Origin of the sequence: Paraburkholderia franconis, from assembly GCF_009362735.1 — a bacterium.
GTDB classification, from domain to species: Bacteria; Pseudomonadota; Gammaproteobacteria; order Burkholderiales; family Burkholderiaceae; genus Paraburkholderia; species Paraburkholderia franconis.
Window position 1 is genome coordinate 1 of the sequence record NZ_WHNP01000006.1, and the last position, 50,346, is coordinate 50,346.

Sequence of the window (50,346 nt, forward strand, 5' to 3'; positions counted from 1 at the left end):
TATGTTTATACAGTTTTGCACGGCGATTGCACGACGTTCGCGCGGCAAACGGCATAGGCCAAACGACGGGCTTCTGACGCACTCAGGTGCGGCGCGGCTTAGGGCCGCGCAAAGCCGGATCGACGCGTTTGTGTAGCCCGCACCGCGTCGAAAAAGAAAAAACCCGGCGAAGCACCGGGTTCGAATGGCCACCCCCACAGCCCTCGGGCGAAGGCTGATCGGCCGCTTTACCACACGCCATCTGGCACCCTTGCGGCGGTCGAATGCGCATCGACGATGGTCTTCGTCTGGTTCGCCCCCCGGCGGACCAAGAAGCGTCCGACGACTCCTCGCAACACCTACAGCATCGTCTAAACGCCCAAATACTCTATGAGCGCAGCCTTAACGGAAACTTAAAGCCGCGGGATGCGCTTGCTAATGCGGGATGTCACACAGAGCTCGATCGAAATCGCAGCTTCGCCGATGGAAGTTGCACAGACGCTGCCTATCATTTCTTTGAGCGAGCTTTAGGGCGCCACGGTGGCTGCACGGAATGCTGGATAACGTAGGACGAATCCGCGTCCGATACAGGCTCTCACGCGCCGCGCGCTGCGGCGTCTGTCACGGTGGTGACGGCTTGCCACTGGCCGGCACTGTCGCGAGTCGAGTGGAGGTCTCCAATGAAGTTCATTGTTCAGTGGAACGGGCAACCGACGGCGCAGCAATCGGCCATCGAACGTTTTATGAAAACGGGCGGCGCCTTGCCACCCGATGGCATCAAGATGCTCGGACGATGGCATTCGATCGGTGAGTTGAGCGGATGCGCGATCATCGAGGCCGACAGCACCGCGCCCATGGCGGCGTGGATGCTGCAGTGGGGCGATATCTTCGAGTTCACCATCTCGCCGGCTGTCACCGATGAGGAACTCGGGGCAGCGCTGGGGGCGTATCAGGCTCAGGCGGGTAAGTGAGGTGGCGAGACCTTGTCGCCTGACCGCTTTGAGGGCATGCGCAGGCTGGTAGCGGTGGCCGGCTGGTTAATCAGGATACCGATGCACTTGCGTCTTCTCGCTCTATAGATGCCGACCGATGGCGCATAGACGATACAAAGAAAAAAGGACTTACGGCTTGCACCGTAAGTCCTTTTGCCCATCTGGTCGGGGCGAGAGGATTTGAACCTCCGACCACCTGCACCCCATGCGGGGTGGCAGTCGGCGGAGAGGCGCGACACGATTAGCAATCCCAGGAAACTGTCTAATGCCTGCCTAAAAATTGCGCTGCGAAAACCCGCTTGCGGTGGACTTCCGGGTTTCGGTATTAGACGGGATTTCCGCAGTCAGTGTAGCATCGATACTGTATGCATATACAGGTGTCGAAATGAGCCTACGCGATCCATACGGGACGAAGCACGCGTGCCGCGAATGCGAGCATTGGGGTGGTGACATGGCGGGCACCGCTCACGCGGTCTGCCTGCGCGGCGATCGCGTCCAGGTGCAGGCGAACGGCGAGTATGGATGCGTGTTCTGGGTGCGCGCGACTGGCTCGGATGACGAGCCCGCCGATGGCGGTCGATTGAATACAAGCCGCAGCCTGTAAAAACGGAATACAGGCCTCAGACTGTTTTATGCCGCAATACTGTATGGAAACACAGTAGAATAAAGAGGCGGGACACAGGGCGTTGGAGCGCTCAAGTGCCCCTGACCTTTCACCTGATCATGTGAGGATCACGGCAATTGGCTAAGGCCAAGCATATCCTATCGCTGGACATACAAGGCGACTTGTTCGCTAGGCGATGCGCGAAATGCGGCGCGTCGAAATATTTTTCCGAGTTTTCTTGGAATGGGAAGCGGAACGAGCCAGTTAGCTGGTGCAAGAAATGCCGTGTGGCAGACCAGTCTGCACGACACAGGGCAAATCCGGAGCGCGGTCGTACTCGATCCCGCGAGTGGTATCAGGCGAATCGTGAGCGCGCCCTCGAATACGCTCGCCAGAATTACGTCTTGGAACGCGACGAACAGATAGCCTATTCTGCCGCCTACCGCGAAGCCAACAGGGACGAGGTCAATCGACGGTCACTTGAGCGGTATTACAAGGACATACATAAGACTCGCGAAACCAAGAATGCCTGGTATTCTCGGACGGCTCCGGAGCGGCGCGCTGTATCCAAAACATGGCGACAAGCAAATAAGGCAAAGAGGAACGCCGAGGTGGCGTACCGCGATGCCGCGAAAATCCAAGCTACGCCGGCATGGGCAAGCAAAAAGAAGATTGGGGAATTCTACAAGGCCGCCGATTTTCTAGGCATGGTTACGGGCGAGTACTATCACGTCGATCACATCGTCCCCTTGCTTGGCCCCGTTGCGAAATCGGGACCATTCAAGGGGGAGAGGATAGTCTGCGGGCTGCATTGCGAAGCAAACTTGGCGGTCATTCCGGGAAGCGAGAACGCCGCCAAGGGAAACAGATATTGGCCCGACATGCCAGATGAAATCTACGCAACACCTGGGGCCGAGGACATCGCCGAGATACTCGCGAGCCGCGCCTGATAGCTATCGATGTCATGATCAGAGAAGCGCCAGCCACCCGGCCACTTGTTGCCGTCGTCAAGCATCTGGAACGCGCCTTGATCGTTTTTGAGCCAAACGGTTTGGACCGGCGCGCGATATTGCCAGCGACGGTCGAACCACGGCCAGCTTGCCCACCCGTCCGCTGAGTTGACGCAAGCCGTCAGCCGTTGAAACACTGCGGCATGCGACGTGAAGAAATCCGCCGCGATAAACTTGGGCGCGGCCACGCTGAAAATCTTCCCGATGCGCCCCGCAGGAACGTATGCGGGCGCCACGGATACGCTCACGGCCCCGAGCGAATGACCAGTCAGGTTCAGCGCGGCTCCGGATGGAGCGGTCGACAACGCCCAGTCGAAGACGTTTTGCATACCCGATGCCGCGCCTTGCGTGACATGACCTCCATTGATCTCGACAGGTGCGAGTTGAACATCGCGCCAGACGTCAGCCAATTGACCGTCGCTGGACCGCGTGCCGCTGATCGATAGCCACGTTGCGCCGGACGAATCGACGGATAGAACGGCCTGGTGGCTATCGTCCTGTAGCTGCGACACCCAAACGTCGCCAAGCGCCTCAAAAGCCCTCTTTGAGGCGTCGTCGTTCTCGATGTACGAAGCGTTCGCGCGCCGGCAGGCTAAAACGAGGGCCTGCCAGTCCATTACTGGCTCGCGGCGACAGGTGCAGAAGCCGCAACAGCACCCAACGACGCCGTCGCGGCGCTAGCCTTTGATGCTGCGATCGCATCCGCAACAACCTGATTCAACAGCGGCTGCGCGAGCTGGAGCGCTAGCAGAATGGCAGGTTGATTCGGAATCGCGGGAACCGCGGCGACGATGGCCGTCACAGCCGGGAACAACGTGTTGTTGAATGACTGAAGGTCCGTCAACTGGATCGTGGCCGATGCCGAGCACACCGCGTCATTGATCGGCGAGACGGAAAGCAGCTTGTCCTTCTGGGCTTGCGAGAGCAGCGGCGACGTCGACAGGATGTCGAGATCAGCCTTCACGATCGGGCAGAACTGCTCGGCGAGTTGCGCCGGCGGGATGATCGGCAGCGAGACGGGTTTGACTTGAACGCCAGCGCAACCGGAAAAGAGAGCGGACAGCATGAGGCCTGCCGCAAGCAGCATGAGCTTTTTCATTTCGGGATTTCCTTCGAGGATGCCGCGAGCGCGGCGGGGATTTACTGCTGAGCGTTGGCGGGCACCGTCACCGCGGGCGCTGCGACGTTTGCCGGATTGATCATCACGCCCGGCGTGAGCAGCGAGGCTTTCGCGGCGCTACGGTTGCGCAAGGCGTTGATGCCTGCATGCACGGCCGCCGCGACCACGCCAGTAACGAGCGCCGAGACGCTATCCGGAACTGGCGCGTGGAAGATTGCCGCGAGTGCCCAGCTCACTGCGGGTTCGAGCGTTGCAGCGCTGATCGTGATGCCGCCGGTGATGACGCTGGAGGTTTGTTGCTTCATGAATGCTCCTACGTTGCGTGGTGGATGAGTTCGACGTCGGAGAACTGATAGCCCTCCTTTGCGTACTTCTGCGCGATGTATAGCGGGAAAGGCATCGTGTGGATGCCCTCGTCCTTTCCGATGTGATGCGCCTTGCAGAGCAACAGCCCGTTGACGGTCATGTCATCAACGAACTGCGTCCAGTCGGTGAAGCTGTCCCAGTCGAACGCCTGAATATGCGGACCCCAGTAACCGGACAGCGCATCCTGCTTGAAACGGTCCCAGTCGATCAGCTCGGCAAGCGAGCGCTCGATCGGATGGTGATGTGCTTCGAGTGGATGGCCGGATTGCTCAGCCGTCGAATTGCAGATGAAGCAGCGCGCGCCTTCGCGCTCGAGCAGGATCTTCCGCGTGCGTTCGAATAGAGCCGTCGTCTTGCGGTCCGCGTGCTCAGGGATGTTCACTGCGACCGACAGCGTTTCGCGCTCGGTGTGTGCTTGTGTCATAGCCGTAAACGAAAAAAGCCCCGAGCGGGGCTATTTGAAGTTAAGGATTACGCGGGCAACTGAATCGCGCCGGCTGCGATGGCATAACCAGCCGGGCTTTCATGAACGCCGTCGTTCGATACCCAACTAGAACTCCCATATGTGCATGAGTTGCGCGCCGTCGAAAGCGCCGTCGCAACGTCGAATGCCCCGTCGAGGAAGCCGCCGACGGAAGCCATGATGAAGTTGTTGAACGCCGCGCCGATCGTGGTGTACGGCGGATTCGGGCCTTCGGCCATCTGGGTCGTCCAGTAGAACTGCTGCTGTGGGAACATCGCGCGCAGCGCTTGCGCCGACACCGACATCTGCTGCGCCGACTGGTTGTTCACCACGTCGTTGATGCCGTAGTTGCAGATGACTCGCGTGCAGAAGCGCCGGATGATGTCGCCACGCTGCGTGTACAGCGTATTGAACACGCCGTTGAGCGTGGTACTGCCCACCGACGACATTGCCTCACCAACGATGGCGAGGTTCGTATAGCCCGCGCTGCTGCCGATCGCGCGCGCCTGCTCGCCGACGTGCAGATTGTTCGCGCCGTCATCCTGCAAGCCGACAACACGACTGTCGCCCGAGCAGCTGTAGGAGTGAACGTTCGTCGGACCGAAGAGCGCCACTGGGCGCAAATACGGCGTGTCAGTGCTGGCGAAGGTGCCTGTATCGCCGCTGCGATCGGGAAGGCCTGTGCCATATTCGAAGCAGTCGCCAGCAGCGGTATTGCGTGCCGGATTCCCGGTATTGGCGACAGGGATCGTGCCGCCCACACCGACCACGCCATGCTCGCGCACGAAGAAAGTTGCGCCCTTCGGAATGGTGAAGGGGAGCGTCGTCAGGTCCGAATACAGCGTCGAGAAGTTGTAGCACGTGCCCGTCGTCTGTTGCGGGCCGCCGAATGTCAGATGCGCGATCTGCCCGTTGTACTCGATGCTGACCTTGCGCTGCGAATCCGCGCCGATCGCTTTCTCGCCGAATGGCGTGCTATCGCCATAGCCGATGTACCAGCCAGCAACTGCGGCTCCAATCGACGAAATATCAACGACCGCGACATGGGCGGAACGGCTGTTGAATTCCAGCGCCGTCGTGATCTTGTCACTCGCGCAACTGGTGCGACCGGCAACCAGGCCGATGTATGTTGAGTGGCCGTCCCAGCGCGCGTACGCACCGGGGATGCCTTGTGGACCTTGCGGACCAGTCGCACCGTTGGCGCCATTGGTGCCATTCGCTCCGGCTGGACCCGCAGGCCCTTGCGGACCCGGCGTGCTCACTTCAATAACGCTCATATGTGGGTTTCCTTCAGAACGGACGCGTGTAGTCCGGAATGAGATAGACGTTGCCGGTGAGATACTTGATGAGCCGCCCCGAGCCGTCCTTAACGAGCAGGTCGTACCCGCCGAGCAGATACCCGGAACCCTTCGGACCAAGTGGAACGGGAAGGACGGCCGGTATGGAGATCGCGGCCGTCTGTGCACCTGGAAGATTCCAGCTCAACTTCCCGTTCGGCCCATCGAGCGTCATTGATCCGTCGGAAGTAGAAAGCGCGACGACGGTCTGCGTGTTGCCCGGTGCCGCGCGAACCTGAAGCTGTGCCGATGCACCGACCAGTTTGATGACGGTGCCGTCGTCGTTCTTGATGACGACCTGCCGCGGCCAGTCCGATCCCTGTTCGATGACGAAGTGGAAGACGTCGGCGCTCATGCATCACCATCCACATCGGGCAGGTCGACCGTCTGGTTTGCGAGGGCGTGCGTGCAGTCGCCGAGGAATGTGATCTGCCCAGGCTGCGCGCCGCTGCATCCGATGAACGAATGGCAGCGATGCAGGGGGATACCCCATTCCTCACCGTTCTCGCGTTTGTAGGTCTCACCTCCCCACCACGTGTTCAGACTCGGCCCGAACACCGGCTTATCGAAATCGCCGTTGAAGCTCCAGCGGTCCTTCCACGAAATGTGCGGAGAGTGCTGTGTCTCACCGGGCGGCAACCAGTGCGTCGGCAGAACATGATCCATCGGCGCGCCGTTCGAATACAGACAACCGGGACATAAGATCTTGATCCCGTAGAACAGCCCGTCGCTATCGCGGACGATCTTTGCTTTGCTCATGTCGGCATCACTCCCGTTTCCATTGCCTTGCAGAGGCGCACGCCACGCAGGCCGACCTGTGCGTACCACTTCGAGGCCTTCATGCCCGCAGCGGCAATGCCAAACGAGCCGCGCTGCATAGCCGCGAGCGTGTTCTTGAAACCGAGCAGACCTGTGCCGAGCGCCGCGTTGCCGATGCCGAGGTTGAAGCACATATTCGCGATCACGCGCTGACGTACTTCGTCCATGTGTCGCCACCACGGCAGATACTTGTCGAGCTTCGCGAGAGTCGTCGACACGTCGCGATCGAGCAGCTGGTTCACCTGCGCATCAGCCAGCGGGAATGCCCAACCGGCCGGCAGCGGCGAGACATCCATGTTGTGGCCGACGCCGACGGTCCGCTTCGGCGGGTCTGCAGTGTCTAGATATGGGACGTATCGAACGCCCTCGTCCCGACGCAGCTCCGCATCGAGTAGAGACAGGATCATTTGCTGCCCCTCTTATGCTTACCCTTCGTGAACAGGCGATCCTTCAACAGGAAGATGATCTGCAGGATCGTGTAGAGAATCGTCGTGACCATGACCCAGTCGGAAAGCTGAAACCCCATCCAATGCATGCCCGCTACCGAAACGGGGAGAGCCGATTTCGCGGCGCTCGCCGCAACGTCACTGCGCGCGATTTCCGCGACCTGGTCGCCAATAGGCATCGAGTTACCCCGTAAAAGAAAAAAGCCGCTCGATGGCGGCTGTTGGTCGATCGTTATCTGATGCTTGACAATCACCCTAGGGGTGATATGCTTCGACGCACAGGGCTAAGCATTTCGCGGTGCCCGATACTCCGAAAGGAACCCATCATGCGACACACTTTTCGCGCGCTCGCGCATCCCATTGGAACGGCCGCCCATGCACTATCAGGCACCCCCACAGCAAGGGCTTCGGCTCCTCAAAGAGCAACTGTCCTTTACGAATACTCAGATGGCCCGGATGTTCGGCGTGGCCACAGGCCGGCAATTCCACAAGTACCTTTCGGACGAGGACAAGCGCGAGATGGGCTTTCATGTCCTGATGTACGGCATGGCCAACTGGCAGCTCATGCATGGCCCCATCACCAGCGTCGAGCAACTTCATGCGCGAGGCCGCGAGATCGGCGCCGTCATCGAATTGGAGGATGGAGAGCAGCAGCTGTAATCGGCATCACTGCTTGCCTGGCAGCTTGCGGCGGCAACGATCAGTCGACCGCGCAGCCAGTAGCCAAGCCCGTCATTCCTTCGATCGTTATTCCCGCAGCGCCGGCATCGGCACCCGTCGAAGCATCAGCACCCGTCGCGGCGTCGGATCCGGCAACGTCAGCACCCGTTGCAGCCTCGACTCCGATGCCCGCAAGCGATCCGGGTCCTGCGTCAACTCCTATCGTCAATATCGATGTCTATGGTGATGATGCTTCGATGGGAATCGCGTCCTATGGCTTCGGCATGCCGACCATGATCAAGCCTGCTTCAGCGAGCCTACAAGACGCGCTGCGGAAGCAGTTCAACGATACGGGCATCACTGTCGCCAACCACGCGACAGGCGGCCGTGCTGCAAGCCTGCCGAATCTGCTTGACGGAATGGATGGCGGCGGTGCGGCGTTCGCGCAACGCCTAACGGCGACGCAATCGACAATTGTCATCATTAGCTATGGCCTGAACGAGCAATACGGCGGCGAATCAGTGTCCGACTTCAGCGGGTACCTTGCGCAGGCGATCCAGATTGTTCGCGACGCTGGTAGAAGACCCGTTATCGAAACCCCGTCTCCGACGTGCGACAGCGATCACCCGTTCACGGCGAACTACGCCGCTGCGATAAAAGCAGCCGGCGCGACTTACAACGTGCCGGTGATTGATAACTATGCCGCGATTTCTGCGCTGACTGATTGGCGTGCACACATGGATTCGACGTGCACACTGCCCGATGAATCTCTGCAGCAATTCAAGGCAACTCAAGAACTCGCTGTCATTGCGCCGCTCGTCAAAGCTGCGCTCGGAGAATGATCATGCACACGCAAAATCGGGTGGTTCAATCTTCGCGCCTTCGCCGCAGTCGGCATCAACCGGTTGCAGAATCGAGAACGAATCGTGGTGCCGGTTCACGCTGGCGCGCGGCGGCTGTCACTATGTCACTCGGCTGTGCAGCGGCTTCGGCTCATGCCGATTACATCAACGACTATGTGCAGGCCGAACTCGGCATTGGCGCTGCACATTACACAACAGAGGACGGTCGCTGGTACCAGCAAGGCATGCCTGGCGCCAACAACCAGTTGACAAGTAAGCCGCCCGCCTTTTCGGCAGGCTTCACCGGACCTATCATCAGTCGCGGTAAATGGGGCATGGACTGGCATGCCGAGTATGTCAACCTCGGTCGCGCCTCCGCCTCATGTGCGTGCACGCCTCGGGACGAGAACTATAATGCGAGCACCCACCAGTACACGGATAAATTCTCCGCGCCGCAGGCCTACTTCACCGGATATGGTCGATCGCAAGGTGTCGCGCTGACCATCGAGCCGTATTACTGGATCGACGGCGTCCGTCTCGGTATCGAAGCCGGCGCATACGTCCACCGCGATAGTTGGTCCGAGGACATCGTCGGCTGGCAAGTGAGTCCGGCTGTCGCGCCTCAGAACCTGCATGTCGAGGACGCGTACTGGTCCGTCGCGCCGCTCGTCGGAGCATCGGTCGGCAATGGACGATTCACGCTGTCATATCGCCACTACTTCATGAGGGTGAACAGCAATCAGCGCGCGATTCCTCCGCTATGGAACGATGCGGATGCTATCGAGCTGAAGGTCAAGTTCTGAAGAGGTGCCGGTAAGGTCTGGTAATATTCGCGCGCGAGGCATTAATAACCTTCCGGCCCAAAATGAACCCTTCCCATGGCGACGTTGCCGACCTTAAGCCATTGACGAGCCTGCGGTTCGTCGCGGCGATGATGATCGTCGTGCTGCACTCCAAGCTCTACTTTTCATGGCCATGGTTGCAACATGCGCCCGGCTCGCTCGTGCAGGGCGTCAGCTTCTTTTTTGTCCTGTCTGGCTTCATCCTGAGCCACGTCTACACATCGAAGCCATTCCCAGGATACGGCCGCTTCATGTTCGCGCGCTTCGCGCGGTTGTGGCCGGTACACATATTTGCTCTGCTGATGCTAGTGACATTCGTGCGTCCAGACTCGATCACGTTCGACGGCCCGGGTATGTTCAGCAAGTGGTATCTGCTCGCGTCCAACCTGACGCTGACGCAGTCACTATTTCCATTCACGGCTTACACGTTCAGCTATAACAGCGCGTCATGGAGCATATCAGCCGAAGCGTTCTTCTATCTTGCCTTCCCCTTGCTGCTCATCAACATCAAGCGGACATGGCATTGGAAAATGGCCGGATCCGCACTCGTCGCTGTCGTCATAGCAGCGATCTACCATCGCTTTCCATCGAATGGCGATATGGACCAGATCACGATCGCCTCGGCACTTTACGCAAATCCGCTAGTGCGTGGCTTTGAGTTCTGCCTTGGAATGTCGACCTGGGTATTGTGGGATCGTTACATCAAGAGATCACAGCTTTCACTGGCGGCATGGACAGCCGCTGAAGGCGCAATACTGCTGATAATAACCGCGTGGCTGTCGATCAGCATATGGCCGGTTCGAAATGGAATCCCGCCATCTGCACTGCAAGTTATCTTCCATGAGAACGGATCTTCATGGGCGTTCGCGATCCTGATAGCAGTTGCCGCATCAGGCCGAGGATTGTTTGGGAAGGCGCTGTCAGCGAAACCGCTTGCATTTCTCGGACACGTGAGCTTCTCGATCTATATGTTGCATCAGATCTTGATGAAGATGTTCGTCACGTGGAACCAGGCTCAAACCGTGTCGACAGTTGCATTCCTCGCTGCTCTAATTTTTATCGCTTCCGCCAGCTACCTCATGATCGAGAAGCCGGTGCAGCGCCTCCTGATGAAGAGACACCGACCGGCAACCTCCCAAAGCATCATCCCTCAGGCGGGAGGAGCGAAAGTCCACACTCCCTCAGAGCTGGTCGCCGACCAGCCTTGATCCGGGGCGGGCGAGATGCTTGTCACGTCGACTAAGCTTTCCACGAACTCGGGAGTGAACCGATTTTCTATCGGTATCTCATTCCCGTTTTCGTCGCTCATCGGTTTGATGAGCTCAAATACCTTGCCGCCTTCAATGCGTGCATAAGTCTTCATTTACGCATACTCCGTCATCACGACAACGCCTGAAAAGCCTGCTCCGCCTGCAGCGTTCCCGCCGGATTGATTAACGACAACCCCGCTTCCGGCGGTCCCATAGTTCACTGCTGCGATGCCGGTAGTGTTAATTCCTGGTCCTGTGGCCCCAAGACCGAAAGGAGTTCCACCTCCAGTCCCGGCAATCGCGGCGCTCGTCGACAGACCCAAAGAGGCTTGAACGGAAGTACCGCGAATAGAGATCAGATTCGCTCCGGTCGGAGCAGTCGAGAACGATCCGTTTCCGTTCGCAGCGGGGGGGGTTTGATTGTTCTGCGGTCCACCTCCAACGCCTCCAGGAGCTGTAAGCAGCGACCCGATCGATGAAGATCCGCCATTCCCGCCAGTGCCATTCGACACGCCTGCTCCGCCTGCGCCTACCGTGATGGTTTGCGAGGCACCGATTGTTGCGACTGGCCATATTGATTTTCCATATGAACCAGAGCCGCCGGGAGCACCCATGGAAACCGTCGATGCTCCAGCACCGCCTGCGCCACCTCCAGCCGCACCGCCGCCCTGCGCTTCACCAATAACGGTCGATGTATTCGACAACGGAACGAAAGTCGTTGCGCCCGTGGTCGCGAATGCGCTGCCATTCACGGAAACCTGCTGCTGACCGCTGACGATCGCATAAACGCTTGTGCGCAGCAGTCGTCCGGGACCGTACAGGTTCTTGATCGCATCACGCAATTGCGTGTACGTCGTCTTGCTGGGAGTCAGGCCCGCCGCAACGACAACATTGCGAATTTCTTCTTGGACCATGTTGAACCAGCTCGCGCGCTCGAGCGTAGCTGGTACACCTGTCGCAGGGTTTCCTTCGGTCCAATAGCCTTCGGTGCCGGCTGCCTCCGGAACGGGAAGCGATGTTGCCGCAGTTGCGTCGTCGATACGAAACATATGCCCTCTTATGCGTATGCAAAGATTGGAATCGTGTGCGCAGGCATGATTGCCTTGATTTCACACTCAAGAACCGAGTTTCCCCATGACGCCAAGGGATCACCTGCGGCTGAGATACCGACACGCGAGCGCACGACGGTGTTTAGCGGGGCCGTGATCTGCCACGCAAAGGCCCACGCGAGACCGCAGAGTGGTTGGCCTACCCTGCTTTGACCAACTCGTGCCGGGGCAAATTGGGCGACTGTGACCGTGTAGCCGAGGTTTGCAGCGAATGCCGTCAGGCTCGCGATCGTCGGACCGCCCACACCGACGAAGCGCGCAAGCACCTGCGCCTGCCTCTGTGCGATCGATGGGGCAGATCCGGCGCATGGGTCTGGAAGCCCGAGCGTCGACTCCCACTCGGGCAGCAGCTCGTACGTCGTTGCAGGGAATGCGTCCTTCAGCAGATAGTTCGCGCGCGCCGTCGCGCGCTCGTAGCTCGGTGCCAAACCGGATAGAACCTGCGTTTGCACCGCATCAGGATCGCGCGGCCAGACTCGCCCGCGCGGCATCAGCCCTTGCAGCGCCTTCAGGAAGTCGGCCGCCGTGTAGTTCGGTGCGAGCATGGAGCCTCAGACGTAAAGCACGCTCGCGAGGACGGGAAGCTGCCCGAACCCGCTGGTGATGTTCCCTGAATAGGTGGTGGTCGTCGTGCCGACGACGCCCTGAATCAACGTGATCAGGAAGCCGCTCGTCCCCGAGACAGATCGGATCGCCGCTGCTATGTCGTCCCGGTTGATCGTGCCCGCACGCGGATCGCCGTTGCGGAACAGCACATCGGCAATGGCTGCGGAAATCGCGTTGCGTGTCGCTGTCGTTGCTGATGTCAACCCAGATAGCGTGATCGTCAAGTTGTTGGCGATCGGAGCGCACGAATAAACGAGCGCCGTTACCGGCTGCTTCGCGACAATTGAATCCGCAACGACGAGTTGATCGCCGGCCGCGACTGTTCCGCGCGGTATCCCGCCCGGTCCTTTATCGTTTTGCGAGACGCCGTCGGTGCCCTGCGGAAACCCGCCATGCGCCACTTCCGCGTTGTACCACATCGTGTAGACGACAACCGTACCAGCACCGAATCCGTTCGCCGCGCACCACGCGCGCGTGACGCCCGCGACAGCCAGCGCCCACTCAACATAGTCCTCGACGTCGCCGCCCTGTGGAGTGCTCTGGTAGGCGTCGAGCATGCGGCTGCGCAGATCATCGTCTATTTCGATGTCCGCACCAGAGGCCACGGTCCCGGTGATCGCGCCGCCTTGCTGGATTCCGTCGACAGCGACGCTCAGCGATACGGCCGTCCCAGCATCCGCATTGCCCGCCGAGCCCGCCACATCGGCGACGATGGTCACCGACACATTGCCAGTCCCGTCCACCGTCCCCGTCGTCGACGTCGTGTAAGTCACGCCATCACCACGCGCGACTGCTGTGCCCGCGCTGAGCACCTTCCCCGTCGTACCCGGAAATTGTGCGGTCAGCTGAGACTGCGTCGCCGCCTTCCGATAGACGTCTTTCAGCGCAGACCAGCCTTCGAGATATTCGTCTTCGGCAGTGAACGGCACGGCCATGCGCGCGATCCAGTCGAGATAGCCAAACTGGAGGTTGGTCAGTCCGGCGAGAACCTTGCCGATGATCTTGAGAACGGCAAACCGCAACAGCGCGTCGGCACCCTGAAGTGCCGACGAAATGTCTGCCGCCACCTCAGAGATCAAGGTGGTGAGCGTCTTTCTTTGGAATGGCATGTCAGGAGAGCTGTTGCCAGGCCCACGCGTAGGTCATAGAGATCTGCGTGCCCGTCGGTTGATAGAGCGTGATCTGCGCGCCGAGAAACGTGTCGCGCACCCACTGCGTCTGCACATCGATACTCGCGACCACGCCGTCATCAATGAGCCATTGAAGCGCCTCGTTGATGTAGTCGCGCGCGTTGTTCAGCACTTCCTGCGTCTGCTTCGATCTGTCGAGCAACCAGAGACGCGAGCCAATCGGCTTGTCTTCGCCGATGTCGCCCCACCATCCGCGCGGATCGCCCGTCCCATCCGGGATCGTGTCGTCCGGATTCGCGGCGCGATCGGTGAAGATGCTGACGAGCACGGCCGCCTGCAGATCGTTGCCAGTCACCAGCGCCGGCGCGATGAATTGCCAGTCTCCGCGGCTGTTGTCGACGTCCCAGATGACAGAGATGTCTGACATGCGTTACTCCTGTTGCGTCGGCGGCTGCGAGTTGATCGTGCTGCTGCCCGTCTGCACGTTATTGATCGGGTGCGTATGCGAATTCGCGACCTGGCGCATTCCGGCCACCGTCCGAGTGTTCGTCTGGTAGTTGTCGAGGATGTCGCCCTTGCACTTCAGCAGCGGTGTATCCGCGATCACCTCCGGCGCATTCGTGAACGTGATCGGGTTTCCACCGCCATTCACGATGATTCCGGAAGCCGTCAGATAGACCGACTGCCCCCGGCTATCGTGGATCGCGACCTCCCCGGATGCGAGCCCTGTCATTCGGTATTTCGCGTTCGATGTCGCGATCACGAATCCGTCGTTTCGATCGCCGTTTTTGAACGCGACAAGCGCCTGCGTACCGGCTGGCGGATTCGACGTGAATCCGAATTCGGCGTAGCGCGGCACATCGGGGATCAACTCGAGCGCGTTCAGCCGGACCTGCAACGTCTGCACGCTCTTCGTGTCGTCGACGAGCGCAATCGCGCCGCGCGCCATCAACAGCAGTATCCGGCGCGCCAGCCTGTTCAAATCGCTCAGCACTATTGCTCCGCAGGTGTTTGCGTCGATTCGTCCATCGGCAGGACATCGAGCGCGATCGGCTCAGGCAGGAAACCTTGACGCGGCCCGAACACGAGCTCGGCGTGCGTGCCGGCCTCGCTGAGGATGAACGTCACTTCGGCGAGAAGCAGGACCGTGTTCGCCGGGATGCCGGCAGCGTCGGCCGAAACCGGATAATTGACATTCACGAACCACGGCGAGCCGCTCGCATCGCGCCAGTTGTCCACCAACGCGCGCACACGCCGAGACCGCCCATAAGCACGCGAGGCCATCCAGTTCACGCGCTTCGTGACGAAATCGCGATCCGTCGCGCTCTGCTCCGATACGAAATATGTCGGCCTAAACCGAAGCGCGTTCGCCGTCGTCGAGTTGTTCACCACTGTGATGACGGGCAGGTTCGGAATGCTCTCGTCATCCGCACCCGCACTGTATGCGCTGAGAACGGCGTTGTATGTGCTGAATGTCCCGAGCGTGCTTTTTGTGCAGACGATCGCTTCGGCGTTGTTACCGACGGCGACACCCGACGCACCGAGTTCCGTCCCGGCCTGCGAGATCGTCAACTCGCCTTCTTCGCTCTCGAAGACGAGCATCCCGCAGTAGCGCGCATAGCGCTCGATGACTTCCCACGCCGTTTCGGTGATACTGATGATCTGTCGAGGCAACGGAGGGAGCGCGTCGAGCGCCTTCTGCGTTCCGTTCGACGGCACGAACACATCGATCGAATACTGGCTCGCGATGCTTTTGCACAGATCGAGCAAGCCGACGTTTGCGTTGACGCGGTCAATACGGCACGAGCAGTCGACAAGATCGGCCACCTTCCCGCGACCGGAGATCGTGATGTCGTGCGAGCGCGGCGTCAGAATCGTCTCGATCGTCTCGACGAATCCCGATAGGACGACGCTGTCGCCAATCGAGATCGTGACCGGCGCGCCCTCCTTCGAAACCAGCTTCAGCGTGTTCGCATCAGCAGAGCACGTCAGGATGAACGACGACGTCGCGACCTCGATCGAGCGCGTGATCCGCACCGACTTCCACCCGGTAAGCACGAGACCGTCCTGCGTCAGCAGCACGCGCACTTCGTCGGCGCCGGGCTTCGCACCTACGGCGTCGACAATGCGATCTGCATTCGGCATCAGAAATTACCAGGTGAAAAGGCGTATTGGTCGCCCAGCGGTGCCTGCTGGCGATCTGTTTTCAGTTGCGTGTCCACGTTCGGAGACGACGTGATGTTCGTGCTGGTGCCCGGCGGCGCATTCTTGTGGACAATCTCGACGCGCACCTTGCCTCCTTCGCCCGAAACGCCCTGACCAAGCTGGCTGTCCAGATCACGAGCGATCCCCGAACGGATCTGGGCCTCACCCTTCACGTCTGTCGGTCGCTCATACAGCGACGAGAATTTCGCGGCTGCGTCGGGTGCATCCGTCGCATCCGCGAGCGCCTTAGCTGTTCCCTTCTCGTTGTGGTTCAGCTCCCACACTGAAAAGGCCATCTGTTGCTCAGGCGTCTCCAGATCGAGCGGGCGCCCGAATTGCTGCTCATACAACTTTCGACGCTCGGGCCCCCACTGGAATAGCCCGCGAAACTTGCCAGTTGAATCGACGGCTCGCTCGTCAAGGCTGCTTTCACGGAATGCGTTCGCGGTAATGCCGATAGCCGCCGTCCTGCTCGCACCATGATTCATGTACCACTCGACCATGGAACGCGCCTGCTCAAGTTTTCCGCCACGAGCGGTGACAGTTGGCTCACGATCGCCCTGAGCAGTCCCTTGAGCGGGCGAACCATTCAGTTCGGCCATGGTGACGGGACCGTTGCCACGCAGAGAATTGCCGAAACGCTCGAATCCGTTCCATAGCCGCTGACTGGTGGCGTCGGATCCGCTCGGCTGGGCCTGCGGCCTGCCGCGACCACCGGCCACGTCAAAAAAGAACTGAATGCCGTTTAGCAGCGAGTTCAGCGCAGGCTCGACGCCACTCAGCACCGTCGTCTTCAGCCGGTCGTAGGTAATGCTCAACTTGGACGACGCATCGGCATATTCCCGAGCGCGTTGAATGTCCTGCTCATCCGGGATATACGCCTTCGCGGTCTCAAGATCAGATGCGACCTGAGCCGGACCGCGATTCAGAAAGTCGACAAGCGAACCTGCGCCCGCCGCATTCAGGAAGTTCTGGGCGCCGCCATACTTACCTTGACCGCGCAGCGCTTCCGCATACGCCGCGAGTTTCGTCAGAACCGATTCAATTGACTCCAGCCGATTCGGATCAGTCGAGATGCCCGCGGCCTGGAAGCGTTTGAGCGCCTCCGGATTGCGGTTGTTGATCGCATCGCTGTACGTCTGCCGCACCTGCTCAATGCCGCCGTTCGCTTGTTCGGCCGACAGACCGGCAAGACGGCCCGCGTATTGCACGCCGAACGCGCTCGTCGTCGACAATCCGCTGCGCACCGCCAGATTGCTCATCGAGCGCACCGACGAGGCCCACTGTGACTCGAGCTGGGCGATCTTGAACGTCAGCGCCGTGACGCCACCGATGATTCCAGCCTTTCCGACGAAGCTGGCAATCTCGGAGATCGCGCCGCTGTTCGAACTGAATCCGGCTGCGATCGAACTGCCGAGACTATTCAACTTGCCTTTGTTCGCCTGCGCCTGCAACTTCGAAAGGCTGTTCGTCACCTGCCCGATCGGGCCGGATGCCTGATTCTTCGCGGTGATCGCAATGGAGATTTTGCTTGCCATGAACCCGCTCGAGGATCAGTTCGCCAACGCCTTGAAGGTCGTAGGCATGAATGCAGGGTGCACAGGATTCGCCTGCGCGACGAGCTCGTCAGCACGCGTCGGATCGCGATAAATCCTCGTCGCCAGCGCGAGAGACGGCATCGGCGCAGGCAAACTGAACGTCTTGATCGACGACAGACCCGCGCCGCGCTTGTTCAGGTCAGCGACGACCGCCGCGCGCAGCGTCGAGAGCGCCTCATACGTCTCGTCTTCGCCCTGGTCCCCTGCGACCGTCATCTCAGCGTCGATCAGATCGGTCACGAGATCGCGCACGCGCGCCGCATCGTCGCTCGACGACGGCTGATATGTCGACGAGGCCTGTGCGACCGCGCCAATCGACGTGCGACGGAACAGATCGCTGCACGCCGACTGCATATCGCCCATCGCCGTGCCGATCACAGACGTCGTCGTGCCCGCATTCGGAACGAACGTTGAAAGCGACGACAGCAGTCGAATCGAGTCATTCGGATCGTTCGTCGCCGCCAGAACAGCAGACGTCACCCCTTGAACCGACGAGGTGAAGGTGTCGACCGTCGTCGCGTCGAAACCTGCTGCAGCGGCCGCCATCGTGTCTGCTGCCGTGCTGACGTTCGCGCGCGCCGTCGTCGCGGCCTCGATCATCGACTGCGTCGTCTGATTCGACTGCACCGACGAGCTCGGATACTTGCTGAACGTCGGAACCGTCGCGCTGCCCGCGAAGCGACCGAAGTCACCCGGCAGGTTGAACAGCAGCTGAAACAGGTTTCGCGCGTCGCCGACGATGTTCTTCGCGTACGTGTACCAGCCGAGCGCGGTGTTGACGACGGTCCCTAGCACGGCGGCGCCATATGCAATGGCATTCAGCGCGGTCTTAGCGAAATTCAACGCGGCCGCAACGTTCAAACCCGTCACCGCGTTCAGCACCGACTGCGTCGTCGCGGTTTCGGCGGTCGGGTATGTACGCTGCCCGGCCTCGACGAACTCGAACTGAAACTCGAAATACCGGCCGCGCTCCCAATGCTCGATGCTTCGGAAGCCGTCCAGGTTGACGTTGAGCCTGCCGAGCGTCGGATGGATCAACTCTCCATCACCAGCCGTCTCAACTGCGGCGATCATCACATCGCGTTGCATGATGACGTCGTCACCGATGACGAAGCCATACATACGGATGCGCCGCGCGCCGCGCCCGAGATCTTCGATCCACGGCGTGTCACGCTGCGGATATTGGTGAACCTGATTGCGACGACCGAATGCCGCCTCACTTCCGAGCGATACGAACGGCACACCTCGATATGATGCGGGGCGCAACTGTTCGAAATACGACGCAGCCGATCCGCCAAGCCGCGCGGCGAGCGAACTCGCCAGATTGGAAATCCCCGAGGCGGTGCTGAGCACGGCGCCTGCGCCGCCACCGATGTTCATGCGCCAACTCCAATGCGTTTGCCCAGGCGCAGCGCTCTTTCGAGCCAGCGCAGGGTCTCGGATTCTGTCATCTGCTCGACCGCATCCGGAGGCCAACGCATCATGTGCGTCAACTCGGCGAGACGGTCATCCCACCACTCCGGAATCGAGACCCGTGCGGCGATCAGTCGTCCGAGTCCGGTGATCGCCGAACCTGAAAACCGTTGAAATACGCCGCGGCTTCGAGGAAATCCCGAGCGCACAGCGCGCGCACGGAGCTTTTCGGCACCTTGCCGATCAGGCTGATCAGCGCGACCATGCGTGCGAACGGACCGCCCGCCGCTTCGGCTTTTCGCTTCTGCGCATTCGTCGGCTCGCAAAGCGAAAGCGAGGCCAGGTTTAGCGCGCTGTCGTCCTTCGTGAGTTGGACGGGCTTCGTCAACTGAATGACGATCTCGTCCGCGCTCCTCTCTGGATTCCGCGCGGCATCGTGACCAAACGATGCAACGAAGTCTTCGGCCTCGTCGATCTGGCTGCCGTACATCTGGTCGATCACGTCGACAGGCACGCCACTGAGTAGAGCAATCAGCGCGATCGACGTGCCATACACACCGGCGGATTGCTCTGCCTTCTCGTAGTCGCCGGCGAGCGGCTCGCGAAGCGTGATCTCCGAGACGGTTTTCTCCGCGTCGCCCTTGCCGTGCTTAAGCGGCTTGCGCAGGACGATCGTTTTCGTATCGCTCATCGCTTACTGCTCCGTGACCGCGTTCTGCAGGCCTTCCCAACGGCACGTGAACTTCGCCTCGACCGTGTCGACTTCCTGCGCTTCCACCGTCCACATGTTGCGTCCGATGACCGTCTTGCCGTTCGCTAGCTCGAGCACGAGCGTCACGTTGCGCATCGCGTTGAATGCAGCGAGGCTGAGACCGCCGGAATCACGAATCGACGCGCTGATGTATGGAGGCTTCGGCATTTCGCTGAAGCCGTGCACCGTGTCCTGCCCGGACTTCGACTCGCGCGTCACACTGCCGACGTCGTACTTCAGTTCGCCTTCGAGCTGGTAATTCACCCCGTCGGCCGTCAGATACGCGGTGCCGGCAATAAGGCCTGTGTTGTTCGCCATCTATGGCTCCCAGAAATGACAACGCCGCCCGGGTTAGCGGGCGGCGCTTTGCGTTTGACGGACAGATCAGGACTGCGTGGCCGACAGGCGGAACTGCGCCAGCAGCGCGAAGATGCGCAACTGGTTAATCAAAATCCCCGGCCAAAGGACGTCCACGCGGTTAGGGTTTGAGGCGTTTTGTTCCACGATGATCGACTGCGCGAAGATGTCGCTGCCCTGCACGTAGCCTTCGTATTCCATCGCGCGGTATTCAGCAATCTGGTCGGCCTTGATGATCTTCGGCGTGACGATCCCTGAACCCGGAGCGAAGCGCGTTCCGTCGGCCGCGAGCTTCACGCGCGCGTATTTCGTCGTGACCATCGTGCGCAGCCGGCGCAGCACGTAGGTCAGCAGGAACATCGTCTCGATTTCGAGATAGCTGTTGTCTGGCTGGCCCGACGCGTTCGTCTGGTACGTCGTGATCAGGTTTTCGATCGCCACCGTGCCATCGTCGGCGACTGTGAATGTCGAGATGCCGTCATAGAGCAGCGTGTTGCGCTGGCTCAGGTTGAAGCGCGATTGCAGCGGCGGCGCCAACACACCGGTCAGCGCAACCGTCTGCATCGGAATGCCCGGATCAGCGCGCACGCTCACGGCGGTGACCGCGGCGATCGCCGATGCCCACTGCCACGCGGGCGTCGGCGAATCGTTGAAGCCCATCACTGTTTCGTGCTGATTGTTCCGCGCCGTGCCGAACGTCGTCTGATTCGCCCAGGTCGCGCGGTACGCGTAGAACGCATGCCCGAACACCTGTTGCTGCCAGCTCCATCGACCCGTCGAGTCGTTCAGGAACGCCTTGATGGCGTCCATCGACGTCGTGTCCGTGAGCGCGCACGCGATGAAGTCGAACGGCATGTCGAGCAGGTTGCCGAGCGCGGTCGTCAGCGTCGGATTCGTCGCGCCACCGGCCATCGCGGTGATCGTCGCGGCGAAACCTGTCGGAAACACTTCGCCGTTCGCCGCGCCCTGATAGTTGAAGCGAACGTCGATGTCGTTGCCGACGAGGCCCTTGTTGTCAGCCGTCAGATTGACAGTGCTTGTCGACGCAACTGCGGTTGCCGGCATGCCCGGAATCGCGTTGATCGCTGCGGCGAGAGCCGTGGCAACCTGCGCCGTCGTTTGACCTGAGGTCACCGCGACCGAGACCAGTTGGCCGGCGATATACAGCGCCAGCGTGCCATTGGCCGTCGGCGCACCGGTAATCGCGATCGAACCAGTTGCCGCGGTCGCGCCGGCAGCGTCAGCCAGCGGCAAACACCAAAGTTCGCCGAACTGGTCGTTCTGGCGATAGGCCGCCGTCATCAGCGCGAGTACTGAGTTCGCGCCGAATTGCGTGTTCGCGTCGCCCGTGCCGGCCGACAGGAGCGGCACGTTCGCGGCGGCCGCGCCCGTCGTCATCGGTCCGATCAGCAGCGCGCGCTGATTCGCGACAGCAGTGTTCGCGTGCGAGCTGTCGATCTCGGCGAAGAACAGCGGCGTGCGCAGGTTCTGCGGGATCTGTTTGAACGGGATGGTCATTGCGCGTCACCCCCAGCCTTCTTAGTTACGGTTGCGGGCGTCGGCGTTTCAATCACGACATCACCGTCGTTAGCTACGCGCGTCCAGAAAATATCGCCATCCGGCACTTCGATGCCTTCGGGCGGCAGAAACTGCTTCGTGACCGGATGCCGCACTTTGAGGCCCGGTGCAGGTTTGACGATCATTCGTCACTCCTTTAAGTGAATGTGGCCTTGACGAAGCCTTCAGCCCGGCCATCGGGCCCTTCGGTTCGCGGCGCCGGCGTTACTGCATCAGGGAAAGGCGGATTCGGGTACGTCTCTGTCGGATCGAACACGTTGATCAGGTCTGCCGCCAGATCGATCTCCGTGAGCTGCGCCGTGACATCCGGATAGAACGTCTCGTACATCTGCACGCCCAGAGAGATCAGCATCCCGCCGATGTGCGTCTCGCCGTCTGCGCTCACGTCGGTCTGCGTACGCATGAACGGGAAGTCCTGCGCGAGGTTGCGCAGCGGCACGCTCTTGAAAATTGCAGCCTCGATGTCAGCCTGAAGGCCTTCGAGCGCGAGCAGCGCAGCCGGGCCCGATCGCCCCGACACTTCGACGCGAATCTCGAAGACGCTCGTCGTGTCAAATGCGGTCTGACCGTTATTGCCGAGAGACTTCTTTTCTTCTCCGCCATACCGGACCTTGATCGCCGGCAGCTTCGCCGCCGTCACGTTCCAGTCACCAGGCGAATACAGATTCACGTTCTGCAAGGTGCCTAGCACGGACAGCAGCGCAACGCGGAATCCCGCGCGTGCGGTCTGATCAGACATCGGTTTGCCCCGGTACGTTGAGCATCAGGCGGGCGCCGCCCTTGCCATCCGAATGCACCTCGCGCACTTCCCACTGCTCACCCGTTCCGATGATCAGAGCCTGATCGCCTTGCTGGGGTAGATAGTTCGATGGGAATTGCGAAAGTTGCACACCTAGCGTTGGCTGAGATGTCGAGACCAGTGATCCGGTCTCGACGTTGACGGCGAAGAAAGCCTTGTCGTACACGCCGCTGATCTGGAATGACCCGCCGAGGATCGACGTATAGGACACAGGCTCGCCGAAAACGCCCTGCAGCGGGCCGATGACCACGGCATTCCAGTCGATAGGCATTAAGCCTCCGAACGGCCGCCGACGAGAACTTCCGGACGAGTGCAGAGGTACAGCGGGTAGGAGTAGACCTCCATCTTCCACCACATGCGGCGATCGCGGTCGATGATCGGCAGCACGTAGACCGGCGCCCCGGGCTGATTGATGAACTCTGCCGACTCGCCCGGAGCCAGCACCTCCTGGAAGATGCCAGGTGCGTTCACGGGGAAGAACTTGACCTTGTCGTCCGCGATCTTGACGGTCGAGTTGTCGTCCGAGCCGCGGTAGTTCACCCAGGTGATACCGTCGAAATCGAACGAGCTGAACGCATCGCCGAATGCATCGTTGCGGATGTCCTTCGCGCCTTCCCAGTTCAGGAACGTACGGATCACGTCCGGATGATTCGAGAACTGGTCGTAGAACACGTCGCCGCAGAGCGCCATGATCTTCGTCTGGTTCGTGAACGCGCCCTGCGCCTTGCGCGCCATGTAGCGTTTCACACCGTTGATGATCGGACGGAGGCTGTTCGCAACGCCTGCGGCCAGATTGAAGGCGACTTCCGTCGCCTGCGCGATCTGGAATTCGTCGAACCAGTTGTACAGAACGGTTCCGTCGGCGGGGTTCAGCACCATGCCCTGGACAGCGGCGAGGCGCAGATACTCCTTCGTGTACTCGACGCTTGCGAGCAAGCCCGTCGGGCCTGCAAGACGGCGCGCCACTTCGCGTTCGAGCTGCATCGGCACCGTCACGATCTGGCCGGTCGGACCTTCCGGGAACTCGCGGATGTTCTGGATTTCGTACGTGTGGATCGTGTCGTCGTGCATCAGACGCGGCACGTCGAAGTAGCGCATCTTGCGCTTTTCGGTCGTACGTTGCGTACCTTCCGCGCCGCGCTCGCTGAAGCCAATCAGCTTCAGCGTACCCGTGCGTTCTTCAACAGACACCGCCGTCGTGCGGATCGGATTCTCGTCGAAGATGTTCAGTTGACCGAGTGCGCCCGGTTGGTAGGGGTTGCGTTGCACACCCTGCGTGAGGGCCAGCGCGCTGAATGCGTCGCTGTTAAAAATGTCGATGATTTCGCCAGCCATGGCTTATTCCTTAAAAAAGAAAAGCCGCCTTGGTGGCGGCCTCAATGCATTCACGAAAAGCCGCTAGTGGGCGGCGTCTGGTCAGGTGGCGATTAGCGCGGAATGATGGTCAGCGCCTTCAGCTGCGCGAGCGAGGCGGTGATCGCCGCGGCGCTCATGCCCGTCGGCCACACCAACTCCGAAGAATTGACTTCGGCGAGGCGCACAACCACCGCGCACGGCTTGTCCGCGCTCGTGACGTCCTTCGTGGCGAACAGGATGCCGCTCGGCACCTGCGAACCGTCGACGTTCGCGGGATCGAACGGCTTGTACTTGCTCGAGCCGGCCGCGACCGTGACCGTGAAGCTATCGCCAGCGGCGAACGCCGTGCCGCCTGCGGTGATCGTGAACGAGAGACCGCCGGCTTTGAAGGCAACGCCCGTCGTGCCGTGACCGACTTCAGCACCCGTCGGATCGGTGACGACGAAGTGCGTCGCATCGTCGAACTCGACCGAATACACACCGGCCTTCGCCGCGTAACCCTGCACGCTCAGCGAGCCGATCGTGCCGTTGCCGGTGTTCGTGCCGGCCGCCGAGGCGATCGACGGATTGCCCGGCGTCGCCGTGGTCGTCAGCGTGAACGAGTCGCCAGCCGCGAACGGCGTGCCGCCAGCGGTGATCGTGAAGCCGATGCCGAGACCGCTGAAAGCGCTGCCGACGGTGCCGGTGGCCGTTTGGCCGTCCGGTGCCGTGACCGTGAATGCCGACGAGCTCGTGAGCGACACGAGATACGCGCCGATCATCGTCGCCGGCGCGGCCTGCGGCGTGATCGCGCCGAACGTACCGTTGCCGGTGTTCGTGCCGAGCGCGGCAGCTGCTGCTGTCAGAGCAGACAGGATGGTGCCGAGCACCGTGCCAGCCAAGACCTTGACGCCACCGGTCAGCGTGCCCTGCTCGATCGATTGATGGCCGTTCGCCTGCGAGACGAGAAAGCCACCGTTGTGCCAGTTTTCCTGAAACGGCGTGTAAGTCGGATTACCCATGGTTCAGTTCCTTTGGGGCAGAATGGTTGATTAGCGGCGGTGCGGGTTTGCGGCCTTGAGATTCGCATCCCAGCGTGCCGCTAATGCTTGCTGCTGAGACGGTTTAGCGCCGCCGTCTGCACCAAGGTTCGGGTTTCGCGCGGCACGATTTGCATGCGCCGCAGATGCGGGAGCGGGCGTTCCTTCGAGCAACGCGAGCGCCTCGCTACGCTTCATCTGGCCTTTGAATGCCAGATTTGCTGCGAGAACAGGGTTGCGAGCAGCAGCCGGCGATGCAAAGATCGCTGCGCAGCGAGCACGCTCGCGTCGACGCGCACGAGCAACGGCGCTCTTGCCGCGCATTTCGTCGTCATCGTCATCAGCCGCCGGATCGCTATCCTTGTCTTCTTCGGCCCGACGAGATTCCTCTTCCTTCTGGCGTTCTTCCTCGGCCTTGCGCGCCTCCTCTTCCTTGCGCTCTTCCTCGGCTTTCCGCGCCTGCTCTTCTTCGTCGTCGAGCTCTTCCATGCGCTTGGCGTAGTCGTCATCGGACTCGCCGTCACGCTGCTTGCGCTCGTCATCCTGTTCCGCCGCACGTGCAGCACGCGAAGGCAAACCGGCGAGATGGGCGAACGAGAGCCCGCGCGCCGCGAGGGTGCGAATACTCATGTGTAAACCTCTTGGGGGTGGGAAATGTCAGCCCAGCTCTGTGAGCAGGGATTGAAATGCCTCGTCCGGCGCCATCACGGCGTCGGCGAAGCCTATCTCGACGCCAGCGGCACCGAGAAAGGTGGTTGCCTGCGTCTTACGAACGACGTCGGCGGAAAGATTACGATTGCGAGCAACCGTCTGAACGAACAGTTCGCCCATCTCGTCGACTTCAGCCTGGTACCGGTCAAGCGCCTCTTTCGAAAGCGGGTTGAACTGATTTCCGTCAGCCTTGCGATCGCCATATTTGATGATCGTGACGGTCAGACCGGCTTTGTCGATCGCCTTGCTTTGATCGACGTGCATGCAGATCACCCCCACACTGCCAGTTCCGCCGGTCCGCGGCACGGTGATCTGCTCGCACGCACTCGCGAGCGCGTACGCAGCGCTAAATGCCGACTCATTGAGAATTGCAAGCGTCGGCTTGATGCTGCGCGACTCGTAGATGAGGTCCGCGAGATCGAAGCAGCCAGCAACTTCCCCGCCCGGGGAATCGATCGACAACACGATCGCCTTAACCTGCTCGTCGCTCAGCGCAGCGAGAAAATTGTGGCGAATCGCGTTGTACCCAAGCATCCCGGAGGACGGCCGCAGGTTGCTGCTCTTCTGAACCAGTGTCCCGGAGACGTCGATTATTGCAACGCCTTGGTCCAGGTCGTACGGCGTTTCCTGAACCTGCATGCTCTCGTCGTCATCCCACTCGTCGAAAGCCATCGGCTTCACGACGAGCGGCGCACCGCCAGCGAATTCGACATCAGAGATCCCGAACCGACCAGCAAGCACCCTTGCGATCACCTGCCCTTTGGAAGGATGAACGGCGAGCGGCACGTCGAATACGCGGGCCGCCGCGAACGGATAGGTTTTCATTGCGGTTGGGGTTCCTCAGGCGGATCGGATGCATCACTCGCGTCCTTACCGCCGGTCCAGTCCGGCAACGGAATGCCGTGCTCTTTAAACGTACGGATTTCAATGGCACGCTGAGCAATAACTTCCTCCCAGTCGCGCCCTTGCTCCGCTGCTTCGTCGCGAAGAGTCGAAAGGCCTATGTCCATGCCAAGTGCGGCACCCTGTCGTTCCTTAACAGGATCGACCCATCCGCGCGCTACTCCGAGCCATCCGCAACGAGCATATGCGGTCGACGCCTCAATGAACTCTGGCGCGCCGTTCGGAAGCACAGATCGCAGATCTCCACGCTCCATTACTTCCTGCAGCCAAGTCGCAAACATCGGTGTTGCAGTGCCGATCTTGAATTCGGCGCTTCTGCGATTGAGCGTCTTCCAACTTTCAAGCAACGCAGCACGCGCGCTCGAGTAGTTGGTCTTGCTCCAGTCCTGAGTGATCTGCTCAGCAGAGACGCCGAGCGCAGCTGCGATCGAGCGCAGCATCTCGTGCGCGAACTCGCCGAAACCACTGTGTGGATGCGCCGCGGCGACCTGCTTGATTTCTTCGCCGGGTGCGAGCGTCGGGACGCGGACACCGTTGAGCATCGCAGGCCGCTCTTTCGCCCAGTCAGCGCGCAGCTCCTGGTAGTAGCCCATCTCCTGCTCGCCGCCGTCGGAGTCCATGGCGGCCTCGATCATCGCGGGATCGTATGGGCTTGTAACGTACGTACCGAAGATCGTCGCGACAGTCGCCGCCTGCAGTTCAACGCCGTAGTACCTCGCAAGCATCTTCGTGTGTGACAGCACCGGCGTGAATATCCCGATGCCTCGATTCTGTCCGGCTCGATCACGCTCAAAGTCGTGAATGACTCGGCGCCAACCGTCGTCATCCTCTCGAACGACGCGCTCCCACTCCATCGACTGAGGCGCGTTATATGTATCGTTCTGATGCGCCTTGCGGATGTGATACGCGATCGGCACGCCGTCGTCGTCAACCTCTACGCCGCCGCGCAGATACTTCGTGTCGACCATCTGAAACGGGTTAGATAACCGGTCAGGATCGACAACAAGAAAAGCCGTCGCGTATTGCGCAGCGCCACGCCCGATGCGATCTGGAAACCAGTGATTGACGATCAGATCTTCACCGTCGATCAGTTTGTGACGGAGCGCCAACCGCATTTGCTGCGATGCCGTCAACTGCCGCGACACGTCATTCCAGTGCCCAAGATCCTCTGAATAGACACGCCAGAGAGCCTCTACTGCCTTTCGGAATTCATCGGCCCAAACCGCATCAAATTTCTTGCTGAACAGTCGCAGGTATTGCCAATCCGGATTCGACGAAAGGCGCAGATGCGCCCCTACCGTATTATCGAGAATACGAGTAATGCCGCCGCTCGCCCAGCCATCATTCCGGGCGAGATCACGCGCACGCGCGACCATGCGGTCGCGCCAGTAGTTGATTTCCGAGTCCGGAGAGCGGATCACCGGATACCAATTACCCATCTCCGGGGTGTCGACCCGTGACGCCTCATACGGATAGGCGCTTCCGTATGGCTGCGCCACGCTACCCGGAATGGCCAGCGGCGCACCAGATCCGGAATCTGCGCGCGCACGTCCGCCGACTGGAAGATCCGCGAACGGCTTGCCAGTCGAATCGACGAGGAGTGACATCAGAAAAAGATCCTGCGAGCGCGGTGATAGTGCGGGATGATCCCGAGGGCTTTCTGCAGCATCTGAATGCTGCGCATAATCTGAGCGAGGTCGCTCTGTTGATACGTCACCGACTTCGTGCCGTCGCCCTGGTTGTATGTGGCGCTCACGAACTTCGCACCTTGCGACAGGTCGAAGTAGGCAGCCTGCAGCGCCGCTAGCCTCGACTGCATGTCCGCAGTACTCATTCCGTCCGTGATAGCCATTTCGTTCCTAAGCGAGTCGGCCCGTCAATTTCTTTCGGGCTGGTTTAGCTTCAACCGGCGACGGCGCCGATGACGGCTGAGCCTCTGGCTGCACCGCTGGTTGCGGCACCCATGCCTGCTGTGAAGCGTCGTAATCAAGCGGCTGCGCTACGAGATCCGCGCGGCGATTCAGCTTCAGGCCGAGGTGCGTCAGACCGCACAGCGCGGCATACGCATACACGCGGCAGTCGAGCGCTTCGTTCGCGCGCCCCGACGGCAACTCCCATACCCGATACTTCTGACCGCCCGAGACCTTCACGACAGAGCGCTCCGACGTGAGCTGCGCGAAGTAGCCGATGTCGCGGTCGTTCGGGAAGTGCATGAAGCCCGCGCCAGCCTCTTCGACGTGCAGCCGGTTCCGGATGGTGTCCTTCGCCGCGTTGACGCCGATGATCACCGGCCGGAAAGACGCTTTCGTCTTTCTCGTCGGTCTCTTCACAGGCCAGATCGGATTGCGCTTGCCGCTGACTGCCGACTCGCCCTTGATCGCCCAGACCTTGCGGCCTAGACGAGCCTTCGAGAAGTCGTAGACCTTCTGCGTATGGTGGCCGCCGGAGTCGATACACACCGCCATCGCTTCGAACGGTCGCCCGTCCGCGCGATGCCATATGCGATTCAGCAGCGCGTCGAGTCGATCCCACGGATCGGGCGTTTCCATGTCGCCCTCGATCACCTCATAGGCAATCGACCAGCTTTCTTCGTTGCGGCCCCAACCGACGACTTCGACTTCGAAGCGATAGTCCTGCGTGTCAACGCCGATTGTGATCACCGCGACGCCGTCGGGCACTTCCGCCGCCCAGCGTTCGCCGCGCGCGACCAGTGCGTCGAGCTTCAGCACCTTGCCCGAGTTCGGGCGGTACGGCATGCCGGCCTGCGTGTTCCACCAGGTCTGTTTCTTCTCTTCGTCGCCGTGCGCCTTCAGCCATTTCGCTGCAATGTCTGACGGCTTGTCCTTCTGCCACGGGCTATAGAGCTTGCTCGCCTGGAATCCAGCGTGCTCGTTGTCGACCTTCCACTCTCCGCATTCCGGGCACTTGGCGCGATACACCGCGTGGCGATCGCTTTCCCACCAGTCCCAGACTGTGTCGATAGCCGCGGTGGTCGTCGCCTCACGCGAGTCTTCTGGGCCGCGCCACGCGCGCTCATATGCGTCGAGCGGAATATGCCGCGATCCGCAGCACTCGAATGACCGCGTTTGATGCCAGCGCGCGGTCTGCAATGCTCGCAGCCGATCGCCTTCCGACCAGATTTCACCGCACGATTCGCAAGCGATCCGCGCTGTCTTCGGGAAGTGCTCGACGACGTTGCCGCTTTCGTCGCGACGCTTGTCCCAGTCGACGTGCTTGAAGAAATCCGGGAACATGCGATGCCCACAGTGCGGGCACGCGATCGACGCGCGGCGCTGATCCGATTCCTTGTAGCTGGCCTCGATCCGGCTCTCGTCCTCGACAGTCGGGGAGCACGCGCGAATCGACAGCCAGTTCACGCCAAACGTCGCCGTCCGCTCTTCGGCCAGCGCGATCGGCTCACCTTCGCGCGTCACCGGATACTTGTCGACCTCGTCCGCGAGGATGACGCGCACCGGGCGCCGCGCAAGGTTGTCGGGGCTGCCAGCGCCCGCGAGCGCGAGAAAGCCGCCGGGGAACGCCTTAAACAGCAGCGTCTCGTCGGCATTGCGTGTTTTGCTCGTGCCTACCAGTTCGCGCAGCGCGGGCGTGACACGGATCAACGGGCTGATACGTTCCTTACTGAACTGCTCGGCAGCGTCCTCTTTCGGTTGAAGCAACAGGATCGGGCATGGATCAAGGTGCGCAAAGTATCCGAAGACGTTTTCGAGCAGCGCAGTCTTCAGCAGCTGCGTGCTCACCATCGTCGTGATGACGTGCACGCCGGGCTCGGTCACTGCGAGCATCGGCCCGCGCGCGACTTCCACCGTCGATGTTTCCCAGTTGCCGGAGGTGCTCCCGGCCTCCTTCGCCAGCTTGCGGAACTTGTCCGCCCATGCCGGCACGCTGATGCGCGGCGGTGGCGTCCACGCGCGCCGAACAGACGCACGGAGCCTGTCAGCCTTCCCTTTCGGAGAAATTGGCTTCAGGTTCGCCGAGCTGGGCGATTTGCTTGTGGACATGCGCGGTTAGAGCCTCGACAACTCGGTCGGCCTCGACACCTAGGTCGGCCGCCAAGATCGGACCTACTCTGGTCGGCCAGTTAAGCCACGCATCGCGCTGCGCCCGGAACTCCTCGAAGAGGATTGCTGTTGCGGTATCCAGCTCGACGAGCGACCCGGACTTGCGTTCGTACTCGAGCTGAGCCATCAGCCCGAGATAGTTCTCTTTGAAGCAGCGAGCCTCATCGAAATCCATCAGCTCGACGTTGCCGGAAAGGATCTGCTTCGCCACGTCGCCGGCGCTTTCACCAGCTTCGAGCGTTACCCCTTTCGCTGCCTGGGTAACAGGCTGCCGCTTGTTACCTCTTGGCTTCTTCGCTGCGGGCTCGGTAACAGTGGGCACGCCGTCGCGACGATAGCGCTTCAGCAATTTGTTCGACGCCTCAACGTCGACCTCATCGCCCGCAAAGACGAGCCAGCCGCGCTCCTTCCACTTCGTGACCGTCTTCCGACTGACGCCGTGGAGTGCCGCGAACTCGCTCTGATTCATCGCGCGATCTGTTACCTGTTACCCAATTTTGAAAATTCAGCGCTGGTCGAAAAGCGCGGTGCGCAGTGCCCGCGCATTCGGAAGGGCGCCGGAAGGACCCATCAGGCCCCGTTTCCCCTGCTTTTCGTTGCTTTCGCGCAACGTTTGTATCATTTCGTTGCGCATTCGCAACACCATTAGAGCTTCGCGGTTGCGATCGCCTCTCGCATCGCGGTGTCGAACTCCCGCTCGAACGTTGCGTCCACAACCTCGAAAGCCCGCTCGCCGAATTCCATGTGTTGCCGCACCGGACGCGCATCGCCGAACCGGACGAGCAGCTTGAGATGCCCTCGCGGGCTGCCTTGAACGACAGAACCGCGTTTGCCTCGCACCTTCGTTACACGAGCAGATGGAGGGCGACGCCAAACGCCGCCGATCGTCTCGCCTGACGACGTCTTGATGTTGCCGATGAAGATGTCGGGTCGCGCCTGCAACCGCTTAAGCGCTGTCTTGCTGAAGTTGCCGTACTGATTTAGCAGGGTCTTGTCTTTCGGGTTGAGCCACGTCCGGCCCGAGCTGAGCAGCTTGTGATTGCCGCCGAACTCAAACGGTTCAAGGTATGCCGCGGCGATGTCCTTAATGAACACGCGCGCTTCGAGGTCGCTCTTGCGTGCGCCCTTCACAGCAACCGAATTGACGGTGAATGGCGTTGGCCGGTCGAACACTTCCGGCATCGCCTCTTTCTCCGCTGCCTGCGCATTCTTCGCGACGGCTGTCAGCGCCTTTGCTGTCGCGAACGGCAGTTGGTGCTTCTCCAGATCGTTCAGCGACTTTGTCAGCCGCTTCAGGTCGTCCGAAACACTGATCTGGAACACGGTTGCCTCAGCGTTTTAGCCAAGCGGCGGGAAGCGCTTCACCGTCTTGCGGACCGTCGTATAACGGCACATCGAGCATCAGACGCGATGGCGCGCCCGCGGGAAAAGCGGTGACCGACACGAGCGCGATCGCCTTCTCAGGCAACAGCGCCGCATCGGTCGTCGCATCGGTGATGATCGCCGCCACCTTCCGCTTGCCGTTCTGCCAGATCGACGAACGCATCAATGCGATCTCGCCGACAAGGGCGTCCGCATCGATTTTCTTGGCGGCACGTGCCATTCAGTCACCGGAAATAAAAAAGCCAGCGACGAAGGCGCGCTGGCGAATCCCGCGACTCTCGGCGCAGGAGGAGACATTCGAAGAGAGTTACCGCGCTCGGCCCGCATGGCGCGGCCCGCGATCGCGGCGCGCGACCGATTGCATCACCCTCACGTCGCCCCATTCTCACCGGGCTTAGTGCCCAGATCGTTGCGGTGTACCGCGTCCGGTCGCAACACCAGAGCGCGGGAATGGGGCAGCGTGAAGATGCTCATTCCTCGCCTTCGATTTGCTCGGCGAGATCCATGTATGTCTTGCTCAAGCCGAGGAAGATGGTACTGAGCAGGAGCAGCCATGCAGTGATAGGGTTCATGCACATTCTGGCGCTCCAATGCAAAAAGCCCGCTTCGCTTTCGCGTTGCAGGCTTCGTTTAGGCGAACACATCCATTGATCAGTGGATGTGGGTGTCGTCAAGGACACTACCGTCATGCGGTCGTTGTCTACGAACCACATTTGCAATGCTGAGCATTGCCGACGACTCAGGGCGGATTGTATGCGCGTGCGCGCGTAGGCGCAAGCACGGCCGATCCTCTGGAGGCAAGGTTTTTGCGGTTGGGCGCCGCAATTGCCCGCTACGGATGACCCGCAGTAATCTTGCACTCTATATATGGCGCGGTTTTGCGGATTGCCGTTCGCCACTTTTCCGCCACTTACTTTGTGCTCGCTTGAGAATCAAGCCCTGCGAGTGATGCGATTCTCTGTTGCGCGCGCGCCGCAGTGTCCAGATTCTCTTCGAGGTAATGCATCGTCGTGCGGACGTCTTTGTGCCGCAGCACTCGCTGGATCGTCTGCACGGGCACGCCCTCTTCGCTCAGCAACGTGGCGAATGTGCCGCGCAGTCGATGCGGAGTCAGCCCGTCAATCTCACATGCGGAATTCGCGGCTTCGATAGCACGGCGCGCGAAACCGGGGCCGAACGGTCGACGATGCTTCGCCTCTACGATCGGCCCAGCCGACCGACGCAGAGGGCTGAGGTATTCGACCAGCCAGTTTGGCAGTGGGACGGGCGCCGCCTCGCGGCCCTTGGTTCGACCCGGCGTATAGACGCCGCGGTCCCAGTCAATCCATTCCCATCGAGCAGTCAGCGTTTCCGACTCTCGCAGCCCGATGCCTATCATCATCCGGACGGCAATCGAGACGCCCACCTCGCCTCGGTTCCCCGCATCTATATTAGAGAGCCACGCGGCCATTAGCCTGACCGGCAACATCGTGCGCGGTCGCTTCTGGACTTTCAGCAGCTTCACAGACCATGGGATGGCCGGCATGACTTTGCGGCGCACAGCCCAGTTGCAGACGGTCTTCAGCATCTTCAGCCAATGATTCGCGCTGGCCGGCGCGTGTGTTTCGAGATGCTGGATTCGAGCCAATTCAACCTGCTCGGTGGTGATTTCGTCGAGCAGCGCATCGCCCAGATCATAAAGATGCAGGCGACCAAACGTCTCGACATTCTTGATGTGCGCGGGACTCGCGGTAGGAGCGTGGATCGCGACCCATTGGACAACGAGCTCGCGCAATGTCGGCACTGGCTCATCGCCGCGGGCCCATAGTCTGGTCCTGCTATACGCTCGCGCGGCGACGGCGTCGGCCTTGTGCTTCACCTTCTCCCGCGTGCTGCGCTGCACGCGTACGCCGCTGATCTGGAATCGATAGTGCCATACACTACCGACGCGGAAGAGCTGATAACCCAAGCGTGGCCCCTCAGTGAGAATCCTTGAGCAGTTCGCGCACCTTGCCTGCTGTCGCCGCCGAAGCGCCATTTAGACAGATCAGCACGTCATCAAACTTCTTCGCATGCTTTGACCACGATTCGACCGGCACACCCGCCGCGAGCGCACGCTCGGCGTCGCTGTATCGCTTCGCACCGCTGCCGTTGCATTTCGGGCATGTATCGACGTGCCCACGATCGGTGATCGTGCCAACCCCGGCGCATCGATCACATGCATCAAGCATCCACTCCCTGAAAGCAGCCGTCGAGAGACGCTGCGCGTACGTGCGCTCCACGCGTAGACGGGCCTCTACCTTCTTCGTGAGGAGCAAGACCGCGCGCCGGCCCGACGCTGCGTCGTTGCAATACTTCGAACGCCACAGCGCAGAGCCCAACGGGTCCGAGAGGCCCAGCGCCGTCAGGCGGTCCACCGCGCGCACGAAGTCAGCTTCCCAACGAAGATTGCTCGATTGCGTTGCCGTCACCACCTGATCCTTTACACCCATGAGTGAACTCCCTTCTTCGTTGAATTTTTTGCATCTCGGCATTTCGTAGACGTCGGTCCGCGCCTTCTGCATTCCGATGCTGCACACGTATTTCGATGTCCCACCCCACCAGCTGCGCTCCAGTTGATTGCAGCCCAAGCAGGTGCGGTTTTGCTTCTTTTCCAGCACGACGGCCGGGTCACGAAAGTCGCCTCGCCTCATGCACGCATCGCCGCGGAGCGGTATTTCGAGTACGGTCCGCGCACGTAGCGATCGAACCGCGCCTTTGCCTCAGCGCTATGGTCGAGCTGCGCGCGGCTCTCGATGCAGCATCGCGCACGAATGAACTCGGCGGCGTCGCGCGGCGTGTTCGCTGGTTGATTGATCGAGCGCATCCATTCAAGGAACATCGGCTCTCCCGACCACTGGCCTGCCAGGTTGGATAGTGGACCGCCCTTCACGCGCGCCATCATGCCGGTCTCCAGTACTTCAGACGGCGGATCTGACGCATGCCTGATCGGCGCGGCCGGCGCCGAGTGCGAGCACCGAACAAACGTCGGAGCGCGCCAAAATTGATCGCGCCAGAGATTTCGAATGATCCCGACCAGCCGTTGACCGGCCATTCGATGCGATTCGACGCAACCGGATCGCCGTCGACGGTCAGCGCCGACCCATTGAGCGAGCCGACCTGGTATTCATGGCCCCCAATGACGAGAGTCGCACTTCCGAAGATGACGCGGTTCATCACATCACCACCGTGAAAGGAATGCTGTGATGCATGAACCAGTCGATCAGCGAGTTGCGCAGGCCGTGGTTGCGCGGGAAGGCAAATTCGATCTGGATCGCGCTGCCGAACGGCTTCGCTTCGAGCACTTCGATCTCGCCCGCGAACGGGCAACCGTCGAACGCGACGACCTTCGCCTGCGTGATTCCGTCGACGTGCTGCTGGCTGCTGCTGATCAGCGCCTGCGGCACGTCGGCCCATTGGATGTATGCGTGTGCGCTCATGCAGCGACCTCGTCGGGTATTTCGTCATGTACCGGAACGCCGCTGATCGGGCGCAGCCAAGAATCGAGCAGCATTCCCTCCGCAATCATCATTCCGTGGTCGTTGAACCATACCGACTGGTACACGCACCACCATGTGGGTCGCTGATCCCACTCCGCTTCCGGCCCGCGCGGTGGAACAAATCGCACGACATCTACGATCTTCCCGTCCAGCGTCTTGCGAGGGAACGAGGCAGGAACGACGATGATTGCCATGTCACCCGGTTTGCAGTTCATGGTTGATCCCTCACATCCCACTCAAGATCGCCGCTCGCGAGGAATGCACGCAGCGAGTTACGGTTCCAATTGATTGGCACCTCGACCGGATACGTCCCGTCCGGGTTGAACATCCGGCCCGTCGCATTGACGCTGTACTTCTCCGGCAGATACACGTCCGCGTAAATCCAGTTCGCCGATCGCCTACCGTTTCGAACTGATCGCACCGGGCCGCGCAACCGAATCACGAGACATTCGAACGTCTCGTAGTTGTCTTTCCAGCCGCGGCCGTGCTGAATCGACGGCAGCGGCATCCTTACCAGCAGCCTCAAGCGGCCTCCGCCACATTGGTTCGGATCAGTACGCCTATCAGCCATGTGCTCGGGTCACCGACCAGCCCATCGCGCGACGGATGCGGATCAAAATAGATCTCGCTTCGACGGCCGATCACGCAGTGCTGCGTGTCAGCGCGTCGCGGCGATGCGCCCGTGATGGTGTGGAAGCAGTCAGAACCCGCCATTTCCCAATACGCCGCGTCGGTGTATGGAAATTCCAGAAAGGCCAGTCCGCGCTTGCCGAGCCACTCATTTGCGCGTCGGCACCACTTCCCGTCGTCGTCATCGCCGTTGCAGAATTGAGGCACTTCGGCGATCGGGAGCGACAGCAGGGACGCGATGCAAGCGGTGAAGCAATTGCCGTATTGACCGTTCTCCGGGTCGTGCAGGATTGTTTGAGTCGTTGGCGTCACGCTGCCTCCGGTAGTTGAATTCCCATCTTTCGCGCGCGCACCGGTTCCCAGCGCTCGTACGCGCGATCCCAAACGTCGAACTTGACCTGTTTCGGCGTGCCAACGCGGTTCTGGTCGATCCACGCATGGCACGGCCCGCAGCCAGGCACCGTGTAGATGTTGTCTGCCTTACGCGCGCCGGCGTTGCCGTGTCGACTCTGATTCGAATGGCAGTCGACAACCGATTCGTGCGCCCAGCCGATCGAACAGCACACACCAGGCACCAGCAGATAGCACTCTTCGCCGCGGCAGGCGTCGATGAAGCGCTTGCCTTCCGCGACCGTTGGCTTCTTGATGCGCCGCTTCATCGCTGTGTTGCGCTCGAGCGTCTTGCGATCCGCCGGCGCGAATGGCTTCGGCTGCTTGCGCTTGAATCCGGTGCGCGCGAGCGGTGCTGAACGCTTCATGCGTCGCAGCCCTTTCCGATTTCGCCTGGATTGTCTGCGGCCGTGAACCGTTGCCAGTGCACCCAACCAGCCGTCGGGCAGTGAAAGCCCCAATGCCGATAGCGCGGGCCGGTGATGAATAGCGTCCAGCACTCGCCATGTGTCAGTTCGATGCGATGCGCAAAGCTGCCGAACACCCGCAATTTCCACTGCCCAGCGCGGCGCTCCGTGCGCACGTTGATGCCGCCGGCGTCGATGGTGTGCTCCGTGTATGTGCCACGAAGCAGAATCGACAGATTCGTCCAGGGGTGATCGTGCAACGCGCAATCGTCGTCACTGCGCATGAAGCGGTGCAAGTAGACGTTGAAGAAGCCATTGCGAGGGATCACCCACCAACGAAACAGATAGGGATTGAAGACGCTACCGATCACCACGTCAGGTACGCGACGAGCAATGCGCGCAATCAAGTATTCGGCGAGCTTCATGCAGTCACCTGGTTGATCAGCGAGAAGAAAGGATTGCCATTGCCAGCGCGGATGCGTCGGCGCTCCTGCGCATCGCGATTGGCCGCCTTGATGGTCTTGCCGGCCGGGCGCTCCGCATCCGGGCCGCCGCCCAGTTCCCACAGCCCGCAGAAACGGCCGTACGTTGACATGCGCGTCCATTCACCGATGTGGAAGGTCCGGCCTCGCGCTTTGGCGAGTGCGCATTGCACAGAATTCGGCGTCGCGCCGACGATTTCTGCGAGTTGCGCGGAAGACAGCCTCCGGCCGTCCTGCAACGCGTCCTCGCATGCACGGGCGATCCACGAATAGCCGAGGCGGCCGGTGCGCTTTTTCGTGCCCTGAATGCCGAGGCGCTGCGCCTCGCCCTTCGCCGCGAGATAGCCGCGATGAGGCAACAGACGCGCCACGGCAGACTTGATCGATTCGTCGCCGCGCCAGATCTTTTTGAGCGTCCGGATTTCTTGCGGAGACCACACTTCAGCGGCGCGAAGCGCAACGCCGATCCGGCTCGAGTGGTTCTTCGCGGCTTCCCATGTGCGGCCCGGCAGCCGGTGCATCTGCGAGATCAACGTCAAATCTCTTTTCGCGATTTCCGCGAGAATTGCTTCTTCGGCGGGGCTCCAACGACGTGCGCCCATTACGCTGCCTCCCCGTCCAATTCCATCACCTCGACCTCGACACGCGGTTCGCGGCCGTATTTCTTCGTCGCCACCAAGTCGACGACCTGCGAATCGTCCTCGTAGACGATCTCGTTCATCGCGTCCTTGACTGCCTTTACAACGTTGTCTGTGTCGGGCTTGTTCGTCGCGCGGATAAGATCCTGCGCGGCCTTCGTCTGACGCAGCTTCGACCAGCTCTCGGGGATCGGCAGATAGATCGAGACCGTCAGCGCGACCGGACGACCGAACGGGATGCTTCCGAACATCGCTGCCGTCGCAGCGGCGCGAATCTTCGACTCGTACGATTTCGTCTTCTTCGGTGTGCGCATGCGGACGCCCGTATCCGTTCGCGACGCGCGCGGCCGCCCTTTGGCAACCGGCTCGCCTTCCACCGTGAAAGCCACCGTGCGTTTCGCGATCGGCTCGTGCAGTGTCACGGCGTCGAAATCGTCAGGCTCGGCGACCGGGGCATTTCCCGTCTTGCGCTCGATCTCGCGCTCGGCGAATCCGACAACGCGCGCCGTGCCGAACTTGCCGCCTTGAATCGCGCTTTCCGGGTATCGGAGTGCGTTTTTACTCATCGTCGTCACCATCGAGCACGTCAGCCAGCCATTTATCCATGCAGGGGATGCAGACGTAGCTTCGGCCCCAAAAGTCACCATCGACGAGCGCGGTTTCGAAGCGTGCTAGCTCGCCAGGCTGAATCAAGTGGTTGTCGCCGCCATGAGGGTTAGCGCCAATGAAGCACGCGTGCGGCTTGCGCACCTTGACGAGCTTTACCGTGCGACAGCGGATCTCGGCCTCGTCGCCCTCGAATGGGTCGTATGAGAGGTAGTCGCTCTCTGCGTATCGAAGTGATGTCTTGCTCATGCCGCGAATTCCTCAAACAGGCCGGCTTGCACCGGTGCGCACGCCAAATCACGCGCAGCCTGCTCAACGCGTGCGCACTCGTGCGCGATTCGTGCGCGGGCAATCTCGACGTATTCGGGCGTCATATCGATGCCGACAAACCGGAAGCCTTCTCGAATCGCCGCTTTGCCCGTGGATCCGCTGCCCATAAAGACATCGAGGACCAGACCGCCGGCGGGCGTCACAAGCCGGCACAGGTACGCCATCAGATCGGTCGGCTTGACAGTCGGATGAAAGTTGCCGTTACGCTCTTCCCAATAGGCCATCTCGCGATCGCGCATCGTTGCTTCCGTCTGCACAGCAGGCGTATCGCTGCCGCCAATGCCTTCGTTGCGATCGGCGCGCGATGCCTTGGCGCAGTAGAAGAAACGCGCTGCCGAACCCGCATCGAGCCGACGCGCACCTGGCTTCATGGCGAAGTTCGTGCCGCCAACGTTCGCGTAGCGGGTTTCGTGCGACCCCTCTCCGACTCGAGCCATCGCGCCATACACGTTGGATGTCTTCGGGCTTGGCGCGGTCGCATTGACATCGGCGAGTTGACCGGGCGCATCCGGGAACACCTCGAGTACTTCGTCGCTTCCGTCATGAACGACATTCGCCGGCCACCGGCCACCAACGTCGCCGACGCGGCTTGCGTCGATGTTCAGAGCGCCAGTGCCGAAGCGAATTACGTTGTCGGCGACCGAGCATGCGAAGGGCTTGCGCGCCATGCAGATCGGCTCGTGCGCCGGTTTCAAGGCGGTCCCCCACCCTTGCCAGTCTCCTGACAGGTTTTTCGACTTCGGGAAGCCGGAGCCGTAGATCCACATGATCTGGTCGCGGATCTCAAACCCTGCGTCCTCAATTGCGCACGTCATGCGGTGATACGTACGCGATCCGGCGAATGCGAGCAGGTGACCGCCTGGTTTCAGGACGCGTAGACACTCTGCCCAAAGCTCGACGCGATGCGCGATGTCGCCGCCATCCCAAACCTTACCCATGAAGCCCTTGTCGCCAATGCGGGCACGAGCGTGCGGCGTCACCGGATTATTCGTGCGGGCGTGGCTGCCGCGTGATACCTGAGTCAGGTGATATGGCGGATCGGTCACGATCGAATCGATCGACGCGTCAGGCATCGTCCGGAGTACGTCCAGACAATCGCCAAGGTGAAGTTCGAATTTTTCGCTCATGCTGGTTTGTCGCTGTCCACGTATCTGCGCAGTTCGCGCCGCTGTATCTCTGCTGCCTCGTCGCCGTGCTTCTGGCGTATTGCCTCGATCAATGCGTTGCCGATTCCGTAATGCCCTTCACGCGCGCCGAGCACGGCGGCTTTGAATCGCTCCCAGCATTCAGAACGGGATGTCATCCGGCTTGAGCGTGAACGTCGTCCGGAGCATGTCGTCGACGACGCGGCTGTCAGTCGATGCGAGCACGAAGAACTTCTGGCCGCGATGAAGGCGCGCGAGGCGCTCTGCTTCGTTCACTGCGCTTTGCCGCGATTGATGCTTAAAAGACGGGGGCGTTTCGCCGGTTGGTGACCAGACGAGGAAAAACGGGTTCGGTTCGATCAGGATCGTGCTCATGCAGCCTCCGCGAGCGCGGCTTTATCGCGCGGAATGTCGTTGAAGTAGCGATAGAGGCCGTCGTAGTGGTCGTCGCCGAAGCGCGCCGCGTCGCGCAGCATGTCTTCCATCCATTCGCCCGGCCCCGACGCCTTCACGACGCGAGCCTTGAATCGCATGAAGACCTCGCCTTCCTTCTGCGTGACGCCGACCCGCTTTCCTTGCTCGGTGACCCCGGCCGTCGTCTTGTGCCAGTCGGAGGGAATCATCTGAGCGCCGCCTGACTGCTGCGATTCCCCCTTGACCGGGAACAGGCCAGTCCAGCCACGCAGCGCGGCTTCGTTGATGCAGGTGACCGGGTCATGCCCCTGATCGCGCAGCATCGCCAGTTTCTGGAGCGATACCTTCGCCGCGACGCGCGTCCATGGAGCATCGCCGTCAGCGTGCTTGGTCTCTCGGTGCTCACACCAGTCGTCCCACGACGCTTGAGGCAACCACTCGGGCAGTTCGGTTGCTCGCAGTTGGACATGCAACGCAATTCGCGACGCACGTCGCGCGGGTTGACGGTTACCTGATGGTTCTTTGACGGTTACTGACGATTCGGGTGCAATAGCTGTTGCACCCTTTTGCGCTTCGTTTTGCACCCTTTCCTGTTCCGGATTGCACCCTTTCGTGTCTCCGTTTGCACCCTTTGCGTCTTCTGGAATGGGTGCAATTTCTTCACCCTTTTCGTTATCCACAATGGGTGCAAGATCTGCACCGTTTAGCCAGTCAGGATTGATGCGGTACTCGCGGGACTTACCCCGGCCGCCCTTGCCTTGACCGACAAGAATCAGCCAGCCGGACTTCTCCATGCTGCGCAGCTGATATTGGACAGCGCGCTCCGACTGGCGTGTCTTCTCGGCCAAGCTCGCGATGCCTGGGAAAATGTGGGTGCCGTCGTCGTGCGCGTGATCCGCCAGCTTCAGCGCGAGAATCATCTCGCCGCCGCCGGCCGGATAACGGTCGAAGACCATGCCCATGACCTTCACGCTCATGCGCCCACCACCGGCTTCGTGGAGAGCAGCTGGTGGCTGGTCTGCGTCGCGAGATCCTTGCGAGACCCAACGACGAACAGGCGCTTTGCGTCCAAAAGTTCACGCACTCGACCGCAAACTGAACCCAATTTCAAGTTGGTGATCGAGGCGATGTCTTCGCGCGTCAGTGGCGGGCGCCCCGCGCGAAAGGCGTCCAGCACCATCTTTTGGCCTTCGGTCAAATCCTTGACGGTGAGCGCGTGATACGCGTCGCTCTGTGTTTCGGCGACACGGCGGCCCGAGCGCGGGCTGAAGATGTCCGTCTGCATGGCGGATCTCCGGGGGTTAGGCGGCTTTCTTCGCGAGCTGCGCTTCGTACTGGCGCTTGCTCATCTGCTGAATCGTCGGCGCCGAGCGCTTCACGCCGCTCGGGTGCGTGTCGACCATGTAGAAGCGCTGCGCGCGTTCCTGCTCTTTCGCGCCGATGTGCGGCATGCGGTTACTCACCTTCGACTGCTTGCGCGAGACGAAGCGGCGCAACGCAGACGCGCGCGGGCGATCGTCGGACAGCGTGACGACTCTCGAATCGCCGAGCGAACGACCGAGCGACGCGCCGACACCGGCAAGAAGCGACGCACCAAGAATTGCAATGCGGTTCATGGGTGATCTCCTTCGGCTTTTGCCGCGTAGGACTACTAATCGGAAACATAAGGCGGCTGGCATTCCAATCGCCTTGTGTTACAGATCAGCTTCTGATCCCCGTCGAGATGACCGCGTTTCAGCGGCCATCCCCTTTAATGCTTCGTTTCCTGGCGTGAATCGAGTAGCAGATGGCCCACAACTCGGAATGCTTCTGCCACTTCGGGCTTTTCTGATGCTTGTTTTTCAATTCCTTTCAACAGTTCGTCTTTGTCATTGCCCCCAACCTGCTTGCGGGCTTCCTCTATGGCCTGTCGGCCTATCCGAAGAGCCTCGCCGTGTGTCATTTCATGGCGTCTCCTGTCTGTGAATCACCTCTTCCATCAGCGTCAGCATCGCCATGCGCGAAAGCCATTGCGACACCGCGCGATTCCCCACAACACGCTCGAAGTCGGCGACCAGACGCGCCGGCAGATCCTGCCGAGGCTTCCCGTGACGGTCGACGGCTTCGCGGTTCAGCATGTTCGACATGTGCGACGTCTTCACGTCGAGCAGCTCGGCCAGCGTTCTTTGCGTCATGCCGCGCACTGCCCTGTGCTTCCAGGCAAGGATGACGGCATCACGGAAAGACGCGCATGCAGCGACCTGATCGCGCGGAAGAAATTGCGGCTGACGAACCTGCACCGACGCCCCGTAGCGCTCGTGCATCACCGGCTCCAGAACAGGTGCAGCGGCCTTATGCGGCGTTTGTTCCATCTGCATCGTTAGGTCCTATTGAAAAAAACAACTGATTTACGACTGGAGTTACGACTCGGCCTCGACTTCAAATGAAGGCGTCGCATTGACGCCTTCATTCCATGACCGACCTACTGAACTGCGCTGGCTCGCGCCAACTTGCTGCTCTTCTTCACCCCGCCGACCGGCGGTTGAACGTCGTCGGAAGCGTCCTGCTTCGCCGGCTCGACCAGCTCCGGCCAGATCGACTGCCAGTCATCGGGCCGCAGCATCTGGCGAGTTACGAGTCCGTTGGTAGCCTGCTCGATCGGGGTACAGTGTTCGATGGGTACCTTGCGGCCTGGAGACATCCACTGATGAACAGCGCCCTTCGTGACGCCGAGCTTTTCAGCAAGCGCTTTAAAGCCGCCTACTTCGGCTGCGGCAATCGCTACGGGGTGCTTATTCATGTGGAGAGCGGGCAATGAGTGATGTCCGAATCAAGTATAGAGATTCTAGACCTGAAAGTAAAGAAAATCGCGACCCGTCGCGTTTAGATTTCCTATACCCTCCGCGCATGGAAATGAGAAACTGGATAAGGTCCGCCCGCAAGAAAGCCGACCTAACACAAGAACAGCTCGGCGAAAAGCTCGGTGTGACCAAAGGAAACGTGTCTGCTTGGGAGAATGGCAGGCACGAGCCGAGCTATGCTCAGATCCAAGAGATTTCGGTCGTTACCAAGTACCCGATGCCGGACTCTCAGCCAGGCGCCTCCGCGATGGCCACCCTCGACAGCAAAGATGTCGCAGAGCGTGTGCAGGAGATGCTGACGGAAACAGGCATGGACGCAGCAGCTTTTGCTGCTAAAGTCGAGATTCCTCTGGAGAGGGTGGAGTCATGGCTTAAGGGAGCGGCGATCAGTATTGTGGAAGCCGTCGCTATCCAGAATGTTTTTGGCTACAACAGTGCCTGGGTGCTAGCCCATGTGGGCGAGAAAAAGGCCGCTATCCAGTACAACGACGAGTACCGGCCGAAGGCACTCGGTAAAAGAAAGGCACTTGCGGTGGTGGGAATGGCTCAGCTGGGCGACAACGGTTTTTGGGCGGAAGTTGAATATCCGGTCGGTCACGGTGACGGGTATATAGATTGGCCGACGACGGATCCGGACGCGTATGCGATCGAATGCTCGGGCGAATCGATGCGGCCTCGCATCAAGCATGGCGAGTTCGTCATCATCGAACCTAATCACCCTTTCCAGCCCGGCGACGAAGTATTGGTCAAATCGAAGAACGGCCGCGTAATGGTCAAGGAATTGGCATACAAGGCTGCCGGCCGCTATACGCTTCTTTCGGTCAACGAGTCTCACGGGCGGATCACACTCGAGGAGAGCGAGATCGACAAGATTCACTACGTGGCCGGCATCGCTAAGCCATCCATGTGGCGGCCGGACTGACGGTCAGTAGCGGCCGGGCATCAAATACCCTGTAACTCTTCCCCGCTTCGGCGGGATTTTTTTTGCTTGTTACAAATTTTCTCGCACGCCGAGTCTCGATTTTCTTGACTTCTATTGTCTAGTTTTTCTATACTTCATCTCAAGCGCTGATTCATTGGCGCGGACGTGCGGAGTGGGCTAAGCGGTGGGGATTGCATGCAGTCCCCAGTACTTAGCCCGCATCTCACCCTACCTATTGGCGGTTGCCTGCGGGGAGATTGAGATGAGCGTATTAGCCCAAGACCTGATCGAATTGAAGCGACTCGCCGACGGCGGCGCAGGCGCACTCACCGAACACCTCCTTCGCGAAGTGGCAACCAACCTGATCGCTCCCGGCGTTGAAGATCAACGCGGTGGACTGTAAGGAGTGTTTGAGATGGAAGCCCGACAACCGCAGCACACCGCCAAGACGCGTACGCGCGACGAGGTGGACTTCTTTACGCGGGGCATGTGATGAACCGCGTCCACTGCGACAACGCCCTGCTCGCTTCGTGCGAGCGCACGTATGACACAGTACTGATGGCCCTGAAGGCTTTCGCGCTCGGCATCGTCATCGGCGGTGTCTGGTACATCGGCGTTTCGATTCGCGCAGGTGCTTTCTGATATGCGCGACCTTCTGAAACTCTGGTTGTCGGCCGCGATCGTGCTGGGTGGTTGGGCGCTTCTCGCTGGCGCGCTCGACCAGGCTGACGGACATAACGCGCGCTGCAGCGTGGTTCGCTGCACCTGATCCCGAAAAGGCTCACCAATGGATACGCTCCTGATTTTCTTCTTAGGTGTCCTGACCGGGTTGGTCATTGGCATTGGAATCATCGTCGCGGTGATGTCGATGTGCAACGCAGGCAAGTCGCACGACATCGCCTTCGGAGAATACGACAGCGGGAGCGGCTATCCGCGTCACGAAGCATAAACCGCAGTCCTTCACACACGGAGTCAATCAATGAAGAAGGCTTTTACGCAGACCCTCATGGAGTTGCGCGGGGGCGCAGTCGTCGAAGAGGCGACAAATGAATTGAACACGCTGGTCGCGATGGTTCGCGATACCGGCAAGTCCGGAAAGATCACGATCACCGTCGAGGTGAAGCCGTTCGCAAAGGTGCAGGACGCGCTCGAAGTGACCGGCAAGGTCGTCGCGACCCTGCCCCGCGAGAAGGAAACCGCCGAGGTGTTCTTCCCGACCGTCGAAAACAACCTCTCGCGCCATAGCGAGCGTCAAACCGAACTGCCCGGCATCTCGCTGGCAGACAGCCCCCGCGTCGCGCTCGGCTAAGCGCGCAGCAATTCCCTCCACCATCAAAACCAAAACGGATAAGACATGCTCAAAGATTTCCAAGGCGAACGCGACGTCGCTGCAATCCTCGCTGCTGGCACCACGCTAGCCGGCGCACAGAAGAGTCCGCTCGCAGACGGCGTCCCTTTTGTGGTTGTTCCCGAAGGCTACAAGGTCGAACACGTCTTCGAGCGCGACGAAAGCCCGGCACGCGCAATCGGCCTCGTGAAGCTCCGCGACGTGAACAGCTTCGTGAACTACTTCAATCGCCAGAAGCGTCCGGAGAGCCTGATTTACGCATCGCTCGACCCGGCGAAGATTCTCGGCGTGATCGACGACCACCGTGCGTACGGTACCGAATTCACGAATGAAGACGGGGCGAACTGGCGTCAGTTCCGTGTCGAGTTCGCTGTGCCGGCCTCGCGCGAATGGAAGGTCTGGACGGGCAAGGATCGCAAGGCGCTCAACCAGCTCGAGTTCGCGGAACTGATCGAAGACAACCTGCCCGACATCGTGACGCCGGACGGCTCGACGATGCTCAGCGTCGCGCTCAACTTCGAAGCCAGCAAGGAAGGCAACTTCGTGTCGGCCGCTCGCCTGCAGGATGGCAGCACGAACTTCGTGTGGAAGGAAGACGTGAACGCGACTGGCAACAAGATCGCGATGCCGTCGCAGATCACTCTCGAAATCCCGGTGTTCGAAAACGGGCAGCCCTCGCCCGTCGAAGCCCGCATCAAATACCGCGTCAAAGACGGCGCTCTGACTATCTGGTACGAGCTCGTGCGTCCGCACAAGGTGCTCGAAGCCGCGTTCCGCTCCATCTGGTCGCAGATCGAAGAGCAGACCCAGACGACGATCCTGCTGGGTTCCCCGGAGTAACTGCGAGTGCGGCGGCTCCCCCGAGCCGGCGATTTGAGGGCGCAGTCTCGGCCCTCTCTTTTTTGGACACTGACATGACCTGCACGCAAGAACGATTCGAACGAGACGTCGCTGACCATGTGATGACGATCGTTCGCGACGATGGCGTCGACCGATACATCAAGTTCCGCAACAAGGACGGCGAGTTTCCGTACTGGTTCGAGATCCTGACGTGGCCCGGCGCACTCTGCATCCGCGGTGACTGCGGAACGTATGTGTTCTCGCGTCTGACGGACATGTTCGAATTCTTCCGCGCCGGCATAGGCAACGACCCGAGCAAGCTTCGTATCAACGAAGGGTACTGGTGCGAAAAGCTTCAGGCGGTGAGCTGCAATGGCTATGGCAAGGGCCGGGCGCAGGAGTTCAGCGGCGACAAGTTCGCTGCGTACGTGAAACGCGACTTTGAATCGTACTTCGAGCGTCACCACGTCGATGCGCAGCGCAAAGCCCATCTCTGGCGGGAGATCCAAGACTATGTGCTCGATTATGTGGGCGACGGCTACGAACTCGGGCCGGCAGCCACTCTCCTTCACGAGCGCACCGAAGAATTCCCGCGCATGTTTGAAGACTGCTGGGAGTGGCACTGCGACGAGTACACGTTCCAGTTCATCTGGTGCCTGTACGCCATCGCGTGGGCTATCCGCCAGTACGACGCGGCGAAGGCCTTGCCCGCTGACGCCGACACGAAGACGTTCGTGGAGCAGGCATCGTGAAAGAGCGTCCGCTCCTCTTCAGCGGCCCGATGGTGCGTGCTCTGCTCGATGGCAGCAAGACGCAGACTCGTCGCATCGTGAAGCCGCAGCCTGACTTCGAGACTGCCCGCAACGCGCTCGGCGGCGACACGAGCAGCACGACGGTCGCCTACGACGGCACGATGGGCGGTATCGGCCTGAAGCGCGGCAATGCGATGGGCTACGTGTTCCCGAACATTCACTGCCCATACGGCAAGCCTGGCGACCGTCTGTGGGTGCGCGAAACGTGGGCGCAGCCGACGACGCTTGATCCGGGCCCGACCGTCTATCGCGCCGACTATCCCGCGTGCGTGCCAGCCGGATTCGAGAACGTCCCGCCGGCTGAGGCCGCCACGTGGAAGCCTTCGATCCACATGCCGCGCGCGATGTCCCGTCTCACGCTCGAGGTGACCGGCGTGCGCGTCGAGCGCCTGCAGAGCATCAGCGACACCGATGCAGCCGCCGAAGGCGTCGAGAGCCTGCGCAACGAGGGCGAATTCTGGAAGAACTACCAGACGTCTACCGCTTCCTGTGACTACCTCACCTGCCTGAGTGCGGGTGAGTCGTTCCGGACTCTGTGGGACGGCATCAACGCCGCTCGCGGTTTCGCGTGGGACGCCAATCCGTTCGTTTGGGTCATTCACTTCCGGAGGATCCAGACATGAAGCTGTGCCCCACGTGTCGAACGGAAAAAACGGTAGACGCGTTTTACGCGGACAAGCGCAAGCGAGACGGACTCAAGTCGCAATGCAAAACATGCCATATCGCCGGGAACATTCGGGCGCGCGATCCAGAGAAGAAGCGCAACACGAACGCGGCGCATATGGCGCGAGCGCGGGCGATGGAGCCCGAGAAGTTTGCCGAGCGCGATCGAATCGCCAGCCGTAACAGGGTTCGTGATGAGCGCGTTCTAGCGCGGGTGGCGCTGAACAACGCAGTCAAACGCGGTGACATCACGAAACCTGACTGCTGCGAGACATGCAGCTCTAAGGATTCGCTGCACGCGCACCACGATGACTATTCGAAGCCTCTCACCGTTCGTTGGCTCTGCCACGCCTGCCACGGCAAAGAACATCGTAAGGAAAGGATGGAAGCATGAGCAAGATCGTCATGACCTTCGCTGACAAAGGCGACTTCGCGGCGCTCTACGCTGCCGAGCGGTGGTGTGCGGATAACGGCTACTCGGTTGGATCTGGCTGCGCCGGCATGCCTCGCGGATTGCTGCGCGGCGAGTGGGTGATCGCCAAGTGGCGCAATCTCACCGGCCAGGAGCGCGCGGATCTCGACGGCCAGATGACCGGCGACTTTCGCAACGGCCCGGTCACCGTGACGGTTAAAGAGTGATCGCCATGCCAATGAGAGCGCAACCGGCATTACTCGCAGGCGCGGCGACCGTGACTGCTGCATGTCTGTCCGTTATGGCGGGCTGGCAGCGTGGCGGCTTCGTGATCGAGCGGGTGCTCTGGATCGCCGTCGGCGTCGTACTGGTTGTCGCCGCTCACCTGCTCCCTGCCCTGATCCGTTCGCATGGCCGGCGCATCCGTATTGTCGGCGCCCTGCTCTGGGTCGGCTGCATGGCGGCTACCTGCTACGGTCACGCGGTCTTTTTCCTCCTGGCTCAGAAGCATGCTGGTGAGGTCCGCGCCGCAGCAGTACCGGCAGTAGTCACGACTGGTCGCAGTCTCGCGGTAATCGCCGGTGACCGCGCGGTGATCGTCTCGCGACTGGCCCGCGTGACCGAGCGCCGCTGCGCTGAGCCGTGCCCGAGTCTGCGGATTGAGCGCGCGACGCTGTCGGCAAAGCTGGATGCGATCGATGCCGAAGCAGCGCAGGCGAAGCGTCAGGAAGTCGCTCAGGACCGCGCCGACGCCGCGCGCGCCGCTGCCGCCACCGATCCTGTGACTGGCACGCTGACCGCGTTCGGCATCCCGTCCGGTCGCGTCGATCTGCTCGCCGGTCTCGCTTTCGCGGCAGTACTCGAAGCAGTCGCGTGCTTCTGCTGGCTGCTCGCGCTGCGTCCGGTCGAAACGCTCAAACCCAATGCTGGCGCGGCAGTAACGGTAGTCACGGAAAACGGTAACGCCGTGACTGTCGAGCCGCCGCAGCCGAATCCGGTCGTGATCGAACCGCAGGACGACGTTACTCGCGTGCTCGACGAAATCGCCGCCGGGCGACTCCGCGCGACCGTGACCGAGATCCGCAAATACCTTGGCTGCTCGCAGACGCGCGCCTCGGAAGTCCGAAAACGCATTGTCGCGACCGGGTAACCGATGGCCGCTTACTACAACGAGATCGACCCATACGCCGCGCAGTGGCTGCGCAACCTGAACCATGAAGCGTGATTGTTCTGACTGCATACACAGCACGCGCGGCGAGTATCCGCTGTGTCGGCACCCGAGGAATCTTCGTGCCGACCTGTTTGGCGAATACCCCGTGTTCCGATTGGCCGAATCTCACAGGACGTTCGGCGGGGAAGATGAAGAACGAATGCCATCGATCTGCGGTAAGTCCGGACGATGGTTTGACAACGGCGAGACCTGAAAACTAGACATGCGATTTTTCACCGGCCTGCACCAACCGTCTGACGCGCAGCACTTCGACGCCGCGTTCATCAGCAAGAACCGGCTGGCGAAGCGCAAGTCAGGTTTCGCGGTCGGCGACTGGATCATGGACAGCGGCGCGTTCACGACGATCCTGACGCACGGCGGCTACCCGGAAGGCGTCGAGGTGTACGCGGCAGAGATCAAGCGCTGGTCGAAGAACGGAAATTTGCTGGCGGCCGTTGCACAGGATTTTATGTGCGAAGACCACATGCTGAAGATCACGGGCATGACGATCGAGCAACACCAGCAGCTCACGATCGAACGGTATGACGCGCTGGTGAAGTGCGACGTCGGCGGCGTCTACATCCTGCCGGTGTTGCAGGGCTACGCGCCAGAGGATTACGTGCGGCACATCGAGATGTACGGCGATCGCCTGAAGCACAGCGCGTGGGTTGGCGTCGGGTCAGTGTGTAAGCGCAATGGCGATCCGCGCGCGATCGAGCGGGTGCTGATGGCGATCAAGGCAGTGCGGCCGGACCTGCGCCTTCACGGGTTCGGATTGAAGTCGACGGCGCTGTCGTCGTGGCTCGTGCGGGAACTGCTGCACACCGCCGATTCGATGGCGTGGAGCTACTCGGCGCGCAAGCAGGGAAGAAACGGCAATGACTGGCGCGAAGCGAAGCGCTGGACCGAACGAATCAACAACCGGCCAGAGCCGGCGCAACGCGGACTTTTTACGGCGGAGGAATTGTGTCTGATGTGAAGTGCAAACAACCGGGTGAATGCATCGACTCCG

General features: G+C 60.8%; 74 protein-coding genes. 19 read left to right on the forward strand and 55 right to left on the reverse strand.

Annotation, left to right across the window (positions count from 1 at the left end; translation table 11 throughout):
- The first annotated feature begins 659 nt into the window (after nucleotides 1–659).
- The 3 genes from GCT13_RS08065 (at nucleotide 660) to GCT13_RS08075 (ending at nucleotide 2,525) form a co-directional block, all read left to right on the forward strand.
- Nucleotides 660–950: a DUF3303 domain-containing protein gene (locus GCT13_RS08065; protein ID WP_152756733.1), complete on the forward strand. Its 291-nt coding sequence runs from the start codon at nucleotides 660–662 to the stop codon at nucleotides 948–950.
- A gap of 406 nt (nucleotides 951–1,356) precedes the next feature.
- Entirely contained in the window at nucleotides 1,357–1,575 is a 219-nt protein-coding gene (locus tag GCT13_RS08070; RefSeq protein WP_152756735.1) for a hypothetical protein, read from the forward strand.
- Between the two features lie 404 nt (nucleotides 1,576–1,979).
- Entirely contained in the window at nucleotides 1,980–2,525 is a 546-nt protein-coding gene (locus GCT13_RS08075) for a hypothetical protein (protein WP_152756737.1), read from the forward strand.
- Here the strand turns inward: GCT13_RS08075 and GCT13_RS08080 are convergent.
- The 9 genes from GCT13_RS08080 to GCT13_RS08120 are packed head-to-tail and all read right to left on the reverse strand — an operon-like array spanning nucleotide 2,471 to nucleotide 7,315.
- Nucleotides 2,471–3,202, reverse strand: a complete 732-nt coding sequence (locus GCT13_RS08080; RefSeq protein ID WP_152756739.1) for a hypothetical protein — start codon at nucleotides 3,200–3,202, stop codon at nucleotides 2,471–2,473. The genes GCT13_RS08075 and GCT13_RS08080 overlap by 55 nt on opposite strands.
- Nucleotides 3,202–3,684 (reverse strand): hypothetical protein, encoded by a 483-nt coding sequence (locus GCT13_RS08085; RefSeq protein WP_152756741.1) that lies wholly within the window; start codon nucleotides 3,682–3,684, stop codon nucleotides 3,202–3,204. Before GCT13_RS08085 ends, GCT13_RS08080 begins: the two co-directional genes overlap by 1 nt.
- Before the next feature lie 41 nt (nucleotides 3,685–3,725).
- Nucleotides 3,726–4,010: a hypothetical protein gene (locus GCT13_RS08090; RefSeq protein WP_193727605.1), complete on the reverse strand. Its 285-nt coding sequence runs from the start codon at nucleotides 4,008–4,010 to the stop codon at nucleotides 3,726–3,728.
- An 8-nt stretch (nucleotides 4,011–4,018) separates the two neighbouring features.
- Complete coding sequence (locus tag GCT13_RS08095) at nucleotides 4,019–4,495, reverse strand: hypothetical protein (protein ID WP_152756743.1); 477 nt, start codon at nucleotides 4,493–4,495, stop codon at nucleotides 4,019–4,021.
- 47 nt (nucleotides 4,496–4,542) lie between these two features.
- On the reverse strand, nucleotides 4,543–5,811 hold the full coding sequence (locus GCT13_RS49110) for a collagen-like triple helix repeat-containing protein (RefSeq protein WP_227746762.1): 1,269 nt from the start codon (nucleotides 5,809–5,811) through the stop codon (nucleotides 4,543–4,545).
- A 13-nt stretch (nucleotides 5,812–5,824) separates the two neighbouring features.
- Nucleotides 5,825–6,226, reverse strand: coding sequence for a hypothetical protein (locus GCT13_RS08105; protein WP_152756745.1), 402 nt, complete (start codon nucleotides 6,224–6,226; stop codon nucleotides 5,825–5,827).
- Complete coding sequence (locus tag GCT13_RS08110) at nucleotides 6,223–6,630, reverse strand: hypothetical protein (protein WP_152756747.1); 408 nt, start codon at nucleotides 6,628–6,630, stop codon at nucleotides 6,223–6,225. The genes GCT13_RS08105 and GCT13_RS08110 overlap by 4 nt, the downstream gene beginning before the upstream one ends.
- The gene (locus tag GCT13_RS08115; RefSeq protein WP_152756749.1) at nucleotides 6,627–7,097 is read right to left on the reverse strand and encodes a glycoside hydrolase family protein; all 471 of its coding nucleotides are present in this window, start codon (nucleotides 7,095–7,097) and stop codon (nucleotides 6,627–6,629) included. Before GCT13_RS08115 ends, GCT13_RS08110 begins: the two co-directional genes overlap by 4 nt.
- Nucleotides 7,094–7,315 (reverse strand): hypothetical protein, encoded by a 222-nt coding sequence (locus GCT13_RS08120; RefSeq protein ID WP_090862001.1) that lies wholly within the window; start codon nucleotides 7,313–7,315, stop codon nucleotides 7,094–7,096. Before GCT13_RS08120 ends, GCT13_RS08115 begins: the two co-directional genes overlap by 4 nt.
- A 196-nt stretch (nucleotides 7,316–7,511) precedes the next feature.
- On the opposite strand from GCT13_RS08120, the gene GCT13_RS48235 reads away from it, so the two are divergent.
- From GCT13_RS48235 to GCT13_RS08135, 4 genes are all read left to right on the forward strand, one after another.
- On the forward strand, nucleotides 7,512–7,796 hold the full coding sequence (locus GCT13_RS48235; RefSeq protein WP_193727606.1) for a hypothetical protein: 285 nt from the start codon (nucleotides 7,512–7,514) through the stop codon (nucleotides 7,794–7,796).
- Nucleotides 7,797–7,981: 185 nt separating this feature from the next.
- Nucleotides 7,982–8,638: a GDSL-type esterase/lipase family protein gene (locus tag GCT13_RS08125; RefSeq protein WP_152757279.1), complete on the forward strand. Its 657-nt coding sequence runs from the start codon at nucleotides 7,982–7,984 to the stop codon at nucleotides 8,636–8,638.
- 2 nt (nucleotides 8,639–8,640) lie between these two features.
- Nucleotides 8,641–9,441 (forward strand): hypothetical protein, encoded by an 801-nt coding sequence (locus GCT13_RS08130; RefSeq protein WP_152756751.1) that lies wholly within the window; start codon nucleotides 8,641–8,643, stop codon nucleotides 9,439–9,441.
- A 62-nt stretch (nucleotides 9,442–9,503) separates the two neighbouring features.
- Complete coding sequence (locus tag GCT13_RS08135) at nucleotides 9,504–10,688, forward strand: acyltransferase family protein (RefSeq protein ID WP_152756753.1); 1,185 nt, start codon at nucleotides 9,504–9,506, stop codon at nucleotides 10,686–10,688.
- A 155-nt stretch (nucleotides 10,689–10,843) separates the two neighbouring features.
- Here GCT13_RS08135 and GCT13_RS50530 read toward each other — a convergent pair whose 3' ends face one another.
- The 46 genes from GCT13_RS50530 to GCT13_RS08365 form a co-directional block, all read right to left on the reverse strand.
- Nucleotides 10,844–11,779, reverse strand: coding sequence for a hypothetical protein (locus tag GCT13_RS50530; RefSeq protein ID WP_265335279.1), 936 nt, complete (start codon nucleotides 11,777–11,779; stop codon nucleotides 10,844–10,846).
- 8 nt (nucleotides 11,780–11,787) lie between these two features.
- Nucleotides 11,788–12,384 (reverse strand): YmfQ family protein, encoded by a 597-nt coding sequence (locus GCT13_RS08145; protein WP_152756755.1) that lies wholly within the window; start codon nucleotides 12,382–12,384, stop codon nucleotides 11,788–11,790.
- 6 nt (nucleotides 12,385–12,390) lie between these two features.
- The gene (locus GCT13_RS08150) at nucleotides 12,391–13,554 is read right to left on the reverse strand and encodes a baseplate J/gp47 family protein (RefSeq protein ID WP_152756757.1); all 1,164 of its coding nucleotides are present in this window, start codon (nucleotides 13,552–13,554) and stop codon (nucleotides 12,391–12,393) included.
- A gap of 1 nt (nucleotide 13,555) precedes the next feature.
- Nucleotides 13,556–14,002 (reverse strand): phage GP46 family protein, encoded by a 447-nt coding sequence (locus GCT13_RS08155; RefSeq protein WP_152756759.1) that lies wholly within the window; start codon nucleotides 14,000–14,002, stop codon nucleotides 13,556–13,558.
- A 3-nt stretch (nucleotides 14,003–14,005) separates the two neighbouring features.
- On the reverse strand, nucleotides 14,006–14,569 hold the full coding sequence (locus tag GCT13_RS08160; protein ID WP_321574251.1) for a phage baseplate assembly protein V: 564 nt from the start codon (nucleotides 14,567–14,569) through the stop codon (nucleotides 14,006–14,008).
- The gene (locus GCT13_RS08165; RefSeq protein WP_152756761.1) at nucleotides 14,569–15,720 is read right to left on the reverse strand and encodes a phage baseplate assembly protein; all 1,152 of its coding nucleotides are present in this window, start codon (nucleotides 15,718–15,720) and stop codon (nucleotides 14,569–14,571) included. Before GCT13_RS08165 ends, GCT13_RS08160 begins: the two co-directional genes overlap by 1 nt.
- Nucleotides 15,720–17,234 (reverse strand): phage tail tip lysozyme, encoded by a 1,515-nt coding sequence (locus GCT13_RS08170; protein ID WP_227746763.1) that lies wholly within the window; start codon nucleotides 17,232–17,234, stop codon nucleotides 15,720–15,722. Before GCT13_RS08170 ends, GCT13_RS08165 begins: the two co-directional genes overlap by 1 nt.
- A 99-nt stretch (nucleotides 17,235–17,333) precedes the next feature.
- Nucleotides 17,334–18,758: a DNA circularization protein gene (locus tag GCT13_RS08175; RefSeq protein ID WP_152756765.1), complete on the reverse strand. Its 1,425-nt coding sequence runs from the start codon at nucleotides 18,756–18,758 to the stop codon at nucleotides 17,334–17,336.
- Nucleotides 18,759–18,921: 163 nt separating this feature from the next.
- Entirely contained in the window at nucleotides 18,922–19,482 is a 561-nt protein-coding gene (locus GCT13_RS08180; RefSeq protein ID WP_152756767.1) for a phage tail assembly protein, read from the reverse strand.
- Nucleotides 19,483–19,485: 3 nt separating this feature from the next.
- On the reverse strand, nucleotides 19,486–19,860 hold the full coding sequence (locus GCT13_RS08185; protein WP_090861975.1) for a phage tail tube protein: 375 nt from the start codon (nucleotides 19,858–19,860) through the stop codon (nucleotides 19,486–19,488).
- A 66-nt stretch (nucleotides 19,861–19,926) separates the two neighbouring features.
- Nucleotides 19,927–21,417, reverse strand: a complete 1,491-nt coding sequence (locus GCT13_RS08190; protein ID WP_152756769.1) for a phage tail sheath subtilisin-like domain-containing protein — start codon at nucleotides 21,415–21,417, stop codon at nucleotides 19,927–19,929.
- On the reverse strand, nucleotides 21,414–21,602 hold the full coding sequence (locus GCT13_RS08195) for a DUF2635 domain-containing protein (protein ID WP_152756771.1): 189 nt from the start codon (nucleotides 21,600–21,602) through the stop codon (nucleotides 21,414–21,416). The genes GCT13_RS08190 and GCT13_RS08195 overlap by 4 nt, the downstream gene beginning before the upstream one ends.
- Before the next feature lie 11 nt (nucleotides 21,603–21,613).
- Nucleotides 21,614–22,216 carry a hypothetical protein gene (locus GCT13_RS08200; RefSeq protein ID WP_152756774.1) on the reverse strand — a complete coding sequence of 201 codons (603 nt, stop codon included), beginning with the start codon at nucleotides 22,214–22,216 and terminating at the stop codon, nucleotides 21,614–21,616.
- Complete coding sequence (locus GCT13_RS08205; protein ID WP_152756777.1) at nucleotides 22,209–22,547, reverse strand: head-tail joining protein; 339 nt, start codon at nucleotides 22,545–22,547, stop codon at nucleotides 22,209–22,211. The genes GCT13_RS08200 and GCT13_RS08205 overlap by 8 nt, the downstream gene beginning before the upstream one ends.
- Nucleotides 22,547–23,611: a major capsid protein gene (locus GCT13_RS08210; protein ID WP_152756780.1), complete on the reverse strand. Its 1,065-nt coding sequence runs from the start codon at nucleotides 23,609–23,611 to the stop codon at nucleotides 22,547–22,549. Before GCT13_RS08210 ends, GCT13_RS08205 begins: the two co-directional genes overlap by 1 nt.
- 92 nt (nucleotides 23,612–23,703) lie before the next feature.
- Nucleotides 23,704–24,633, reverse strand: coding sequence for a head decoration protein (locus tag GCT13_RS08215; RefSeq protein WP_152756784.1), 930 nt, complete (start codon nucleotides 24,631–24,633; stop codon nucleotides 23,704–23,706).
- Nucleotides 24,634–24,663: 30 nt separating this feature from the next.
- Nucleotides 24,664–25,281, reverse strand: a complete 618-nt coding sequence (locus GCT13_RS08220) for a hypothetical protein (protein WP_152756787.1) — start codon at nucleotides 25,279–25,281, stop codon at nucleotides 24,664–24,666.
- A gap of 27 nt (nucleotides 25,282–25,308) precedes the next feature.
- Nucleotides 25,309–26,187, reverse strand: coding sequence for a S49 family peptidase (locus tag GCT13_RS08225; RefSeq protein WP_152756790.1), 879 nt, complete (start codon nucleotides 26,185–26,187; stop codon nucleotides 25,309–25,311).
- A complete protein-coding gene (locus GCT13_RS08230) occupies nucleotides 26,184–27,872 on the reverse strand; it encodes a phage portal protein (RefSeq protein ID WP_152756799.1) in 1,689 nt (562 codons plus the stop codon). Before GCT13_RS08230 ends, GCT13_RS08225 begins: the two co-directional genes overlap by 4 nt.
- Nucleotides 27,872–28,117, reverse strand: a complete 246-nt coding sequence (gene gpW / locus GCT13_RS08235) for a gpW family head-tail joining protein (RefSeq protein ID WP_152756802.1) — start codon at nucleotides 28,115–28,117, stop codon at nucleotides 27,872–27,874. The genes GCT13_RS08230 and gpW overlap by 1 nt, the downstream gene beginning before the upstream one ends.
- A 7-nt stretch (nucleotides 28,118–28,124) precedes the next feature.
- A complete protein-coding gene (locus tag GCT13_RS08240; protein ID WP_321574252.1) occupies nucleotides 28,125–30,167 on the reverse strand; it encodes a phage terminase large subunit family protein in 2,043 nt (680 codons plus the stop codon).
- Between the two features lie 52 nt (nucleotides 30,168–30,219).
- The gene (locus GCT13_RS08245; protein ID WP_152756804.1) at nucleotides 30,220–30,813 is read right to left on the reverse strand and encodes a hypothetical protein; all 594 of its coding nucleotides are present in this window, start codon (nucleotides 30,811–30,813) and stop codon (nucleotides 30,220–30,222) included.
- 36 nt (nucleotides 30,814–30,849) lie between these two features.
- A complete protein-coding gene (locus tag GCT13_RS50535; RefSeq protein WP_265335280.1) occupies nucleotides 30,850–30,978 on the reverse strand; it encodes a hypothetical protein in 129 nt (42 codons plus the stop codon).
- A gap of 11 nt (nucleotides 30,979–30,989) precedes the next feature.
- Nucleotides 30,990–31,667 (reverse strand): hypothetical protein, encoded by a 678-nt coding sequence (locus GCT13_RS08250; RefSeq protein WP_321574253.1) that lies wholly within the window; start codon nucleotides 31,665–31,667, stop codon nucleotides 30,990–30,992.
- Nucleotides 31,668–31,674: 7 nt separating this feature from the next.
- Complete coding sequence (locus GCT13_RS08255; protein ID WP_152756806.1) at nucleotides 31,675–31,947, reverse strand: hypothetical protein; 273 nt, start codon at nucleotides 31,945–31,947, stop codon at nucleotides 31,675–31,677.
- Between the two features lie 690 nt (nucleotides 31,948–32,637).
- A complete protein-coding gene (locus GCT13_RS08260; protein WP_227746764.1) occupies nucleotides 32,638–33,675 on the reverse strand; it encodes a tyrosine-type recombinase/integrase in 1,038 nt (345 codons plus the stop codon).
- 10 nt (nucleotides 33,676–33,685) lie between these two features.
- The gene (locus tag GCT13_RS08265) at nucleotides 33,686–34,366 is read right to left on the reverse strand and encodes a hypothetical protein (protein WP_152756810.1); all 681 of its coding nucleotides are present in this window, start codon (nucleotides 34,364–34,366) and stop codon (nucleotides 33,686–33,688) included.
- A 29-nt stretch (nucleotides 34,367–34,395) separates the two neighbouring features.
- A complete protein-coding gene (locus GCT13_RS08270) occupies nucleotides 34,396–34,650 on the reverse strand; it encodes a hypothetical protein (protein WP_152756812.1) in 255 nt (84 codons plus the stop codon).
- Nucleotides 34,647–34,922: a hypothetical protein gene (locus tag GCT13_RS08275; protein WP_152756814.1), complete on the reverse strand. Its 276-nt coding sequence runs from the start codon at nucleotides 34,920–34,922 to the stop codon at nucleotides 34,647–34,649. The genes GCT13_RS08270 and GCT13_RS08275 overlap by 4 nt, the downstream gene beginning before the upstream one ends.
- Nucleotides 34,922–35,185, reverse strand: coding sequence for a phage portal protein (locus GCT13_RS08280; RefSeq protein WP_152756816.1), 264 nt, complete (start codon nucleotides 35,183–35,185; stop codon nucleotides 34,922–34,924). The genes GCT13_RS08275 and GCT13_RS08280 overlap by 1 nt, the downstream gene beginning before the upstream one ends.
- A complete protein-coding gene (locus GCT13_RS08285; RefSeq protein ID WP_152756818.1) occupies nucleotides 35,182–35,460 on the reverse strand; it encodes a hypothetical protein in 279 nt (92 codons plus the stop codon). The genes GCT13_RS08280 and GCT13_RS08285 overlap by 4 nt, the downstream gene beginning before the upstream one ends.
- Nucleotides 35,457–35,753, reverse strand: a complete 297-nt coding sequence (locus GCT13_RS08290; protein ID WP_152756820.1) for a hypothetical protein — start codon at nucleotides 35,751–35,753, stop codon at nucleotides 35,457–35,459. The genes GCT13_RS08285 and GCT13_RS08290 overlap by 4 nt, the downstream gene beginning before the upstream one ends.
- Nucleotides 35,754–35,767: 14 nt before the next feature.
- Nucleotides 35,768–36,187 carry a hypothetical protein gene (locus tag GCT13_RS08295; RefSeq protein ID WP_152756822.1) on the reverse strand — a complete coding sequence of 140 codons (420 nt, stop codon included), beginning with the start codon at nucleotides 36,185–36,187 and terminating at the stop codon, nucleotides 35,768–35,770.
- Nucleotides 36,184–36,633, reverse strand: a complete 450-nt coding sequence (locus GCT13_RS08300; protein WP_152756824.1) for a DUF1364 family protein — start codon at nucleotides 36,631–36,633, stop codon at nucleotides 36,184–36,186. Before GCT13_RS08300 ends, GCT13_RS08295 begins: the two co-directional genes overlap by 4 nt.
- Complete coding sequence (locus tag GCT13_RS08305; protein ID WP_152756826.1) at nucleotides 36,630–37,097, reverse strand: hypothetical protein; 468 nt, start codon at nucleotides 37,095–37,097, stop codon at nucleotides 36,630–36,632. Before GCT13_RS08305 ends, GCT13_RS08300 begins: the two co-directional genes overlap by 4 nt.
- On the reverse strand, nucleotides 37,094–37,756 hold the full coding sequence (locus GCT13_RS08310; protein ID WP_152756828.1) for a hypothetical protein: 663 nt from the start codon (nucleotides 37,754–37,756) through the stop codon (nucleotides 37,094–37,096). Before GCT13_RS08310 ends, GCT13_RS08305 begins: the two co-directional genes overlap by 4 nt.
- Complete coding sequence (locus tag GCT13_RS08315) at nucleotides 37,756–38,358, reverse strand: RusA family crossover junction endodeoxyribonuclease (RefSeq protein WP_152756830.1); 603 nt, start codon at nucleotides 38,356–38,358, stop codon at nucleotides 37,756–37,758. Before GCT13_RS08315 ends, GCT13_RS08310 begins: the two co-directional genes overlap by 1 nt.
- Nucleotides 38,351–38,647, reverse strand: a complete 297-nt coding sequence (locus GCT13_RS08320; protein WP_152756833.1) for a hypothetical protein — start codon at nucleotides 38,645–38,647, stop codon at nucleotides 38,351–38,353. Before GCT13_RS08320 ends, GCT13_RS08315 begins: the two co-directional genes overlap by 8 nt.
- Nucleotides 38,644–39,855, reverse strand: a complete 1,212-nt coding sequence (locus GCT13_RS08325) for a DNA-methyltransferase (RefSeq protein WP_152756835.1) — start codon at nucleotides 39,853–39,855, stop codon at nucleotides 38,644–38,646. The genes GCT13_RS08320 and GCT13_RS08325 overlap by 4 nt, the downstream gene beginning before the upstream one ends.
- A gap of 159 nt (nucleotides 39,856–40,014) precedes the next feature.
- Nucleotides 40,015–40,248 carry a hypothetical protein gene (locus tag GCT13_RS08335; RefSeq protein WP_152756839.1) on the reverse strand — a complete coding sequence of 78 codons (234 nt, stop codon included), beginning with the start codon at nucleotides 40,246–40,248 and terminating at the stop codon, nucleotides 40,015–40,017.
- Entirely contained in the window at nucleotides 40,245–41,264 is a 1,020-nt protein-coding gene (locus GCT13_RS08340) for a helix-turn-helix domain-containing protein (RefSeq protein WP_152756841.1), read from the reverse strand. Before GCT13_RS08340 ends, GCT13_RS08335 begins: the two co-directional genes overlap by 4 nt.
- Complete coding sequence (locus tag GCT13_RS08345) at nucleotides 41,261–41,572, reverse strand: hypothetical protein (protein WP_152756843.1); 312 nt, start codon at nucleotides 41,570–41,572, stop codon at nucleotides 41,261–41,263. The genes GCT13_RS08340 and GCT13_RS08345 overlap by 4 nt, the downstream gene beginning before the upstream one ends.
- Before the next feature lie 16 nt (nucleotides 41,573–41,588).
- A complete protein-coding gene (locus GCT13_RS08350; RefSeq protein ID WP_152756845.1) occupies nucleotides 41,589–41,903 on the reverse strand; it encodes a hypothetical protein in 315 nt (104 codons plus the stop codon).
- 134 nt (nucleotides 41,904–42,037) lie between these two features.
- Nucleotides 42,038–42,229, reverse strand: a complete 192-nt coding sequence (locus tag GCT13_RS08355; RefSeq protein WP_152756847.1) for a hypothetical protein — start codon at nucleotides 42,227–42,229, stop codon at nucleotides 42,038–42,040.
- Nucleotide 42,230: 1 nt separating this feature from the next.
- Nucleotides 42,231–42,644 carry an XRE family transcriptional regulator gene (locus tag GCT13_RS08360; protein WP_152756849.1) on the reverse strand — a complete coding sequence of 138 codons (414 nt, stop codon included), beginning with the start codon at nucleotides 42,642–42,644 and terminating at the stop codon, nucleotides 42,231–42,233.
- A gap of 104 nt (nucleotides 42,645–42,748) precedes the next feature.
- Complete coding sequence (locus tag GCT13_RS08365; protein ID WP_152756851.1) at nucleotides 42,749–43,066, reverse strand: transcriptional regulator; 318 nt, start codon at nucleotides 43,064–43,066, stop codon at nucleotides 42,749–42,751.
- Between the two features lie 14 nt (nucleotides 43,067–43,080).
- Here GCT13_RS08365 and GCT13_RS08370 point away from each other — a divergent pair, with 14 nt between their 5' ends.
- The 12 genes from GCT13_RS08370 (at nucleotide 43,081) to GCT13_RS08415 (ending at nucleotide 50,313) form a co-directional block, all read left to right on the forward strand.
- Nucleotides 43,081–44,049, forward strand: a complete 969-nt coding sequence (locus tag GCT13_RS08370; RefSeq protein WP_152756853.1) for a helix-turn-helix domain-containing protein — start codon at nucleotides 43,081–43,083, stop codon at nucleotides 44,047–44,049.
- A 262-nt stretch (nucleotides 44,050–44,311) separates the two neighbouring features.
- On the forward strand, nucleotides 44,312–44,452 hold the full coding sequence (locus GCT13_RS08375) for a hypothetical protein (RefSeq protein WP_152756855.1): 141 nt from the start codon (nucleotides 44,312–44,314) through the stop codon (nucleotides 44,450–44,452).
- An 89-nt stretch (nucleotides 44,453–44,541) separates the two neighbouring features.
- Nucleotides 44,542–44,691 (forward strand): hypothetical protein, encoded by a 150-nt coding sequence (locus tag GCT13_RS48240; protein ID WP_193727607.1) that lies wholly within the window; start codon nucleotides 44,542–44,544, stop codon nucleotides 44,689–44,691.
- A gap of 145 nt (nucleotides 44,692–44,836) precedes the next feature.
- Entirely contained in the window at nucleotides 44,837–44,998 is a 162-nt protein-coding gene (locus GCT13_RS48245; RefSeq protein ID WP_193727608.1) for a hypothetical protein, read from the forward strand.
- Nucleotides 44,999–45,100: 102 nt separating this feature from the next.
- Nucleotides 45,101–45,358, forward strand: coding sequence for a hypothetical protein (locus tag GCT13_RS08380; RefSeq protein WP_227746765.1), 258 nt, complete (start codon nucleotides 45,101–45,103; stop codon nucleotides 45,356–45,358).
- 45 nt (nucleotides 45,359–45,403) lie between these two features.
- Nucleotides 45,404–46,237, forward strand: coding sequence for a YfdQ family protein (locus GCT13_RS08385; protein WP_152756859.1), 834 nt, complete (start codon nucleotides 45,404–45,406; stop codon nucleotides 46,235–46,237).
- 74 nt (nucleotides 46,238–46,311) lie between these two features.
- On the forward strand, nucleotides 46,312–46,989 hold the full coding sequence (locus GCT13_RS08390) for a hypothetical protein (RefSeq protein ID WP_152756861.1): 678 nt from the start codon (nucleotides 46,312–46,314) through the stop codon (nucleotides 46,987–46,989).
- Complete coding sequence (locus GCT13_RS08395) at nucleotides 46,986–47,672, forward strand: hypothetical protein (protein WP_321574254.1); 687 nt, start codon at nucleotides 46,986–46,988, stop codon at nucleotides 47,670–47,672. Before GCT13_RS08390 ends, GCT13_RS08395 begins: the two co-directional genes overlap by 4 nt.
- On the forward strand, nucleotides 47,669–48,106 hold the full coding sequence (locus tag GCT13_RS08400) for a hypothetical protein (RefSeq protein ID WP_152756863.1): 438 nt from the start codon (nucleotides 47,669–47,671) through the stop codon (nucleotides 48,104–48,106). The genes GCT13_RS08395 and GCT13_RS08400 overlap by 4 nt, the downstream gene beginning before the upstream one ends.
- Entirely contained in the window at nucleotides 48,103–48,351 is a 249-nt protein-coding gene (locus GCT13_RS08405; RefSeq protein WP_152756865.1) for a hypothetical protein, read from the forward strand. Before GCT13_RS08400 ends, GCT13_RS08405 begins: the two co-directional genes overlap by 4 nt.
- A 74-nt stretch (nucleotides 48,352–48,425) precedes the next feature.
- Nucleotides 48,426–49,274 (forward strand): hypothetical protein, encoded by an 849-nt coding sequence (locus GCT13_RS08410; protein WP_321574255.1) that lies wholly within the window; start codon nucleotides 48,426–48,428, stop codon nucleotides 49,272–49,274.
- A gap of 283 nt (nucleotides 49,275–49,557) precedes the next feature.
- Nucleotides 49,558–50,313, forward strand: coding sequence for a deazapurine DNA modification protein DpdA family protein (locus GCT13_RS08415; protein ID WP_152756869.1), 756 nt, complete (start codon nucleotides 49,558–49,560; stop codon nucleotides 50,311–50,313).
- The last annotated feature ends 33 nt before the right edge of the window (nucleotides 50,314–50,346 follow it).

What these genes read in the sequence shown, in the direction of transcription:
- GCT13_RS08220 (WP_152756787.1), bottom strand. Translation starts at nt 25,281, where the DNA reads ATGAGTATTCGCACCCTCGCGGCGCGCGGGCTCTCGTTCGCCCATCTC.
- GCT13_RS08300 (WP_152756824.1), bottom strand. Translation starts at nt 36,633, where the DNA reads ATGAAGCGTTCAGCACCGCTCGCGCGCACCGGATTCAAGCGCAAGCAG.
- GCT13_RS08350 (WP_152756845.1), bottom strand. Translation starts at nt 41,903, where the DNA reads ATGAACCGCATTGCAATTCTTGGTGCGTCGCTTCTTGCCGGTGTCGGC.
- GCT13_RS08200 (WP_152756774.1), bottom strand. Translation starts at nt 22,216, where the DNA reads ATGTCTGATCAGACCGCACGCGCGGGATTCCGCGTTGCGCTGCTGTCC.
- GCT13_RS08090 (WP_193727605.1), bottom strand. Translation starts at nt 4,010, where the DNA reads ATGAAGCAACAAACCTCCAGCGTCATCACCGGCGGCATCACGATCAGC.
- GCT13_RS08385 (WP_152756859.1), top strand. Translation starts at nt 45,404, where the DNA reads ATGCTCAAAGATTTCCAAGGCGAACGCGACGTCGCTGCAATCCTCGCT.
- GCT13_RS08390 (WP_152756861.1), top strand. Translation starts at nt 46,312, where the DNA reads ATGACCTGCACGCAAGAACGATTCGAACGAGACGTCGCTGACCATGTG.
- GCT13_RS08305 (WP_152756826.1), bottom strand. Translation starts at nt 37,097, where the DNA reads ATGAAGCTCGCCGAATACTTGATTGCGCGCATTGCTCGTCGCGTACCT.
- GCT13_RS08070 (WP_152756735.1), top strand. Translation starts at nt 1,357, where the DNA reads ATGAGCCTACGCGATCCATACGGGACGAAGCACGCGTGCCGCGAATGC.
- GCT13_RS08110 (WP_152756747.1), bottom strand. Translation starts at nt 6,630, where the DNA reads ATGAGCAAAGCAAAGATCGTCCGCGATAGCGACGGGCTGTTCTACGGG.
- GCT13_RS08115 (WP_152756749.1), bottom strand. Translation starts at nt 7,097, where the DNA reads ATGATCCTGTCTCTACTCGATGCGGAGCTGCGTCGGGACGAGGGCGTT.
- GCT13_RS49110 (WP_227746762.1), bottom strand. Translation starts at nt 5,811, where the DNA reads ATGAGCGTTATTGAAGTGAGCACGCCGGGTCCGCAAGGGCCTGCGGGT.
- GCT13_RS08175 (WP_152756765.1), bottom strand. Translation starts at nt 18,758, where the DNA reads ATGAACATCGGTGGCGGCGCAGGCGCCGTGCTCAGCACCGCCTCGGGG.
- GCT13_RS08280 (WP_152756816.1), bottom strand. Translation starts at nt 35,185, where the DNA reads ATGAGCGCACACGCATACATCCAATGGGCCGACGTGCCGCAGGCGCTG.
- GCT13_RS48240 (WP_193727607.1), top strand. Translation starts at nt 44,542, where the DNA reads ATGAACCGCGTCCACTGCGACAACGCCCTGCTCGCTTCGTGCGAGCGC.
- GCT13_RS48245 (WP_193727608.1), top strand. Translation starts at nt 44,837, where the DNA reads ATGGATACGCTCCTGATTTTCTTCTTAGGTGTCCTGACCGGGTTGGTC.
- GCT13_RS08185 (WP_090861975.1), bottom strand. Translation starts at nt 19,860, where the DNA reads ATGGCGAACAACACAGGCCTTATTGCCGGCACCGCGTATCTGACGGCC.
- GCT13_RS08225 (WP_152756790.1), bottom strand. Translation starts at nt 26,187, where the DNA reads ATGAAAACCTATCCGTTCGCGGCGGCCCGCGTATTCGACGTGCCGCTC.
- GCT13_RS08120 (WP_090862001.1), bottom strand. Translation starts at nt 7,315, where the DNA reads ATGCCTATTGGCGACCAGGTCGCGGAAATCGCGCGCAGTGACGTTGCG.
- GCT13_RS08180 (WP_152756767.1), bottom strand. Translation starts at nt 19,482, where the DNA reads ATGAGCGATACGAAAACGATCGTCCTGCGCAAGCCGCTTAAGCACGGC.
- GCT13_RS08135 (WP_152756753.1), top strand. Translation starts at nt 9,504, where the DNA reads ATGAACCCTTCCCATGGCGACGTTGCCGACCTTAAGCCATTGACGAGC.
- GCT13_RS08155 (WP_152756759.1), bottom strand. Translation starts at nt 14,002, where the DNA reads ATGTCAGACATCTCTGTCATCTGGGACGTCGACAACAGCCGCGGAGAC.
- GCT13_RS48235 (WP_193727606.1), top strand. Translation starts at nt 7,512, where the DNA reads ATGCACTATCAGGCACCCCCACAGCAAGGGCTTCGGCTCCTCAAAGAG.
- GCT13_RS08370 (WP_152756853.1), top strand. Translation starts at nt 43,081, where the DNA reads ATGAGTGATGTCCGAATCAAGTATAGAGATTCTAGACCTGAAAGTAAA.
- GCT13_RS08080 (WP_152756739.1), bottom strand. Translation starts at nt 3,202, where the DNA reads ATGGACTGGCAGGCCCTCGTTTTAGCCTGCCGGCGCGCGAACGCTTCG.
- GCT13_RS08195 (WP_152756771.1), bottom strand. Translation starts at nt 21,602, where the DNA reads ATGATCGTCAAACCTGCACCGGGCCTCAAAGTGCGGCATCCGGTCACG.
- GCT13_RS08190 (WP_152756769.1), bottom strand. Translation starts at nt 21,417, where the DNA reads ATGACCATCCCGTTCAAACAGATCCCGCAGAACCTGCGCACGCCGCTG.
- GCT13_RS08150 (WP_152756757.1), bottom strand. Translation starts at nt 13,554, where the DNA reads ATGCCATTCCAAAGAAAGACGCTCACCACCTTGATCTCTGAGGTGGCG.
- gpW (WP_152756802.1), bottom strand. Translation starts at nt 28,117, where the DNA reads ATGGCTATCACGGACGGAATGAGTACTGCGGACATGCAGTCGAGGCTA.
- GCT13_RS08165 (WP_152756761.1), bottom strand. Translation starts at nt 15,720, where the DNA reads ATGCCGAATGCAGATCGCATTGTCGACGCCGTAGGTGCGAAGCCCGGC.
- GCT13_RS08400 (WP_152756863.1), top strand. Translation starts at nt 47,669, where the DNA reads ATGAAGCTGTGCCCCACGTGTCGAACGGAAAAAACGGTAGACGCGTTT.
- GCT13_RS08345 (WP_152756843.1), bottom strand. Translation starts at nt 41,572, where the DNA reads ATGCAGACGGACATCTTCAGCCCGCGCTCGGGCCGCCGTGTCGCCGAA.
- GCT13_RS08355 (WP_152756847.1), bottom strand. Translation starts at nt 42,229, where the DNA reads ATGACACACGGCGAGGCTCTTCGGATAGGCCGACAGGCCATAGAGGAA.
- GCT13_RS50535 (WP_265335280.1), bottom strand. Translation starts at nt 30,978, where the DNA reads ATGCGCAACGAAATGATACAAACGTTGCGCGAAAGCAACGAAAAGCAG.
- GCT13_RS08415 (WP_152756869.1), top strand. Translation starts at nt 49,558, where the DNA reads ATGCGATTTTTCACCGGCCTGCACCAACCGTCTGACGCGCAGCACTTC.
- GCT13_RS08320 (WP_152756833.1), bottom strand. Translation starts at nt 38,647, where the DNA reads ATGAGCAAGACATCACTTCGATACGCAGAGAGCGACTACCTCTCATAC.
- GCT13_RS08145 (WP_152756755.1), bottom strand. Translation starts at nt 12,384, where the DNA reads ATGCTCGCACCGAACTACACGGCGGCCGACTTCCTGAAGGCGCTGCAA.
- GCT13_RS08315 (WP_152756830.1), bottom strand. Translation starts at nt 38,358, where the DNA reads ATGAGTAAAAACGCACTCCGATACCCGGAAAGCGCGATTCAAGGCGGC.
- GCT13_RS08340 (WP_152756841.1), bottom strand. Translation starts at nt 41,264, where the DNA reads ATGAGCGTGAAGGTCATGGGCATGGTCTTCGACCGTTATCCGGCCGGC.
- GCT13_RS08095 (WP_152756743.1), bottom strand. Translation starts at nt 4,495, where the DNA reads ATGACACAAGCACACACCGAGCGCGAAACGCTGTCGGTCGCAGTGAAC.
- GCT13_RS08275 (WP_152756814.1), bottom strand. Translation starts at nt 34,922, where the DNA reads ATGAACCGCGTCATCTTCGGAAGTGCGACTCTCGTCATTGGGGGCCAT.
- GCT13_RS08255 (WP_152756806.1), bottom strand. Translation starts at nt 31,947, where the DNA reads ATGGCACGTGCCGCCAAGAAAATCGATGCGGACGCCCTTGTCGGCGAG.
- GCT13_RS08270 (WP_152756812.1), bottom strand. Translation starts at nt 34,650, where the DNA reads ATGATGGCGCGCGTGAAGGGCGGTCCACTATCCAACCTGGCAGGCCAG.
- GCT13_RS08125 (WP_152757279.1), top strand. Translation starts at nt 7,982, where the DNA reads ATGCCCGCAAGCGATCCGGGTCCTGCGTCAACTCCTATCGTCAATATC.
- GCT13_RS08310 (WP_152756828.1), bottom strand. Translation starts at nt 37,756, where the DNA reads ATGGGCGCACGTCGTTGGAGCCCCGCCGAAGAAGCAATTCTCGCGGAA.
- GCT13_RS08335 (WP_152756839.1), bottom strand. Translation starts at nt 40,248, where the DNA reads ATGAGCACGATCCTGATCGAACCGAACCCGTTTTTCCTCGTCTGGTCA.
- GCT13_RS08285 (WP_152756818.1), bottom strand. Translation starts at nt 35,460, where the DNA reads ATGAACTGCAAACCGGGTGACATGGCAATCATCGTCGTTCCTGCCTCG.
- GCT13_RS08360 (WP_152756849.1), bottom strand. Translation starts at nt 42,644, where the DNA reads ATGCAGATGGAACAAACGCCGCATAAGGCCGCTGCACCTGTTCTGGAG.
- GCT13_RS08410 (WP_321574255.1), top strand. Translation starts at nt 48,426, where the DNA reads ATGGCGGGCTGGCAGCGTGGCGGCTTCGTGATCGAGCGGGTGCTCTGG.
- GCT13_RS08105 (WP_152756745.1), bottom strand. Translation starts at nt 6,226, where the DNA reads ATGAGCGCCGACGTCTTCCACTTCGTCATCGAACAGGGATCGGACTGG.
- GCT13_RS08130 (WP_152756751.1), top strand. Translation starts at nt 8,641, where the DNA reads ATGCACACGCAAAATCGGGTGGTTCAATCTTCGCGCCTTCGCCGCAGT.
- GCT13_RS08245 (WP_152756804.1), bottom strand. Translation starts at nt 30,813, where the DNA reads ATGAATCAGAGCGAGTTCGCGGCACTCCACGGCGTCAGTCGGAAGACG.
- GCT13_RS08405 (WP_152756865.1), top strand. Translation starts at nt 48,103, where the DNA reads ATGAGCAAGATCGTCATGACCTTCGCTGACAAAGGCGACTTCGCGGCG.
- GCT13_RS08085 (WP_152756741.1), bottom strand. Translation starts at nt 3,684, where the DNA reads ATGAAAAAGCTCATGCTGCTTGCGGCAGGCCTCATGCTGTCCGCTCTC.
- GCT13_RS50530 (WP_265335279.1), bottom strand. Translation starts at nt 11,779, where the DNA reads ATGTTTCGTATCGACGACGCAACTGCGGCAACATCGCTTCCCGTTCCG.
- GCT13_RS08210 (WP_152756780.1), bottom strand. Translation starts at nt 23,611, where the DNA reads ATGGCTGGCGAAATCATCGACATTTTTAACAGCGACGCATTCAGCGCG.
- GCT13_RS08065 (WP_152756733.1), top strand. Translation starts at nt 660, where the DNA reads ATGAAGTTCATTGTTCAGTGGAACGGGCAACCGACGGCGCAGCAATCG.
- GCT13_RS08290 (WP_152756820.1), bottom strand. Translation starts at nt 35,753, where the DNA reads ATGCCGCTGCCGTCGATTCAGCACGGCCGCGGCTGGAAAGACAACTAC.
- GCT13_RS08325 (WP_152756835.1), bottom strand. Translation starts at nt 39,855, where the DNA reads ATGAGCGAAAAATTCGAACTTCACCTTGGCGATTGTCTGGACGTACTC.
- GCT13_RS08205 (WP_152756777.1), bottom strand. Translation starts at nt 22,547, where the DNA reads ATGCCTATCGACTGGAATGCCGTGGTCATCGGCCCGCTGCAGGGCGTT.
- GCT13_RS08365 (WP_152756851.1), bottom strand. Translation starts at nt 43,066, where the DNA reads ATGAATAAGCACCCCGTAGCGATTGCCGCAGCCGAAGTAGGCGGCTTT.
- GCT13_RS08215 (WP_152756784.1), bottom strand. Translation starts at nt 24,633, where the DNA reads ATGGGTAATCCGACTTACACGCCGTTTCAGGAAAACTGGCACAACGGT.
- GCT13_RS08230 (WP_152756799.1), bottom strand. Translation starts at nt 27,872, where the DNA reads ATGTCACTCCTCGTCGATTCGACTGGCAAGCCGTTCGCGGATCTTCCA.
- GCT13_RS08375 (WP_152756855.1), top strand. Translation starts at nt 44,312, where the DNA reads ATGAGCGTATTAGCCCAAGACCTGATCGAATTGAAGCGACTCGCCGAC.